The sequence below is a fragment of the Nitrincola tapanii genome, assembly GCF_008368715.1.
GTDB classification, from domain to species: Bacteria; Pseudomonadota; Gammaproteobacteria; order Pseudomonadales; family Balneatricaceae; genus Nitrincola; species Nitrincola tapanii.
Genome location: NZ_SMRS01000010.1, coordinates 1 through 50,388, shown reverse-complemented (window position 1 = coordinate 50,388; position 50,388 = coordinate 1). Strand labels below are relative to the sequence as shown.

Here is a 50,388-nt window from a genome sequence, read left to right as displayed (position 1 = left end):
CGAACTCAGTCGTGAAACGCGTCATCGCCGATGGTAGTGTGGGGTCTCCCCATGTGAGAGTAGGTCATCGCCAGGCACCTAATACGAGAAACCCTCACCACTTCGTGGTGGGGGTTTTTTTATGCCAGTGAATTAGAGTTAATCTCATTGGACTCTGTGGCTAAACTACACTAGAATATGGTCGGTTTGCCGTAAGCATTACAGCAACACACAGAATTCTTGAAAGCGAGGCGGGCTGTTGAAGTCTTGTCTCGCTTTTTTACAACTGTATATCACATCTTTTAAGTTATTTATCATGCAGCAGCACACGTGCGGGGAGGTTCAATTGACGCGACCAGCGATTCTGGCCCTTGAGGATGGTAGCCTTTTCAAGGGGATTGCGATTGGCGCGGATGGAGCGTCCATCGGTGAGGTGGTGTTCAACACCTCCATGACTGGATATCAAGAGATTCTCACCGATCCTTCTTATTGCCGTCAGATCGTCACTCTGACTTATCCACATATTGGTAATACCGGCGCCAATAGCGAAGATACTGAGTCTAATCAGATCTGGGCCGCTGGTTTAGTGATACGAGACCTGCCTTTAACGGCCAGTAATTTTCGCAGTGAACAGCGTCTGGATGAATATCTAAAAGCCAATAACATTGTTGGGATTGCAGATATTGATACACGTCGTTTAACGCGCCTTCTGCGTGAGAAGGGTGCGTTGAATGGCTGTATTATGGCTGGTGAGATAGATGAAGCTAAAGCCTTTGAAATGGCGAAAGCTTTTCCTGGCTTAAAAGGTATGGATCTCGCTCAAGAAGTGACGTCTCCAGAGGGGTTTGCTTGGGATCAGGCGGAGTGGTTATTGGGCGAGGGTTATCACTCAATTGCTTCTCAGGAGCAGCCGCTGCATGTTGTGGCCTATGATTTTGGTGTTAAGCACAATATTTTACGTATGCTGGTGAGCCGAGGCTGTCGTTTGACAGTTGTTCCAGCTCAAACACCTGCCACTGACGTCTTGGCACTCAACCCAGATGGTGTGTTCCTCTCCAATGGCCCAGGTGACCCAGAGCCATGTACCTATGCCATTCAGGCCATTGCGCAGATACTTGAAACTAAAACACCTGTATTTGGTATTTGCCTAGGTCATCAGTTATTGGCGCTGGCTTCAGGTGCTAAAACAGAGAAGATGAAGTTTGGTCATCATGGTGCAAATCATCCCGTGCAAGATTTAAAAACGGGACGTGTCATGATTACCAGCCAGAACCATGGCTTTGCTGTCTCTGAAACCACTTTGCCAACGACTTTGATCGCAACGCATAAGTCTTTATTTGATGGCTCTCTGCAGGGTATAGAGCGCACAGATTGTCCAGCCTTTAGTTTTCAGGGGCACCCAGAAGCCAGCCCAGGCCCACATGATGTAGCGCCACTCTTTGATCACTTCATTGAGTTGATGAATAACGCGAAACAAACGGCCTGATTTGAATTTATAGAGATTGGTTTAAAAGATGCCTAAACGTACAGATATCAAAAGTATTCTCATCCTCGGTGCAGGCCCTATCGTTATAGGCCAGGCGTGTGAATTTGATTATTCCGGAGCTCAGGCATGTAAGGCGCTGCGTGAGGAAGGTTACCGCGTTATTTTGGTGAACTCCAATCCAGCCACCATTATGACCGATCCGGCGATGGCGGATGCGACCTATATAGAACCGATCAATTGGAAAACGGTTGCCAAAATCATCGAGAAAGAGCGTCCCGATGCGCTTTTGCCAACCATGGGTGGGCAGACAGCATTAAACTGTGCTCTAGATCTCGATCGTGAAGGGGTTTTGGCTGAGTTTGGTGTTGAGATGATTGGTGCAACTCAAGATGCGATCGATAAGGCGGAAGACCGAGAGCGTTTTGATTTGGCGATGCGTAATATCGGTTTAGAGTGCCCACGCTCTGCGATTGCGCATAGTATGGAAGAGGCGCTGCAGGTTTTAGACTCAATTGGTTTCCCCGCGATCATTCGTCCCTCATTTACCATGGGTGGATCAGGTGGGGGGATCGCCTACAATCGTGAAGAGTTTATTGAGATCTGTGAGCGTGGTCTGGATCTTTCTCCGACCAGTGAGCTATTGATCGATGAGTCTTTGATCGGTTGGAAAGAGTATGAGATGGAAGTGGTGCGGGATCGTAACGATAACTGCATCATCATCTGCTCGATTGAAAACTTTGATGCGATGGGTGTGCACACCGGTGATAGTATCACGGTAGCGCCTGCACAAACTTTGACAGATAAAGAGTATCAATTGATGCGTAATGCATCGATTGCAGTGTTGCGCGAAATTGGCGTTGAAACTGGGGGATCAAACGTTCAGTTTGGTATAGATCCCGAAACCGGCCGTATGGTCGTGATTGAGATGAACCCACGTGTATCACGTTCATCGGCGCTTGCTTCTAAAGCAACCGGTTTCCCGATTGCAAAAGTTGCTGCTAAGTTGGCTGTCGGTTACACCTTGGATGAGTTGCAGAATGAAATCACCGGTGGGCGTACACCGGCTTCATTCGAGCCTTCTATCGATTATGTTGTGACCAAGATCCCGCGCTTTACCTTTGAAAAATTCCCACAAGCGAATGATCGTCTCACTACTCAGATGAAGTCTGTGGGTGAAGTGATGGCGATTGGCCGTACTCAACAGGAGTCTTTACAAAAAGCGCTACGCGGATTAGAAGTCGGTGCAACGGGCTTTGATCCTATTGTTGACCTTAGTGCTGAGGATGCGCGCAGTGACATAGTGCGTGAATTGCAGCAGCCAGGCAGTGAGCGTATTTGGTATATCGGTGATGCGTTCCGTTTGGGAATGAGTGTTAATGAGATCTATCAGCTGTCAGGCGTTGATCCCTGGTTCTTGGTGCAGATCGAAGATCTGATCAAGGAAGAGGCTTTAGTGTCTGAAAAAAGCTTGTCAGATTTGAATTATGATTTGCTGTGGCGTCTTAAGCGTAAGGGCTTCTCAGATGCGCGTTTGGCCAGTCTTTTGGGCGTCAGTGAAAAGCAGTTGCGTAAGCATCGTCATGCTTTGAACATTCGTCCGGTGTTTAAGCGTGTTGATACTTGTGCGGCTGAGTTTGCGACCGATACGGCGTATATGTACTCGACCTATGAAGAAGAGTGCGAAGCTAATCCCTCTGATCGTGAAAAAATTATGGTTATCGGTGGCGGGCCTAACCGCATAGGTCAAGGTATAGAATTTGACTATTGCTGTGTACACGCTGCGCTAGCCGCACGTGCGGACGGTTATGAAACGATTATGGTGAATTGTAACCCTGAAACTGTTTCAACGGATTACGATACCTCTGATCGTCTCTATTTTGAGCCGATCACTTTAGAAGACGTATTAGAAATCGTGCAGGTCGAGAAACCTAAGGGTGTGATCGTTCAGTATGGTGGGCAAACGCCGCTGAAATTGGCGGTTGCGCTTGAGCAGGCAGGTGTCCCGATTATTGGCACGTCACCTGAAGCGATAGACCGTGCGGAAGATCGTGAACAGTTCCAGCAGATGCTTAAGCGTTTAGGCTTAAAACAGCCCGAAAATGCTACGGTGCGCAGTTTAGATCAAGCGATCATCGAAGCAGAAAAAATTGGTTACCCCCTAGTGGTTCGTCCTTCCTACGTCCTGGGTGGTCGAGCGATGGAGATCGTCTATAAAGAAGCGGAGCTGCGTCAATATATGCAGACAGCGGTTCAGGTTTCCAATGATGCGCCGGTGTTGCTGGATCACTTCCTGAATGCGGCGGTTGAGGTGGATATCGATGCGGTCTGTGATGGCAAAACAGTTGTCATAGGGGCGATCATGCAGCACATCGAGCAGGCGGGGGTTCACTCGGGTGATTCGGCTTGCTCTTTGCCTCCTTATAGTTTGGCGGCGGATGTTCAGGATCAGATGCGTGATATGGTGCGCAAGATGGCTCTGGAGTTGGGTGTGGTGGGTCTCATGAACGTGCAGTTGGCGTATCAAGATGGCGAAATCTATGTCATCGAAGTGAACCCGCGTGCTTCGCGTACCGTACCCTTTGTCTCTAAGTGTATCGGCGTTTCCTTAGCGAAGATTGCCGCTTTGGTGATGACTGGAAAGTCACTACAAGAGCTCGGCTTTACTGAAGAAATTATTCCGAAGTTTTTCAGTGTCAAGGAAGCTGTCTTCCCATTTAATAAATTCCCAGGCGTCGATCCGATTCTAGGCCCAGAAATGAAGTCGACGGGCGAAGTCATGGGTGTGGGGCGTAGCTTTGGTGAGGCTTTCATGAAGGCACAGCTAGGAGCGGGTGAGAAGATGCCCGCCAAAGGTAAGGCCTTTATTTCGGTTCGTGACGTTGATAAGCAAGCTGCTGTAGCGGTTGCCCAAGACCTAGCACAGCTCGGCTTTAAGTTGGTAGCCACGGGCGGTACAGCGAACTTATTGGAAGCAGCAGGATTGCAGGTTGAGCGCATTAACAAGGTGATGGAAGGTCGTCCAAACATTGTGGATGCGATGAAAAATGGCGAAATTGCTTATGTCATCAACACCACTGAAGGGCGTAAAGCCATTGCTGATTCAGCAGCCATTCGTCGTGCGGCTATTCAGCATAAGGTTCCTTACACCACAACTCTAGCCGGTGCCGCCGCGATTACTGAAGCCTTAAAGTTCGGTGAAGAAAAGGTAGTGCGTCGTCTTCAAGAGTTGCATGCAGGAGAAATTGCGTGAGCCGTGTTCCTATGACCGTTTCTGGCGAAGCTCAGCTTCGCCAGGAGCTTGAGCAATTAAAAACAATTGAGCGTCCGAAAGTGATTGCCGCAATTGCTGAGGCGCGCGCTCATGGTGATCTAAAAGAAAATGCTGAGTACCATGCTGCGCGTGAACAGCAGGGGTTTATTGAAGGCCGTATTCGCGAGCTGGAATATAAACTCTCTATGGCACAGGTCATTGATGTATCGAAAATAGCGCCCAGTGGTAAGGTGATTTTTGGTGTGACCATCGAACTCTTGAATCTGGATACAGATGAGAGTGTGCGCTATCAGATCGTGGGTGATGATGAGGCGGATATTAAAGCGGGTAAAATCTCCGTGAATTCACCGATTGCTCGTGCCTTGATTGGTAAAGAGGAGGGGGATGTTGCGACAGTGACGACACCTTCGGGTATGGTGGAGTATGAGGTTGCTCAAGTCCTGCACCTGGCCTAATAAAAAAACCGCTTCCATTTGAAGCGGTTTTTTTATGTTCGTGGCGGCACGAGTCAGAAGCAGCTTAAGCTTTCCAGCGTAGCAAATTCGATAGCGTGGGATCAGGTTTTTTGGATTTGCGATAGATCAACGCAATATTGCCAATTTCTTGTACCAGTTCGGCTTCTACGATTTCGCAGAGTTCGGCAATCAGTTGACGCTTAAGCACTCGATCACCCACAGAAAAGCGTACCTTGATCAGCTCATGATCTTCTAAGGCGCGATCTGTCTCCAGTTGAATATTTTCCGTCAGACCGTTACCAGCCACCATGACAATAGGATTCAGTTGATGACCTAAGGTACGGAAACGTTTTTTTTGCTCGGGGGTTAAGCTCATACTAGAATATGTGCCTCATAATTTAAGGGATGCAGAAAGTGCATGTGAACAATCTCTAGTTTACCTGAGCCGCTCCTTTCTGAGTAGTCAGCTAGTTCTTAAGAGTTGAGATCGGCATCGGATTGTTCAGTATAGGCTGTGTTGGGTGGAACAATCTTTTCATTCCAGTATCTAACTTTGAGCTTGTAATTCTAGGATTTGCCCCAATCGACAAGAAGCTGATCTGGGTTGAGTTGAGTAGTGGAGCCTTGATCTTTGCTGTGACGGGTTGCGTATCAAAAATGCTAGTAGACCGATGTAAAGAGTGTTGGATACAGCACATAAGCTATCAAGTGTATAAAGAATACTATTGATAAAGAGTCAGGTCGCTCCAGTGACCTGTGTTATTATGGCTGTTATGAGTCATAAAGAAAGTTTGAGTTGAGGGTGATCCTTTGAACGATATGGCAAAAAATTTAGTACTGTGGTTGGTGATTGCGGCAGTTCTGCTGACGGTCTTTAACAACTTCAGTTCTGAAACTGAGGGTCGTAAGCTCAGTTATTCCGAATTTGTAGAGGAGGTTCAAGCAGGACGTGTCTCTAAGGTCTTGATTGATGGTTTTACAATTACCGGACAGCGCCCGACAGGTGAAAGTTTTGTCACCATCCGTCCAGCGGTTCAAGATCCTAAGCTGATAGATGATCTCTTATCTAATAATGTTGTGATTGAAGGCAAGCAGCCTGAAGGTCAGAGCATTTGGTCGCAGTTGTTGGTTGCGGCCTTCCCGATTCTTATCATTATCGCCATCTTTATGTTCTTTATGCGCCAAATGCAGGGTGGAGCCGGTGGTAAAGGCGGACCTATGTCATTTGGAAAGTCTAAAGCACGCATGATGAGCGAAGATCAGATCAAAACGACTTTTGATGATGTTGCGGGCGTAGAAGAAGCTAAGGAAGAAGTGAAAGAGCTGGTGGATTATTTGCGTGATCCTGGAAAATTCCAGCGCTTGGGTGGACATATTCCACGTGGTGTCTTGATGTCAGGTTCACCGGGTACCGGTAAAACCTTACTGGCGAAAGCGATTGCAGGTGAAGCTAAGGTTCCTTTTTTTAGTATTTCCGGCTCTGACTTTGTGGAAATGTTTGTCGGTGTAGGGGCTTCCCGTGTACGTGATATGTTTGATCAGGCAAAAAAACATGCGCCTTGTATCATCTTTATCGATGAAATTGATGCGGTAGGACGTAGTCGTGGTGTCGGTTTGGGCGGGGGCAATGATGAGCGTGAGCAGACGTTGAATCAGTTGCTGGTCGAGATGGATGGTTTTGAAGGCACCGAAGGCATCATCGTGATCGCGGCGACTAACCGTCCAGATGTACTTGACCCTGCACTCTTGCGTCCAGGACGTTTTGATCGTCAAGTGGTGGTTGGCCTGCCGGATATCCGTGGACGTGATCAGATTCTCAAGGTGCATATGCGCAAGGTTCCACTGGGTGATGATGTGAAATCAGATCTGATTGCACGCGGCACTCCAGGTTTCTCGGGTGCGGACTTGGCGAACTTAGTTAATGAAGCAGCGCTGTTTGCGGCACGTGAAGGTAAGCGTGTCGTGAGTATGGAGCAGTTTGAAAAAGCAAAAGACAAAATCATGATGGGCGCTGAGCGTAAGTCGATGGTGATGTCTTACAAAGAACGCTTAAACACGGCTTATCATGAATCAGGTCATGCCATTATCGGTCGTCTCATGCCTGAGCATGATCCTGTTTATAAGGTTTCCATTATTCCGCGTGGTCGTGCGTTGGGCGTGACCATGTTCCTGCCAGCAGAAGATCGTTATAGCTTTAGTCGCCAGGCGATTATTTCGCAGATTTGCTCACTTTATGGTGGTCGTATTGCTGAAGAAATGACTTTAGGCAAGCAGGGTGTGACCACAGGTGCTTCTAACGATATTCAGCGTGCCACAACCTTGGCGCGTAATATGGTGACTAAGTGGGGGCTGAGCGAGGCTCTGGGTCCGCTTCTCTATGCGGAAGAGGATGATGATCCTTTTGGTCGAGGTATGGGCGGTGGCTCTAAAGCCAAGTCTGAAGAAACTCAGCGTCGTATCGATGCGGAAGTGAAGCAGATTATTGATGACTGTTATGCCAAAGCCTATCAGATCTTAACGGAAAATCGTGACATTATGGAAAGTATGGCGCAAGCCTTGATTAAATACGAAACGATTGGCACCAAGCAATTAGATCAGCTGATGGCGCGTGAAGAGGTGACACCGCCTGATGGTTGGGATGATACCCAAGAGGATAAGCCGCAATCTGCTGAAGTTAAGACAGATGAGTTGAACGAAGAGCCGTCTGACGTTGAAGAGACAAATGATAGCTTCGATGATCAGGAAGAGGATCGTTCGGACGAAGAGCCGCAATCACCGAAATCTTGAATGTTGTGACTATTGAGTGCCGGTTCGAGATTAAAGAGCTGAGCATTAAAATTAAGGCTGACTTATGTCAGCCTTGTTTTTTTGGGGGTTAAAAAAGTGCAATTAAAGTGCGGTCGGCGATGGCTGGATCTCTCTGAGCCACATGTGATGGGAATTCTCAATGTAACGCCAGATTCTTTCTCAGATGGCGGTCGATTTTTTGCGCAAGATAAATTAAGAGTCGATGCAGCTTTGGTAGAGGCTGCGCAGATGCTGCAATCGGGCGCCGCCATCATCGATGTGGGAGGTGAATCGACTCGCCCCGGCGCAGCGGAAGTGAGTGTCCAGGAAGAGATGGATCGTGTCTTGCCGGTCATCGAGCGTTTGAATCAAGAATTGGATGTCATTATTTCTTTAGATAGCAGTCAGCCTCGTGTCATGGAAGCGGCTTTGGCTTTAGGTATTGGTTTAATTAACGATGTGCGTTCGTTAGCGCTGGGTGATGCACTGGAGGTGGCCAGTCGCTCCGGCTTGCCAGTGTGTGTGATGCATATGAAGGGCAGTCCTGCCACGATGCAGCAAGCTCCTGAATATCAGCAGGTTCAGGATGAAGTGTTAGCCTTTATGCAGGAACAGATTGTACGCTATCAACAAGCCGGTATTCAGAAAGAGAATATCCTTCTTGATCCAGGGTTCGGATTCGGCAAATCGTTAGCACATAATTTGACGCTGCTAAATCGACTGGATGAATTGGTCGCGCTCGGCTACCCCGTATTAAGTGGGACCTCGCGTAAGTCTATGATCGGTGCGGTCACAGGTCGTGACGCCAGTAAGCGTTTAGCAGGGAGTCTGGCCACAGCGATCTTGGCAGCGCAAAAGGGGGCGCATCTACTACGAGTGCATGATGTTGCTGAGACTGTCGATGCTCTAAAATTACTCAAAGCTGTTCAGCAGGAAGAATGGGAGATTGAGGTAGATGCGTAAATATTTCGGTACTGATGGTATTCGCGGCGAAGTGGGGCAGTTCCCAATCACACCAGAATTTATGTTGAAGCTTGGATGGGCAGCGGGCAAGGTGTTTGCGCGTGAGGGGCGTAGCCGTATTGTGATCGGGAAAGATACTCGCATCTCAGGGTATATGTTTGAGTCAGCTTTAGAGGCAGGTTTGTCGGCAGCCGGTGTGGATGTTTTGTTAACAGGGCCGATGCCGACTCCTGCCATTGCCTATTTGACCCGAACCTTCCGTGCCGAAGCGGGTATCGTGATCAGCGCGTCACATAATCCCTTCCAAGATAATGGCATCAAATTTTTCTCAGCACAGGGTACCAAGCTCCCAGATGAAATTGAGTTGGCTATTGAGGAGCAGATGGATCAGGCGATGCAAACGGTCGACTCTGCCAGCTTAGGTAAAGCTCGGCGTATCACGGATGCAGCCGGACGTTATATCGAATACTGCAAAGGCACGATTAACGGTAGTCTTAGCCTGCGTGGAATGAAGTTGGTTGTGGATTGCGCTCATGGTGCGACTTACCATATAGCACCGGCTGTTTTTTCGGAGCTGGGTGCGCAGGTAATCGAAATCGGCACCTCTCCAGATGGTTTGAATATAAATGAGTTGTGTGGTGCAACGGATGTCAAACGTCTTCAGGCCGAGGTCGTGACTCAGCAGGCCGATCTAGGTGTTGCTCTGGATGGTGATGGTGACCGTTTAATTATGGTTGATGCTCAGGGAGGGGTTGTTGATGGGGATGAGTTGCTTTTTATTATGGCTCAATCCATGCGTGCCCAAGGTCTTTTGCAGGGAGGCGTTGTGGGTACCCTGATGTCTAATTTTGGCCTGGAGCAGGCATTTGCACGCTTAGATATCCCATTCGTACGTGCCAAGGTGGGCGATCGCTATGTGCTGGAAGCGATGTTGGCCAATGACTGGTTGTTAGGCGGGGAGAGCTCTGGGCATTTGGTCTGCCGTCATTTGAGCACAACAGGGGATGGTATCGTTGCAGCATTGCAGGTGCTCAAAGCGATGGTGGATTCATCTCTTACGCTTGCTGAACTGCGCCAAGGCATGACTAAGCTTCCGCAGGTAATGATTAATGTGGTTGTGCCACGTGGCGTGAATTCTGTTGAGTTGCCAGAGATACAGCAGGCGATTCGTGCAACTCAGGCGCGCTTGGCCCAGACGGGGCGTGTGCTCTTGCGTCCATCGGGGACTGAGCCTTTGGTACGAGTTATGGTGGAAGGGCAAGATCCGATACAGGTGCAGAAAGAATGCACCCAACTGGCTGAAATTGTGCAAAATTCATTAGCTGGGGTTGTTTCTTAGAGGCGCCTCAGTTAAGATTTGCGCCTCTTTTGAAAGGGGATGCTCATGCGGAAGCTTCTAGTTGCAGCCAACTGGAAAATGAACGGACGATTGGAACAAAATCGGGCGTTGCTGCAGAGTCTAAAAAACAACGGTTTGCTTGAATTAAATCACGAAGTCGATGTTTTGATTATCCCGCCTGCTTGCTACTTAAGTCAGGTAAGTCAGGAGCTTGTCGGCACGCAAGTTAAACTGGGTGCGCAGAATATTTGTAGTTGGCTACAAGACGGTGCATTTACCGGCGAAATGAATGCGCAGATGATGGTCGATTTGAATGTGTCACATGTCTTAGTGGGGCATTCAGAGCGTAGAGCCTTTTGTGCAGAAAGCGATGAGTTGGTCGCAGAGAAAACAAAAGCTTGTCTTGTATCAGGTTTAGTCCCATTAGTCTGTGTGGGTGAAACTTTAGATGAGCGTGAGCAGGGCTTGTTGCAAGCCGTGTTAAGTCGACAGGTTTTGACAGTCGCTAAGAGTTTAGACGAAGAAGCGTTAAGTAAAGTGGTTTGGGCGTATGAGCCTGTTTGGGCAATCGGTACAGGCCTAACAGCTACCCCAGAACAAGCTCAAGAAGTTCATGCTTTTATTCGTTCCTTGCTGGCTACTGTTATGGGTCAGGTAGCAGCGGATAAGCTCCATATTCTGTATGGCGGCAGCGTTAAAGCAAATAATGCGGTTGAGCTTTTTGCGCAGAAGGATATAGATGGTGGCCTGATTGGTGGAGCGTCACTTTCTGCAAGTGATTTTCTAGGTATTTGTAACGCAGCGAAAAAAAGAGAACAGGTTAGTTAAAATATGGAAACCTTAGTTTTAATTGTACACGTCCTCTTGGCTGCAGCCATTATTGGCTTAGTTTTAATACAGCAAGGAAAGGGTGCCGAAGCCGGTGCATCTTTTGGTGGTGGTGCTTCGCAAACTGTATTTGGTGCAAGTGGTTCAGGTGGCTTTCTGGTTAAAGTAACCGCGCTAATTGCTGCAGTTTTGTTTGCAACGAGCTTTGCGCTGGCTTATTTTGCTAAAGAGAAAGCCGTGAATGTGGGTGAAGCAGGTATTCCCTCTGCTGCCATCATTGAATCGGCTGCTGAGCGTGTTGAGTTGCCGGTCTTAGGTGCGCCTGTTTCAGGTGGTATTGCTGAAGACACAGATTTGCCAGCTGCTGAGTAAGCTGCTGTTAGTGTAAAGCGTTTTAGCCGACGTGGTGAAATTGGTAGACACGCCATCTTGAGGGGGTGGTGAGCTATGCTCGTGCCGGTTCGAGTCCGGCCGTCGGCACCAATATCTACAAGTGTTTGTAGTTCAAGTTTGATGCGGGGTGGAGCAGCTTGGTAGCTCGTCGGGCTCATAACCCGAAGGTCGTTGGTTCAAATCCAGCCCCCGCTACCACTTTTGATATGGATCAAGCCTGGCTAGATCTATATTTCCTAAAGTCTGAACTTAGTCTGATCGATGAGGTTGCTTGCTTAGAAGCTTTGGCAACTGCTATCATATTAGTAGTTCATCAGTCTTAAGTTGTCGGACCGTTTTAAGGCATCTAGTCGAATACACTAGGTGTTCATGTTAAAGCCCCTCATTTAGGGGCTTTTTCGTAGGTGGTTTTTACAGGTTATGCCTGTCAGAAATGGGTCCTAGAGAGACCCATTTTTTGTTTGGATGGCCTAGAAATGAGAGGTTAGAGTGTCGGCAAAGTTAAAAGAATTGGAATCCCTGATCACACCGATTGTGCAGGCGCTTGGCTTTGAGCTGTGGGGCGTTGAGTTCCAGGCCGCAGGTAAAAATAGCACCTTGCGTGTATTTATTGATTCCGAAGCAGGCATCAGTGTGGATGATTGCGCACGTGTGAGTCATCAGGTCAGTGGGGTATTGGATGTCGAGGACCCCATTAAAGAACACTATATGTTGGAGGTGTCCTCTCCAGGCATGGATCGACCTCTCTATACTCTTGAACAGTTTGCGGCCTATGCAGGCCACACCATCCAACTGCGGTTGCGTGTTCCTTATGAAGGTCGCCGCCGTTTTAAAGGCATTCTCAATGGAGTGGAAGGCGAAGATGTCCTTCTAGTTGTGGATGATCAGGAATACTTGTTGCCATTGGACTATATCGACAAGGCCAATGTGGTGCCCCAGTTTTAATCGAATGATCAGTTTTTAGGTGAAACACAAAATGAATAAAGAAATATTGCTGGTTGCTGAGGCAGTTTCGAACGAAAAAGACGTACCTAAGGGCGTCATTTTTGAAGCCATTGAGGTGGCGCTGGCGACAGCAACAAAGAAGCGTTTTGACGAAGAAGCCGATGTCTATGTGGTGATTGATCGTCAAACGGGAGATTATGAAACTTACCGGCGTTGGGCTGTGGTTGATAATGATGCCGTGCCACTCTTGGGTACAGAGTTGACCCTAGAAGAAGCGCATGAGATTAACCCATCCCTGCAGCCAGGCGACATCCACGAAGAGCAGATTGAGTCTGTTGCTTTTGGTCGTATTGCGGCACAAACGGCAAAACAGGTCATCGTACAAAAGGTACGCGAAGCTGAGCGTGCCAAAGTCGTTGATCAGTATCGTGATCGTCAGGGTGAGCTGATTGCCGGTACAGTGAAAAAAGTGACACGCGATAATGTCATTATCGATCTGGGTAATAACGCCGAAGCCTTATTGCCACGTGAACACCTGTTGCCACGCGAAAACTTCCGTATGGGCGATCGTGTGCGAGCTGTGTTGGATGAAGTCCGCGCTGAAGGGCGTGGGCCTCAGTTGATTTTGAGCCGGACCAGTCCGGCGATGTTGATCGAACTCTTTCGCTTAGAGGTCCCTGAAATTGCTGAAGAAGTGATTGAGATTCGTGCTGCGGCACGTGACCCAGGGTCGCGTGCCAAAATCGCCGTGAAAACCAATGATGGTCGTATTGATCCAGTAGGTGCCTGTGTCGGCATGCGCGGTTCTCGCGTTCAGGCAGTCTCCAATGAGCTGGGTGGCGAGCGTGTGGATATCGTTCTCTGGGACGACAATCCGGCTCAGTTAGTCATCAATGCGATGGCACCGGCTGAAGTCGCTTCGATCATTATTGATGAAGATAGCCACTCGATGGATGTTGCGGTTGCTGAAGATGCCCTAGCACAAGCAATTGGTCGTAATGGCCAAAACGTACGTCTAGCCGGTGAAATGACAGGCTGGAAGTTGAACGTGATGAGTGAGTCTGAAGCTCAGGCGAAGCATCAGTCAGAAGTCGGTCGCGTGATGCAAGCCTTTATTACGCACCTGGATATCGATGAAGAGCTGGCACAAGTTCTGGTGGATGAAGGTTTCACTTCACTGGAAGAAGTGGCTTATGTACCTGAAGATGAGATGCTCGAAATCGAGGGGTTTGACGAAGAGATCGTTGAAACTCTGCGTACTCGTGCAAAAGACGCCTTGTTGAATTTGGCGATCGCCAACGAAGAGCAGTTAGACGAGGTCGAGCCGGCTGAAGATTTGTTGTCGATGGAAGGTATGGAGCGTTCTTTGGCATTCCATCTAGCCGCCAAAGGCATAGTGACTATGGAAGATCTTGCTGAGCAGTCAATTGATGATTTGGTTGGTATTGAAGGTCTAGATGAAACCCGCGCTGCTGAGTTAATTATGACTGCCCGCGCACCCTGGTTTGCAGAAAATCAGTAATATCAACGGAGAAGAGGAACCCATTTATGGCAGAAGTCACCGTTAAACAACTTGCCGATGTGGTTGGTGTATCCGTTGAGCGTTTGCTCAAGCAGATGCAGGATGCCGGAATTTCAGGCAAAACCGAAACATCAAATGTTACCGATACCGAACGTCAGAACCTTCTTGCGCATTTGAAAAAAGCGCATGGTGAAGAAGGTGCTGTTACAGAGCCTAAACGTATCACCTTAAAACGTAAAACCACCTCCCAGCTTAAGGTGGCCGGAGCATCCGGAAAGCGTAAGACCGTGAATGTCGAAGTGCGTAAAAAACGCACCTACGTGAAGCGCGAAGAGCTGGAAACCCTGACACCCGTCATTGAAGAAGTTACCGAAGAGGTGTCTGTGGCACCTGTGGCTGACGTGGTGGTCACGGCTGAGGTTGTGACACCTGACGTGTCAGAAATAGTCCAGGAGAAGGCTGCTCAGGTACAAGAGACGGCAGTAGCTGCTGAGCCCGCAGTAGACGTGCTTGTGCCAGAGGTTGCTGTACCGGTAAGTGAAGACACTCAGGCACGTAAAGATAAAAAACCCGCGCCACGTGCTAAAGAGCATCGTGCACCGCGTGGTCGTGATGAAGAAGAAGCTCCGCGTCGTGGTGGCAAGCCGGTGGTAGCAGGTCGTAAAGTCACTCTGGAAGAAGAGGGGCCACGTGGTACCCGTCGTCCTGGCAAGAGCCCTAAACGTGCGGCAGGTAAAGGTCGTGCGGTGAATCAGCATGCGTTTGAGAAGCCTACAGCGCCGGTGATTCACGACGTGAGCATCCCGGAAAGCATCACCGTGGCAGATCTGGCCAAGAAAATGTCAGTGAAAGCAGCTGAAGTCATCAAGGTGATGTTTAAAATGGGTGCCATGGCCACGATCAACCAGGTCCTGGATCAGGATACGGCGATTCTTGTTGTGGAAGAGATGGGCCATAAGGCAGTCGCTCTGCAAGAAAATGCAGTTGAAGATGCCCTGCTCGAAAGCTTGCAGGCCCATAAGGGTGAAGCGCGTACACGTGCTCCGGTTGTGACAGTCATGGGTCACGTCGACCATGGTAAAACCTCATTGCTTGATTATATTCGTGAAACCAAGGTGGCTGCGGGTGAGTCGGGCGGGATTACCCAGCACATCGGTGCTTACCATGTAGAAACTGAAAATGGCATGGTGACCTTTTTGGATACTCCGGGCCATGCCGCGTTCACCGCGATGCGTGCCCGTGGTGCTAAATTGACGGACATCGTCATTCTGGTGGTTGCCGCAGACGATGGTGTGATGCCACAGACCGAAGAAGCGGTTCAGCATGCTAAGGCTGCAAATGTTCCGCTGGTGGTTGCGGTCAATAAAATTGATAAACATGAAGCCGATCCTGAGCGCGTGCGCAGTGAGCTGGCACAGCGTGATGTGATTTCGGAAGAATGGGGCGGTGATGTCCAGTTTGTCCATGTCTCAGCGAAGACAGGTGAAGGCATTGATGCTCTGTTGGATGCCGTGCTTCTGCAGGCCGAAGTCCTGGAGCTAACCGCTGTACCGGATATGCCGGCTACCGGCGTGGTAGTGGAGTCTCGCCTGGATAAAGGTCGTGGTTCGGTTTCTACTCTCTTGGTTCAGAACGGTACCCTGCGTAAAGGTGATATTGTTCTGGCGGGTCTGAACTATGGTCGTGTCCGCGCCATGTTGGATGAAAATGGTCAGCCGGTAGAAGAGGCGGGGCCAGCGATTCCAGTTGAAATTTTGGGTCTGGATGGCACTCCGGATGCCGGTGATGAGTTCACCGTGGTCTCGACTGAGAAGAAGGCGCGTGAAGTGGCACTCTTCCGTCAAGGCAAGTTCCGTGAAGTGAAGTTGGCGCGTCAGCAGAAAGCTAAGCTTGAGAACCTGTTCGCCAATATGCAGGCCGGAGATGTTAAGTCTCTGAATATCGTGCTGAAAGCAGACGTACGTGGTTCACTGGAAGCGCTGACCCAGTCTCTGGAAGAGCTGTCGACCGATGAAGTGAAGGTGAATATTGTTTCCAGCGGTATTGGTGGTTTTGGTGAAACCGATGCAAACCTGGCATTGGCTTCTTCCGCGATTCTGATTGGCTTTAACGTTCGTGCCGACAATCAAGCGAAGGCTATTGTCGAGCGCGAAGAGCTAGAGTTGCGTTATTACAGTGTCATCTATGACATTATCAATGACGTTAAACAGGCTATGAGCGGTCTGTTGGCACCAGAATATAAAGAAGAGATCGTAGGTATCGCCGAAGTGCGTGATGTCTTCCGTTCACCAAAACTTGGTCAAATCGCCGGCTGTATGGTGACCGAGGGCACGGTTTACCGCAATAAACGCATTCGCGTTCTGCGTGATAACGTCGTGATTTATGAAGGTGAGTTGGAGTCTCTGCGTCGCTTTAAAGATGCTGTTGCGGAAGTGCGTCATGGCATGGAGTGCGGTATTGGCGTGAAGAACTACAACGATGTTCGCGTTGGAGACCAGATCGAAGTCTTCGACACAATTGAAGTCCAGCGTACCCTGTAACGGAGAAGTATGGCTCGCGAGTTTAAACGAACCGATCGAGTGGCCGACCAGTTCCAGCGTGATCTGGCGGTCCTCATTCAGCGTGAAATCAAGGATCCCCGTCTCGGTATGGTGACCTTGAGTTACGTCAAAATTAGCAAAGATCTGGGCTATGCGGATATCTACCTCACGGTGATGCCGATTGGAGAGCAAACACAGGAGGAGGCGGTGAAATCGTCCCTCTCTGTGTTGAACAATGCCGCTGGTTTTTTGCGTCATGAGCTAGCACGCGGCATTAAGCTGCGTGTGATGCCACAACTACGCTTTCATTTTGATGCCAGCATTGAGCGTGGGCGTCATCTGCATAGCTTGATTGAAAAGGCCTATCAGCAAGAGGAAACTCGTGCGGAAGGCAGTGCAGACGAGCAGGAGTAAGATCTTGTCGCTGAAAACAAAAGGCCGTCCACTGGACGGCGTTTTTCTCTTGGATAAAGCCCCTGGTGTCTCGTCGAATAAAGCCTTACAACAGCTTAAGCGTTTGTATATGGCTGAAAAAGCGGGTCATACCGGAGCTTTAGATCCACTCGCGACCGGCCTTCTGCCGATCTGCTTTGGTGAAGCGACAAAGTTTTCCCAGTATCTTTTAGATGCCGATAAGGAATATTTTACGACCGCTAAACTCGGTATACGCACGCGCACGAGTGATGCAGATGGTGAGGTAGTGGAAGAGAAGCCTGTCCCCATGGATTTGACCTCGGCACAGATTGAAGATCTGTTACGCCGCCACTTTCTCGGTGAAATCGAGCAGGTGCCGTCTATGTATTCAGCTTTAAAACACCAAGGGCAGCCGCTCTATAAGTTGGCACGCAAGGGTATCGAAGTTGAAGTGAAACCACGGCGTGTGCAGATCTATGAGATTGAGTTGCTTGCTCTGCGTGCTGACGAAATCGACTTGCGCGTGTTCTGTTCAAAAGGAACTTATATCCGCAGCATTGTCGAAGATTTAGGCATGTTGCTAGGGTGTGGTGCGCACGTTCAGCGCTTGCATCGTATTCGTACGGGGCAATATCATGCGGCGCAGATGCGCTCTTTAGAGGCTTTGGAAGCGGAGCTGCAAGCGCTTCCAGATGATCCCCAGTGCATACAAAATCACCTTGATCAGTTATTATTACCGCCCTGGAGTGCTATTGCTGAGCTGCCGGAACTACGCCTTGAAGAAGAGGCGGCAGCGTTCATTTTACAAGGTCGGCGTTTACGCTTAGACGAGGGTGTCGCGCCTTCTCAAGAGTGGCGTCTTTTTGCACAAGCAACAGGTGCTTTTCTCGGTTTGGGTGAAACCAACGAGGCTGGAATTCTCAAAGGCAAGCGTTTAATCCGTTCTGCCTGAGTCCAAATCAGGGGAGTCTCCCTGAACCGACGCACAACTGGAAATATGCTCGGTTGTGCGCGTCTCTTAACAACAACCCTTAGGTTGTGAGCATATTCTAAAGGAGTTAAAAATGGCTTTAAGTGCTGAACAGAAAGCGAAAATTGTTGCAGACTTTGCGCGTGCTGAAGGTGATACCGGTTCTCCAGAAGTTCAGGTGGCACTTTTGACTGCAAACATCGAAGGTCTGCAAGGACATTTCAAGGCAAACAAGCAGGACCACCACTCACGTCGTGGTTTGATCCGTATGGTTAACCAGCGTCGTAAGCTGCTGGATTACCTGAAGGGTAAAGATGCTGATCGTTACCTTGCGCTGATCGGCCGTTTGGGTCTGCGTCGCTAATTCAGTGTTATCGGGGCCATACTCTGTATGGCCCTTTTTCTTTTTCAGTACCGAGCTGTAAACGATCATCCGGCCCGTACTCAAATGTGGATTGTTGAAGTCTGCACTTGAGTACTGGCAACAAGACAGGCATGACGTGAAGCAGCAGGACTGATTCTTTGTTAAACAAGGAGTGATTTGTGCAAGCATTTACGAAAACTTTTCAATATGGCCAGCAGACGGTTACGCTAGAAACCGGCAAGGTAGCACGTCAAGCAACCGGTGCTGTTTTGGTCACTATGGGTGAAAAAACCCAGGTTTTGTGTACTGTTGTCGGCGTGAAAGAAGCCAAAGAAGGTCAGGACTTCTTCCCGCTTTCTGTTCATTACCAGGAAAAATACTATGCCGTGGGTCGTATCCCCGGTGGTTTCTTCAAGCGTGAAGCGCGTCCCACTGAAAAAGAAACGCTGACATCACGTTTGATCGATCGTCCGATTCGTCCACTCTTCCCGAAGGGTTTCATGAACGAAGTCCAGGTCGTGTGTCAGGTGATGTCGTCGGATAAAACGACCGATCCCGATATTGCGGCCATGATCGGTACATCAGCAGCGCTGGCGGTATCCGGTATTCCGTTTATGGGGCCGATTGGTGCTGCGCGTGTAGGTTTCAATGAAGATCAGGGTTATCTACTTAACCCGAATTATGCTGCGCTGGCTAAATCCGAATTGGACATGGTGGTTGCGGGTACTCAGGACGCCGTGCTCATGGTGGAATCTGAAGCGAAAGAGCTGACCGAAGATGAGATGCTCGGCGCCGTGCTCTTTGCACACCAAGAGATGCAGGTTGTCATTGAAGCGATTAAGGCGTTCGCTGCGGAAGCGGGCAAGCCCACTTGGGATTGGGCACCGGTTGCAAAAAATGAAGCGTTGACTGCGCAGGTCAGTGAAGTTTTGGGGCAGCGTTTAGCCCAGGCTTACCAGGTTGCGGATAAGGTTCAGCGTCAGGATCAGGTGCGTGCTTTACGCGATGAAGTCGTGCAAGTCCTGGTTAATGGCGCTGAGTCGGCAGCGACTGCTGAGGAAGTGAAGAAAGTTTTTGGTTCTTTGGAAAAAGAAACGGTACGTGGTCGTATTCTAGATGGTCAGCCGCGTATTGATGGTCGTGATACCAAAACAGTACGTCCGATCAGCGTGGAAATTGATGTACTGAAAAGTGTACATGGTTCGTCATTGTTCACGCGTGGTGAAACTCAGTCGATTGTGACCTGTACCCTGGGTACGACACGTGACATGCAGATCATTGATGCTTTGGAAGGTGAGCGTAAAGATGCCTTTATGCTGCAGTACAACTTCCCTTCTTATTCTGTTGGTGAAGCCGGTCGTATGGCAGGCCCTGGGCGTCGTGAAATCGGTCATGGCCGTCTGGCGCGTCGTGGTGTTCAGGCAGTTCTGCCAACAGCCGATGAGTTTCCTTATACCATTCGTGTGGTTTCAGAAATTACGGAATCAAACGGTTCCAGCTCTATGGCTTCCGTCTGCGGTGCTTCACTGGCGTTGATGGATGCCGGTGTCCCTCTAAAAGCACCGGTAGCGGGTATTGCGATGGGCTTGGTGAAGGAAGGTGAGCGTTTTGCCGTTCTAACCGACATCCTGGGTGATGAAGATCACCTTGGTGATATGGATTTCAAAGTGGCCGGAACAGAGAAAGGTGTAACGGCACTGCAGATGGATATCAAGATCACCGGTATTACCGAAGAGATCATGGAGAAAGCCTTAGAGCAGGCGCTGGACGCACGTCGTCACATCTTGCGTGAAATGGCTAAGGTGATCGGTTACAGCCGTCCTGAGCTGCCAGACAATGCGCCTGCGATGACTCAGTTGAAGGTAAATCCAGAGAAAATCCGTGATCTGATTGGTAAAGGTGGCGCAACCATCCGTGCTTTAACGGAAGAAACCGGTGCTGCGATCGATATTGAAGATGATGGCACAGTGCGTATTTATGCGGACAGTAAGCCTGCTGCTCAAAAAGCGATCGAGCGTGTGTTAGCGATTACGGCTGAAGCGGAAGTCGGTAAGATCTATGAAGGCAAGGTGGTACGTCTCGAAGAGTTCGGTGCATTCGTGAATATCCTGCCAGGCAAAGATGGCCTGGTACATATTTCACAAATTGCCAACGAGCGCGTTAAAGCCGTGACCGATCATATCAACATGGGGGATGTGGTGAAGGTTAAAGTGCTCGACGTCGATGTTCGTGGTCGTATCAAGCTGTCGATGAAAGATCTGCAGGAAGATGAATCTGTAGGTTAAGTTACAGCAGGGCCTTCTTCTAGAAGGCCTACCCATAAAAAAACCTGCTTCGGCAGGTTTTTTTATATCTATCTAGGCTTCGAGCTTAGCGTTCATCACGCATCAAGCAAAAAATTCTAAAGCCGTAGATGGTGATTAAGACACTGACAAACTCAACCACAAGGGTCAGTAGCATCTGCACAGGCATCGCACTCACTAACTGACTAATCAGCATCTGCGCCAAAAACAGACCGGCAAAAATCACTAAAAACCCTTTTAGCAACAGCCAGAAATAGAGATCACTCTCTTTCCAGCTGCTTTTTAAGGCCTCCATCGGGCGTTTGCCTTCCAAAACACAGATATAGTCTGCAAAGGCTAAACGTACTCCCGCATAAACTCCAGGCACGATTAATAGTAGCAGCCCAAGTGCGACAGCCAGTGCATTCAGAATATAGGTGAATAAGAGTCTTCCCCAGCTCGACAGGGCTAGACTCAGTGCGGTGATCGGGCTTAGGGGTTTGCCATCGAGAACGGATTGCATATAGAAAATAGTGGCACCCCAATACAGCGGCAAACAGGCAAGCTCCAGTAAGCCGATATAGATCAATGCACCGCTATTCGAGGTGTCGGGATCGATAGAGCTTTGCAGCGCCGCACTTAAGAGCGCCAGAGTGATCAGAAAGGGCAGTTGAATGGCTGCAAGCGTTTTGAAATGGCTACGGAAAAAGAAAAAAGCTTGGCGTAGATATTCCTGGGTCATGAAAATCATCCTATGGGTTTTTCGGCTGGCGAAGGTGGATCAGTTTGAAATGACCGTTATTGGCCAACACATCAACTTTTTGGAAATAGTTTTTTGCGCGTGTTTCTAAACCGATATGCAGGTTCACAACAAAAAAAGCATCGCCTTGTGCGTCTAAAAGCTGTGCAGCCGCTCGAACAAAGCGTTCCGTGAGATCGCTGCGTGTCGCAAAACCGGTATGGAAGGGAGGGTTGCAGAGTAAGTAGTCAAAACCGGGTGTGATCCCTGCACCGGCATTGGTAGCAATCACTTCGCCCTGTAACTGGTAGTGATCGATATTCGCCTGACAGGCACTTAATGCAGCCGCATTATTATCGGTGCAGCATAAAAGAGTGTCAGGCCCCGCGGCTTTTAAAGATAAATAACCAAAGCCACAGCCGAGATCTAACACACGCCCTTTCAGCGGGAGTTGGTCGGCGAGTGTCTGCATGAGAAAGGCGCTGCCGGCATCAATTTTTTGCCAGCCATAGACGCCCGGTTTGGCAAAATAATTCAGCTCTGGGTGTTCCAGCCAGCGTAGCTGCGCATAGTTTTGGTCATCCAGTAGGCTGTTGCTCAATGCTTGTTTGTATAAATTTAGGCGCCAAGTCTCTGCAAACAACTTTGTTTGCTCCACCGGGCAGCCGAGTAAAGTGGCGGCTTTGCGCGCGTAGGTTTTAATTCCGCCCGATTTTTCGCCAAATAAAATGAGCTCCCCGCCGGGTTTAAGATACTCGGCAGCTTGATTGATCCAATAGTGCGTAAGCGCTTTTTCTTTGGAAACAATCGCGACGATACGATCCAAGGAGGCGGTTTGCCAGGGTGTGAAATCAAAATCTGTAAACTGCACTTGTGCACCTAAGGCTTGATAGTGCTGAAACAGATCAAAACGATTGGTGATTAAGCTAAGTTGACTTGCAGGAGGTAGGGCTTCCAACTTCGGGCTGTTTTCATCTAAAAGCCAAAGACAGCGCCCGACATCGGCTTTTAAAGCGTCTAGTAGGGGGCTGCATAGATCAGCTTGGTTCATGCTGTGCTCCTGATAAAACCGAAGCTATCTCCTGTGGGGTTAAAGAGCGATATTCGCCGGGTTCGAGCTCTGCATCCAGCTTTATCTGGCCAACACTTTCTCGATGCAAGGCGGTGACCCGATTGCCTAAGGCCGCGAACATGCGCTTTACCTGGTGATAACGCCCTTCGTAAATCGTGACACGGCATTCCTGCTCAGTAATACGTTGCAGTCGTGCCGGTTTAGTCCTTTTCACTTCACCTTCGAGTAAGAAGCCTTGAGTAAAGCGCTCTTCGGCTTCAGCAGCAAGGTGTTCTGCCAAACACACATGGTAGACCTTGTGTGTTTTGTGTTTCGGTGAGGTCACTCTATGTGCCCATTGTCCATCATCGGTTAATAACACCAGGCCCGTTGCGTCTAAATCCAGACGTCCGGCAATGTGGAGTTCATTGGCGCGCGGCAGATCGATCCAACTGAAGACGGTAGGGTGAGTGGGATCATCATTGGCACAGACACAGTCTAGGGGTTTATAAAACATCAGATAGCGTGTTTCAGGAGAGGCGACCAGATCACCTTCCAGTTTGACTTGATCCTGATCTTTCACCTGGTAACCCGCGTCTCTTTCGGGTGTGCCGTTAATACTCACGGAGAATTGATGAATTTTTTTCTTCACTTCCTTACGGGAGAGGCCGGTGGCTTGGGCGAGATACTTGTCTAAACGCATGAGAGTCCAGAAGATAATGCAAAGATGCCCGATTATAGCCTAGTGCTAGAGGGCGAGGTATCTTCATTTGAAATGGCAGTCACTCGTTAGAGTTTCAGGTAAAATGCTTGGACTAATTAGTGAATGAGGCTGTTGTGAAACTCTTTGTCGATAATTTGACCCATGTTGATTTTTCCTATCTACACCCAGAGCGAGGTCTGGTCGGTGAGTCTTGGGAGGCTCAGCTGATTCTCCAAGGCAAGCTGGATGATCAGGGTATGATTTGTGATTTTGGCGTGGTCAAAAAGCGCATTAAGGCATGGTTGGACAGCCATCTCGATCATATGTTGGTTGTCCCTGCTTTGATGGATTCGCTCGAGCTTGCGCGTCAGGATGGAGAGATTCAGCTGCAATGGCATTATCCGAGTGGTGAGCGTTTGTTTTGTCGCGCACCACAACAAGCGATTGCGGTTTTGCCTCTGATGGAGATCAGTCAAAAAGGCGTGGCGGCTTGGTGTGAAGCTCAGCTTCTAGCTTTATTCCCCGAACAAGTGGAATCTTTGCAGCTCACTTTTGTGGCAGAAGAGATAGAAGGGGCTTTTTATCACTATAGCCATGGCTTGCAAAAGCATGGTGGAAATTGTCAGCGTATTGCCCATGGGCATCGCTCACGTGTCCAGATCCGGGTCGATGGTAAACGTCGTCAGGATCTAGAACAGTATTGGGCGCAAACCTTTGCAGATATCTACATCGGAACCCGTGCTCACCTACAAGCGGATTCAAATGAAAGTTGGCATCATTATGCTTATACCGCCCCACAGGGTGAGTTCGAATTGAGTTTGCCTGCGCGTTACTGTTATGTGATTGAGACAGAGTCTACGGTTGAGCAGATAGCGCAGCACCTCCTGGAACAGATCCAATTAGAGTATCCAGAGAGTCAGGTGCAAGTACGTGCTTATGAAGGGGTAGGTAAGGGCGCAATCACGCAGACAGCGTCTTAGTCTTTAGGGCGCAAGCTTTTGGGTAAAGAGGCACAAAGTCGGAGGCTTGTTTAGAGCCCAAGACTCACAGCAGGATATGAAAAAGGTCGCTTGATCGCGACCTTTTTCGTGTTTAGGCGGTTAAGCCTAGAGATTCTAAGTCTTGTACTTAGTCACGCTCTACGGCTAAAGCGGTTCCCATGCCGCCCCCGATACACAGGGTTGCCAGGCCTTTTTTCGCATCACGCTTGATCATTTCGTGTACCAGAGAGACAAAAATACGGCATCCTGATGCACCAATCGGATGACCCAGCGCAATCGCGCCGCCATTGACGTTCACCTTGCTGGTATCCCAACCCAAGTCTTTGTTGACCGACATGGCCTGAGCGGCAAAGGCTTCGTTGGCTTCAACCAGGTCTAGATCATCAACCGTCCAGCCCGCTTTCTTCAAAGCATTTTGTGTGGCGCAGATAGGACCAGTACCCATGATGGCTGGATCGACCCCTGCTGAGGCGTAGGCTTTAATGCGTACCAAAGGCTTTAATCCCAGTGCCGCCGCTTTTTCAGCTGAGCAGACGATTACAGCGGCAGCACCATCATTGATCGTGGAGCTGTTGCCAGCGGTAACGGTACCGTCCTTCTTAAAAGCTGGGCGCAGTTTGGCCAGAGCGTCTTCAGTACAGCCAAAACGAGGCTGCTCATCTGTATCAAAGACAACAGGATCACCTTTGCGCTGTGGGATGACAACCGGAATGATTTCATCTTTAAAACGACCAGAGGTCACAGCGGCTTCAGCTTTATTCTGTGAAGCGCTTGCGAACGCATCTTGTTCTTCACGGGTAAAGCCGTATTTCTCAACAATATTCTCAGTGGTGATGCCCATGTGATAGTTGTTGAACGCATCCCAGAGACCATCATTGATCATCGAGTCGACCATTTTCCAGTCACCCATGCGCGCGCCATTACGTGAATTCGGCAGGATGTGCGGAGACTGGGACATGCTTTCCTGACCGCCAGCAATAATCATGTCGGCATCACCACAACGAATCGCTTGGACAGCCATCTGGATGGCTTTCAGGCCTGAACCACAGACCTTGTTAATCGTAATAGCCGGTACTTCAATCGGTAAACCCGCATTGATCACAGCCTGGCGCGCAGGGTTCTGACCACAGCCTGCGGTGAGTACCTGGCCGAGAATCACTTCGTCTACATCGGCAGGATTGATCGCGTGTTTTTCGATTAAGCCTTTAATAACGGTGGCGCCGAGTGTGGCGGCAGACAGAGATGCCAAAGATCCATTAAATGCGCCTACGGCAGTTCTGCCAGCAGCTACAATTACAACTTCGCGCATGTGTATTCCTCATACTGAACTGAATAAGAAGCCGTCCATCACTTTACCGTTAGAAAATGACACTGAAGCTACGGAAAAATAGGGCGTGCTTAACTGTTATTTTTGGTCACTGTCCTGTGAAAGATGAGGAGCAGTGACCTGAGTCTGCGCGAATTTCGAGGCAGCTGTCAAGCGGGAGAGCCTTAAACTAATGTCGTGCTCACGGCGGTTAGAGATTAACTTCGAGATTGTCGATCAGACGTGCTGGACCTAGATACGCAGCGGCAATGAGTACCAGTTGCTGATCTTCGGCGTGGGCGGGTTGCATATCCTGCTGGCGCAAAATATGAAAATAATCGGGTTTAAATCCGGCGGCGCTGAGTTGTGCTTTGGCTTGAGTTTGCAAGTGTGCAAAGTCTTTTACGCCTTGATATAGTTGATCCGCACAGTTCAGCAGCGTCTGATAAAGAGCAGGGGCCTGTTCCAACTCTTGATTAGAGAGATAACCATTGCGTGAACTCAGGGCTAAACCTGATTCTGCGCGTACGATGGGAACCCCCTGAATTTCAACGCCTAGACTCAGATCACGAACCAGCGTACGGATAATCCGCAGTTGCTGGTAATCCTTTTCCCCAAATAGTGCAAGATCCGGTTGTACGATGTTGAGTAGTTTGCACACAACGGTTGCAACACCGCTGAAATGCCCAGGTCGGGTTTGACCACAGTAAAGATCCGATAAGCCTGGTACTTCAACACGCGTTTGCAGCTCACGCCCATGAGGGTACATTTCGGCATCAGAGGGTGCAAAAAGATAGTGGCAGCCCGCATCCAGTAGTTTGGCTTGATCCTCTGCGAGGGTGCGTGGATAACTATCCAGATCCTCATTGACCCCAAATTGTAATGGGTTCACAAAGATACTAGTGACCACAATATCCGCGTGCTTGAGCGCTTCTTTCACCAGAGTGATATGGCCAGAATGCAGGTTGCCCATGGTTGGGACTAGAGCAATCTTTTCACCGGCATGACGGTGAGCTTTTAAGTGTTCACGCAGCGCTTGGATCTGGTGCAGAGTCTGCAGCATTTCAGAAACTCTCTTCTGGGCTAGGGAAGGTTACCGCTTTAACCGCAGCATCATATTGGCGAATCGCATCTTCAATACTTACGGCTTGCTGCATAAAGTCACGACTGAAGCGAGGACGACGACCTGGGGTGATGCCCAGCATGTCGTGTAGCACCAACACCTGCGCATCGGTATGCGGCCCCGCTCCGATCCCTATGACAGGTATGCTGACATTGCGGGTAATCTCTTCGCCGAGTAGGCTGGGAACGCATTCTAGTAGCAGCATCGAAGCGCCTGCTTCTTCCAGTTGGCGAGCATCTTCTATCATCTGCAACGCAGATGCCTTGTCTTTACCCTGGACACGATAGCCGCCTAGTTTGTTCACCGCTTGTGGGGTCAGTCCCAGGTGTGCACACACGGGAACACCGCGATCCGCTAAAAGCTGAATACTTTCCGCTAACCAGCTCCCGCCTTCTAGTTTGACTAGGTGAGCGCCGGCCTGCATCAGACGCGCAGAGGACGCCATACATTGTTCGGGCGTGGCATAAGACATAAAGGGCAGGTCGGCCATGATCATCGCGCCCTGGTTGCCACGAGCGACACTGGTTGTGTGGTACACCATCTCTTCCAGTGTCACGGGCAGGGTGCTTTGCTGACCCTGGAGCACCATACCCAAGGAGTCTCCGACCAGAATCATTTCAATGCCCACTGAACTGATCAGATGTGCAAAGGTTGAGTCATATGCCGTCAGAACCGTGAATTTTTTTCCGGCCTGTTTGAGACCTGTCAGGGTATGCAGTGTGATGTTACTCATAGACATTCCAAGCAAGGGTTATCTGCAGGTTTAGCCGCTCATTATAGCGCTAAGCGATCCGGGCTGCCCATTGGACAATCCGCTAGGTGAAAAGAGAGAAGGCTACCATCCGGTAGCTGAAGATCGGGTGCAATTTCGGCCAGAGGGTAGAGCACAAAACTGCGTTGCGTCATCCAGGGGTGCGGCACGCTGAGGCGTGCTGTTGCAATCGTTTCTTGACCATAGAGTAAAAGGTCCAGGTCGAGGGTGCGCGGTCCCCAGTGCTCCAAGCGCACACGCTGATGCGCCTGCTCCAGTGCTTGTAGGTGATCCAGTAAGCACTCAGCATCCAATTCTGTGTTCAGCTCGGCTACGGCATTGATATAATCCGGCTGCCCCGCTGGCCCAACAGGCTCTGAACGATAGAGCGCAGAGTGTTGAATCAGCTGCGTGTCAGGCAATTGAGCGAGCTCGTCTAGTGCTCGTTTGACCTGCTCAATCGGGTTGTCGAGATTACTACCAAGTCCAATAAAACAACGCATGATAATCGTCTTTGCGTCCGTTATTCAGTGGCAGCAGGGCGACGATTAGGCTTGCGCCGACGTCGGCGTTTAGGTTTATCGCCACGCGTTTCAGTTGGATAGCTGGGGCTCGGCGCATGTTGTAACTCCGAGCGCTGCACAGGGTTCGCCTGTTGATATTCGGTCCACCATTGCCCAAGACCGTCGAGATCCTCGCCTGCGGACTCGCGTAGCAGTACCAGGTCGTAAGCAGCTCGGAAGCGTGGATGCTCAAGCAGTTGATCGGCACGTCGTCCACGATAGCGCGGCAAGCGTAATTGCAGCTCCCAGATTTCGCGCATGGGGGCAGAGAAACGCTTAGGAATTGCTGTGCTTTTTACTTGTTTGCTGAGAATCTGGTTGGCAGCTTCATGCAGCGCTTGCAGTGGAGGAAGATCTTCTTCATCGAGAATACGATGGTAGCGTTCAACCAACGGGTACCAGAGTAAGGCGGCAAACATAAAGGCAGGGGTAACACTCTTGCCTTGTTCTAAGCGACGATCGGTATTGCGTAGTACCTGTTGAATCAGGGCTTCCGTTTGCGGGTGTTCGTCGTTGAGTAGTTGTTGGGTCAGCGGGAAAAGATAAACGAACAGACCAAAGCGTTGCATCTGGCGGAATGAAGCGGCGCCATGTCCGGTTTGTAATAGCTTAAGCGCTTCATCAAACAAGCGTGCGGGTGCGATGCGTGCTAAGAGCGGGGCAAGGCGATGAATAGGCTCCGCCGTTTTTTCTTCAATTTCAAAACTGAGCTTGGCTGCAAAGCGTGCGGCGCGCAGCATACGCACGGGGTCTTCACGATAGCGTTGCTCTGGATCACCAATCATGCGCAGTTGGCGATTTTTAAGATCAGGGTAACCGTTGGCAAAATCGTGAATACTGTAATCACGTACACAGTAATAGAGGGCATTCACTGTAAAGTCACGGCGCAGGGCATCTTCTTCGATGCTGCCATACACATTGTCACGCAGTATCAGGCCTGATTCAGCTTGTCTTCCATGTTCGCCATCTTCGTTGTCATCTGAGTCATGGCTGGCGCGAAAGGTCGCGACTTCAATGAGTTCTCGACCAAAACGCACATGCAGGAGTTTAAAGCGACGGCCAATTAAGCGGCCACGGTGAAACAGCTCAACGGCCTGCTCGGGATGGGCTGAGGTCGCGACATCAAAGTCCTTGGGTGCTTGTCCGAGCAAAAGATCGCGAATACAGCCGCCGACGAGGTAGCTTTCATATCCGGCATCTTGAAGTCGATAAACGACTTTCATCGCATTGTCATCAAGTAGACGTCGAGGGATTTGATGTTCGGACTCGGGAATGATGCGACGCTCACCGAGCGATAAAATGTCCAGGCTTCTTGGTTCTTCCGGTTGGGCGGCGGCTTTTAGCTTAGGCGCTCGTAGTAGCCAAAGGCCACTGATCAGAACCAATAGGATGAGAGTAGCTAATAAAAACAGATCGTGCATGCGAAAAAATTCTTCCTGGCTGTCATGTCATGCGCTAAGAGAGGCGCATGATACCAGTAAGTCCACGGCAGTGTTAGTCGTTGATCACAGAGGAGGCTTAAGTGATGGTTGTGATTGAATCTGGATGAGAAAGAGAAGATGAGAATGAACAAGGTAGGGTGGCTGAAAACAAAGTAGCATCACAGATTTTGTTATTGTTCGAGCACTGTGGGGAGTGTGTGGAGTTGCTACTTTGCTTTCAGCGAAGCTTCATTGTTATTTTTATTTGAAGCAGGTGTTTCAGTTGACGGCGTTATTATTTTTATTGCTGCTGTCGTAGAGTGATTTGTTATTATTCTTGCTCTAATAGAAAGCAGATAGCGTGCCAGGTTTTGTAGATCATTGTTTTAAAAACAAAATTAAAGAAAGTAGTCTGTTGGTAGTAGGCGGTTAGTACTGAGTGTTACCTGTGTCCTGCGATAAGTGTTACCCATCTACCCATAAAGTAACACTTTTACTAAGTGTTACCGAAGTGTTACCCCGCTGTCGCTCGTTTGGCGCGTCGGGGGATGCCTAACTTCTGCCGGCGTTCCCAGAGACATTTGCGACTAATACCTAGAGTGCGTGCTAATTCGGTTTCATTCATCTGTTCTTGATGGTCGAGAACATAACGTTGAAAATAATCATCTAGGGAGAGATCTTGCTTATCCAAAGCAGAGGGAGGTGTGATCTCTTCGGTTTTGGATAGGGTGGGAGCTGTGGTGGATGCCAGCTCAGTGTGCTCTAGCCCGAAGAGATCGGGCGTGATTTGATGGCCTTCAGCGAGAATCACGGCGCGTTCGATGGCATTTTGCAGTTCGCGAACATTGCCCGGCCAAGTGTGTTGGCGCAATCGCTCAAGCGCCGATGGGCTAAAGGCAACTTGCGTCTGATGACGGGCGCAGTGGTTGCGTAGAAACAGTTGTGCCAGTTCGATAATATCTTCGCCTCGTTCACGTAGTGGCGGCATGCGCAACTCCATGACATAGAGGCGGTAGTAGAGATCTTCACGAAAGCGCCCTTCTCTGGCGAGAGTTTTTAAATCTCGATGAGTCGCGGCAATCAAGCGTACATCGACCTTGCGCGCATGCACGGCGCCAACACGGCGAATCTCACCTTCTTGTAAAAAGCGCAGTAAACGTGCCTGGGCTTCTAAAGGCAGCTCACCGATTTCATCGAGAAAAAGCGTGCCTTGGTCAGCAGCCTCGATTAAGCCACTGCGTTGTGTATCGGCACCAGTAAAAGCGCCTTTTTCATGACCAAAGAGTTCGGATTCAATCAGGGTGTCAGGAATCGCTGCGCAGTTGACGCTAATCATCGGTGCTTGAGCGCGGCTGCTTTTTTGATGGATCGTGCGAGCGGCCAGCTCTTTGCCTGTTCCCGATTCTCCAAGAATCAGAACCGTCGCTGAGGTTTGTGAAACCTTATCAATTTTGCGCAGCAGCTCCTGCACAGAAGGTGAAGATCCCGCGATCAGCGAACAGGAGTCGGTGTCCTGGTCTGCTACGGCTGCGCTAGAGCGTTCCGAAGAAGGCCTGAATTGCTGGATGATTTTACTCACGCTTGCAAGCATTTCATCGTGATCAAATGGCTTGGCGATGTAATCCACCGCACCCAGCTTCATAGCATCAATCGCTGAACGCATGCTGGCGTAACTGGTCATGATCAGCACAGGGGTGTTGGGTGCGATGGCGATTAGGTCTGTTCCAGGTGCGCCAGGCAAGCGTAAGTCGCTAATGATGAGATCATAGGCATGATGCGACAACAGAGAGCGGGCACTATCCACGGAGTCTGCTGTGTCGACAGCATAATCGTGTTTTGCTAATAAACGTTGCAAGGCTGCACGGATGATTGACTCATCCTCAACAATCAGAATTCGGCTCATACATCGGGACCTGTTACGTCTTCTCTGTCTGAGTGCTCAAAGCGGAGTCAACCCAGAGAGGAAGCTGAATGATTACCTGAGTGCCTTTGTTCTGTTTTTTGTCGGCAGGACTAATAAACTCAATATTACCACAATGTTCGGTAATGATATTGTAGACCAAGGCAAGGCCTAAGCCTGTGCCCTTGCCCGGCTCTTTTGTGGTGAAAAAAGGCTCGAACAAACGCTGCTGGTGCTCAGGTTCAATACCACTACCTGGATCGGTAATACGCACACGCAGAGCATTTTGCATTTGACTGGCATCAATGACAATACGGCTGTGCTCAGGCGAGGCGTCACAGGCATTGTTGAGTAGATTCACAAAGACCTGTAACAAGAGCTGAGGGTCTCCGCTACAGCGGTATTCCGGCGGAATTTGATTCATAATCAACATATTGCGACCACGCTCGTCAAAACGCAAGAGTTCAACTGCCTCTTGTGCACACGCATAGAGATTGACGGCTTCAAGCTTGCTGAGTTGATCGGCTTGTCCGGTATGAGCAAAGCGCACCAGTGACTGCACGATGCGACTGATGCGCTGTGTTTGGGTGAGAATGTGTGAACCGGTTTCCAGAATGATGGGATCGTCTGTTTCCAGTTTGAGGTTCTGAGCCAAGCAGGCAATCCCTGTGACGGGATTGCCAATTTCATGTGCGACCCCTGCAGCAAAACGACCGATCGAGGTAAGACGTTCGCTATGCGCGAGGCGATTAGCAATTTGGCGATGTTCGGTTTCATCCTCTATAAGTACGATCATTCCCTGCGTATTACCCTCATTCACCAAGGTTTTGTGCAAGCTAAACCAGCGTGTCTGATGTTGATGTTCAAGTGGACAGGTTTCATGCAGTTTCTCTGGACTTTGTGTGAAGTGACCAAAGAACTCCGCCCATGGCGATGGCAAGGAGGGAAGGTCTGAGCCAATCGCTTCATTAGCATCTATGCCGGTGTATTCTTGTAGCTGACGATTCCAAAACAGAATTTGGCTGTGATCATCCAGCGTGAGAACTCCAATGGGTAAGCGTTGTAGGGTAAAGCGGTGGAAGCGTCGAATCTTATCTAGCTCCGCCGCTAAACCAGACAGGCGCTCATCATAATGTTCAAGCTGCTCTTCTAGCAGGTGGATCTCACGCCCACGAAAGCGCGCTTGCTGTAAGCTTTCGGGTCGCAGTAATGCAGTTGCTTCCACGGGGCCGAGCAGCCCGGATAGGTTGTTTTCCAGCGTGTTGCGCAACTTGAGCAGATCGAGTGGGCCGAGTTTGTTGGTGTTGGGTAGGTCTAGTATCTGACGAGCTTGCTCAATTTCACGGCGCGCGGAGTGTTGTCCTAAACGTTGGCTTAAGCGTTGTTCCAGGTTTTCCAAAGAATCCTTATCATGGCCCAGTAGGCGGGTTTGACGTGGAAGTGCGTTCAGGATACAGGCCGTGGCATGTTCCGCTTCGCGTGCATCGGCAGGAAAAAGTAGAGAACCACCGATAAGGAGCAGTGTATTGAGAAGCAGAGACAGTAGAGTGTATTCATACCAGAGATCAAGTGAGTGAGAGGGCTGCTCTAGGCTTAAATAGATTTGTATTACGGTCATCAGCCAAATACTTAATCCGCCACTGAGTCCGGCTAAAAAACCAACTCTGCTGGCGCCTTGCCAGTATAACGTGGCAAACAGTCCCGGTAAGAACTGCAAAAACGCCATAAAGGTAATCAGGCCGAGTTGTGCCAAGCTAAAGCGTTGATCCAATAATAAATAGATGGCATAGCTAACACTCATGACCACTAAGATGAGTGAGCGTCTGAGCCATAAAAGCCAGCGATAGAAACTTGAGCTGTCGGGTAAACGGATGACGGGTAAGAGGAGATGGTTTTGGAGCATAGATGCTAGCGCGATGTTGGCCACTAGAATGACACCGCTGGCTGCTGAGAGGACACCAATGAATGCCAAAATAATAAACCAATCCAGCGATAGTGCCTGGCCTAGCGCAAGCAGCAGGTAGTCAGGATTACCTAACAGCTCAAGTTTGAATCCTGTCCATAAAAGGGGGGGGATCGCTAGAGCCATCAGCAGTAGAAATAATGGCATTAACCAGCTGGCCAAGCGTAGGCTAGATTCTGAGGCGTTTTCGCTGAACAAAATATGAAACATATGGGGGGTTAAAAACGCCGCACCAAAGAAAGCGATAAATAGAGTGCGCCAACTGGAGTTATCGGGCGAGCTTAAAAGAGTTTCCAGTGCGGCAGGGTGTTCGGTCAGCCAGAGATTAAGGCCTTTTTGGCCATTGAAAACTTGCAAAAAGACATAGCTTGCTAGGGTTAAGAGTACAACCACCTTGACTAAGGACTTGATGGCAATCGCTAAACTCAGGCCATCATGGCGACTGCGTAGCGATGGGTGACGTGCGCCAAACAGTATCGAAAAAAGAGTCAGTAGCAAGCAAAAGGCGAGGGCCAGTTGTGCTTCGGAAAGTGTGTCATTAAACAGGCGTATAGAAGATACGATGCCCTGAATTTGAATCACGATCAGGGGCAAACTGGCAAGCATTACGAGGGCGGTGGTTAAGCTACCTATCGCGGCGCTGTGAAAACGAAAAGCAAAGAGATCGGCTAGTGAGCTGAGCTGATAAGTGCGCGTTAAGCGCAAAATCGGTAAAAGAATCAGTGGCGAGAGCATAAAAGCGGCGCTGGCACCGAGATAAGAGATGAGATAGGTAAAACCAGAGTCACGTGCAATGCTGAAGGCCCCGTAAAAAGTCCAGGCACTGGCGTAAATGCCCAAAGATAGGGTGTGTACTAAGGGGTGGCGAACCCAGCGTTGTGCGATCCAGCCGCGTTCAGCCGCATAAGCACAGGCGAGTAGCAGCAGTAGATAGGCTACGCCAATCAGAAGTAAAAGAGGTAAACGCAGGTCAGAGATCATGGTGACGGTGACTCATAAGTGCGGTGAAAAGAATCAGCGCAAACCAAATAATATAGGGTATCGGCCAGCTGGACGCTGAAAATAACCAGAGATCCATCACGGCGGGCAGTAATAAAAAAGCGACAAAAAGAAACATCAAGAGCAAGCGATGTGGGTACATCTAGAGCGACTCCTGTGGATAGGGCAAGGAGAAGCACTTAGGAATCTTGTCCAAATCCCAATGTTGAATACCCCATTCTAGAATCTCCTGAACTGAGGCAGTCTCTAATTGTGCCTCTGGATGTTGACCTAAGAGCCTTAAGCCTAAGAGTAGATTCTGGCGTGCTTGCGCGGCTTCCAAAGCAGGAGAGAGGTATTGTTTACTCAATTTACGGCCTTGGTGGTCAAGCACTAACGGAATGTGTGCATAGTTTGGTTGGGTATAATTTAACAATTGCTGCAAGGCATGTTGTTGTGGGGTTTGTGACCAGAGATCGGCACCACGTACAACATGTGTGATGCCTTGAGCTTGATCATCGACAACGACTGCCAGTTGATAGGCATAAAAACCATCGCGACGACGTATGATCGGATCGGTTAAAGGGTAGGTAGCTTCAGGCAGTGGGCCCTGAATCGGATCGCTGAAAGAGAGATTGCTGCCTTCAAGTTTAACCCGATAAGCTGGAGCGCCCGTGGCCGATTCGGACAGGGGAAGCTGGTTTAAACAATAGCGATCGTAACGCTCCAATGCTTGTCGGGATTGCAACTGGCTGCGCGTGCACTGGCAGGGGTAGGCCAGCTGTCGCGCCAATAAATCATCCAACACGGCTTGGTAGTCAGGAAAATGTTGGCTTTGAAAGCGTGTTGTACCATCCCAGAGCAATCCTAAGTGCTCAAGCTGGCGCTGAATTGTATCGGCAGCTCCTGGGCGTGTGCGTTGTAGATCAACATCTTCGATGCGCAGCAACCAATAGCCTTGATGATGTCGCGCATCTAAGAAACTCGCCAGAGCAGCAAGCAGCGAACCAAAATGCAAAGGGCCGCTAGGCGAGGGTGCAAAACGGCCACAATAAACAGCTTCTGCCATAATCACTCATCATCCCGAAATACTAGGATGAGTGCAGGACTTAACCGCCGAGCTGCTTTTCTTTAATTTCTGCGAGGGTTTTGCAGTCAATACACAGGGTTGCGGTTGGGCGTGCTTCTAAACGACGAATGCCGATTTCAACACCGCAAGCTTCGCAGTAGCCATAGTCGTCATCTTCGAGGCGCTCTAAAGCTTCATCAATCTTGCGAATGAGTTTGCGCTCACGATCGCGAGTACGCAGTTCCAAGCTGAACTCTTCTTCTTGGCTGGCGCGATCTGTTGGATCGGCGAAGTTGGTGGCTTCTTCTTTTAAATGAGTAATGGTGCTGTCGACCTCTTCCATCAACTCCTGTTTCCAAGCCAGCAAAATTTCACGGAAATGCTGTTTTTGGGCAGTGTTCATGTACTCCTCACCCTCTTTAACCTGGTAAGGAGCGGGATGTGACAATTGAGCATCGAGGTTAGTTGGCATGGCACAGCCTCTCGTAAAAAACCAAAATGAAGGCCCAGTTTCTAACTCTGGTTAGAGTGGCACCTGTCGATTCACGCCTTGCTATGGGGTTAGCAAGCGCCTTAAAAGGCGGTGAAATTACCAGATGCCAGTGCATTAAACCAGACCCTTGCCACGAATTCCTATTCAAGGATCAAGCTTGGCACCTTTCTTTAGGCGCAAGGTATACTCTCACCCTGAATTGAATAAGCATAGGTGCAAAATGCGTTTAAAAGCCAGTCAGCGATGTGCTGAAGTTGAATCTTTTAAAGTGATGGATCTGCTTAAGCGGGCAGGCGAGTTAGAGGCTCAAGGCTTTAAGGTTCTCCATTTAGAAGTCGGGGAGCCGGACTTTCCTACGGTGCCGGAAGTGATCAGCGCAGCCCAAGAGGCTTTACGGGCCGATTGCACCGGTTATACCCCTGCGGCGGGTTTACCACAATTACGCCAAGCCATTGCCGAGTTCTATGCGCAACACTACCGCGTCCAGATTGCGCCTGAACAGGTGCTGGTGACGCCCGGTGCATCGGGTGCTTTGTTACTGGCTTTCTCATGGCTAACGGATGTTGGTGATGAGGTGCTCATGGCCGACCCCGGTTATCCTTGTAATCGTCAATTCTTACGTGTGCTCGGTGCGAAGGCTCAAACCCTGGCGACGGGGCCTGAAACGGCTTTTCAACTCACGGCTAAGATGATTAAAGAGGCCTGGCATGAGAAGACAGTAGGGGTGCTTCTGGCTTCGCCTTCGAATCCTACCGGCACTTTGGTTTCGAGCGAGGAGATGCAGCAGATTGCCGCAGAGGTGGCCGCACGGGGTGGGCAGTTATTGGTGGATGAAATCTACCAGGGCTTGACCTATGGAGTGGAAGCACACACGGTGCTGAGCGAAGTGCCAGAGGCGATAGTGATTAACAGCTTTTCTAAGTATTTTGGCATGACAGGTTGGCGTCTAGGCTGGCTAATTGCCCCTCAATCTATTGTGTTGGAGATGGAAAAACTGGCGCAGAATTTATTTATCTCGCCGCCCACAGTGGCTCAGTATGCGGCCTTAGCGGCTTTTTCAGAAACGGCGTTAGCTTGCTTTGAACAGCGTCGTCATGCGTTTGCTGCGCGGCGTGATTATCTGTTGGCGGGATTGAAGCGTTTAGGTTTTCAGGTGCCTGCGGTGCCGGAAGGCGCGTTTTATATCTATGCTGATGCTTCGGCTCTGACCGATGATAGCTTTGCTTTCGCTTGGGAGCTCTTAGAAACCTGTCAGGTAGCCATTACACCGGGTGCCGATTTTGGCCTGCACCAGGCAGGACGTTATCTGCGTTTTGCATATACCCAAGAGATTGAAATTATCGAAGAGGCGTTACAGCGCTTGCAGGTTTTTTTGGCGCAGCGTTGAACTCGATCCAAACTTCCTGCCCCTGAAGGTGGATAGGTAAGCGCTGCAGGAATTCACCCGGGCAGGGGCCTGCAATGCATTCGCCGCTCAGGGGTTGGAATAGAGCGCCGTGCGTGGCGCACTGAATAAATTGCTGTTCGACATCCATGAAAACCTGGGGTTGCCACTCCAGACGAATCCCCCGATGTGGGCAAAGGTTGTGAAAGGCTCTGAGCGTTTCGCCCTGGCGATAAACCAGTATGGCGGCCTGTTCCAAATCAAACCCCCGCACCTGTTGGTCGGGTAAGTCCTGTAGTAAGCAAATTTTTTGCATGCCTGGCCTGTGCGTTAAAGGAGGGTTATAAAAGGTTCTGAGCGCGCAGTTGAGCAAGAAGTTGATCAATCGCTTCATCGTCCTCGGTATCAACGGAAAGACTCATAAGCTTTTCTTCACTACTTAAAGGGTGTGCGGTGTCTAGCTGTTTTTGCATGACTTCTAAGGTTGCATCGGAAACATCACGGCCTTCCGCTTGGCGACGCATGAGGCGTGCCTCAATCAGATGTTGTTTGCAATGGCAGCTGATAATGCGAACCGGCACTTGCAGACTTTCGGCTAAGCGTAGGTATTTCTGACGCGTACCGCGGCGAATATTCGTGGCATCGATCACAACGGTTTGACCGGCTTGCAGCAGTCCGCGAGCCAATTCATACATGCGATTAAAGGTGCGCAGATTCATTTCCGCCCCATAAAGCTCAAGTTTTTCTCCTTGGCGTGAGAGTTCATGGTGCAAACGTTTGCGCTCAACATCGGCGCGGAGACGAATCGCCCCGATCTCTTCCACCAGTTGTCCACTCAAATAGCTTTTGCCACTGCCGGATACCCCATTCATTAAAAATAAACGAGCAGGTTGGGGGTTAAGGTAGGTTTCGGTCAGGCCGAGGTAGTGTTGAAAGCTTTGGGGGTCAGGATGCTCACCCAGCAAGGCGACCTTGGCTCGAACCATGGCGCGATAGGCTTTATAAAAGTGCAGAAGCGGTGCTCCGCAGTAATCTCCCGTTAGCTCTAGATAGCGATTTAAGCAGCGATTGGCCCAGCGGGGTTGCTGATTTGCTTCGAGATCCATTAGCAGGAACGCAAGGTCAGAAAGGGTGTCTATCCAGCGGAATTGCAGATTGAACTCAATGCAGTCAAAGAGGCGCAACTCATCTTGAAACAGGGTAATATTTGCCAGATGTAGATCGCCATGGCACTCGCGCACATGTCCTTGACGTTTTCGTTCGCGTAATGCGCCTTCTAGGCGGTTAAACTCAGCAGCGACCTGTTCCGATAATCCACGTAGGCGCGGTTGTAAAGCGCGCTCTTTAAGGAGTGCTAGGCTGACTTGGAAATTGTCGTTGACTAGGTTCCAGAGAGTCTCCGGCTCACCCCAGGGGCTGTCGGTCGCGACCATCGGAATGCGTTGATGAAAGTCGGCAATTTGCTCTGCCAGGAGATCGATCCAGCGTGCTTGAAAGAGCTGTCTCGCCAGCATGCGATCTAGGCGTTGCTCGGGATCAAATTGGCGCATGCGCACGGCGTATTCAAAAGGTGCGCTGGCATCTCCCAGACGTGGTGCTAAAGTGCTGCCGCTGATAGGGATCACGGCTTGGTACAGATCTGGCGCTAAGCGCTGGTTAAGGCGTAATTCCTCTTCGCAGCAGGTACGACGCTGCTCTAATGAGGTAAAATCGAGAAAGCCAAAATTAACGGGCTTCTTGATTTTGTAGGCGAGATCGCCGGTTAAAATCAACCAAGATATATGAGTTTCGATCACTTCGATCTGGTGGCAGGGGTGCGGAAAATCTTCACCTCGACGCAGTGTCTCGATCAATTCATAAAACATAGTTGTCCAAATTTCACCACTATTGAGCAGAGATTATACTGATCTAATGGCAAAAAAGAGAGCAAAAACCTCATCCCGTCCACGTCGCTCTTCAGCAAAAAAGCGTTCTATCTGGTCTTTTCTGATCGGATTAGCGCTGAAGTTAAGCTTGTTGGGCGCAGTATTTTTGGCGGTGATTCTTGTGTATACCGATGCTCAAGTGCGTGAGAAGTTTGAAGGTAAGCGTTGGGCTTTACCGGCTAAGGTCTATGCACGCCCACTAGAACTTTATCCTGGTCAGCCTCTAACCTTGGCGGATCTGCGCTTAGAGTTACAAAGTTTGGGTTATCAGCTGGTGCCGGCGGTGAATCGTCCAGGAAGTGCCGAATTGGGTAATCAGAGAGCGCGAATTCACACTCGGGGCTTTGCTTTCCCGGATGAGCCGGAGCTACCACGCCGCTTAGTACTTGATTTCCAGGGAGAGCGATTACAGCGTATTCGTGATGAGGTTGCGGGTCGCGATTTGCCGTTAGTGCGGATGGAGCCGGTGTTGATTGGTGGCATCTATCCGCACACGAATGAAGATCGTGATCTGATTCGTTTGCAGGATGCGCCGGATTATTTGGTCGATGCTTTGATTGTTGTTGAAGATCGAAGCTACTACAGTCACTTCGGGATCTCCTTGAAAGGGATGAGTCGTGCCGCTTGGGTAAACTTTCGGGCCGGACGTTTTGTCCAAGGAGGCAGTACTCTTACCCAGCAGCTCATCAAAAACTTCTACCTCACGTCCGAACGTACCCTGTCGCGTAAGTTATTAGAGCTGCCGATGGCTTTGGTCATGGATATGCGTTATTCCAAAGATGAGATTTTGGAAGCCTATCTGAATGAGGTGTATCTCGGACAGTCAGGTTCGCGTGCGATTCATGGTTTTGGTTTAGCCAGCCAGTTTTATTTCTCGCGTCCTTTGCCGGAATTGGATCTGCATCAAGTCGCTTTATTGGTCGCCCTGGTCAAGGGACCCTCTTTTTACGATCCGAGACGTAATCCCGAGCGGGCTTTAACCCGGCGCAATCTCGTGTTAAATCTGCTGCATGAGGAGGGTGTGATCACAGCAGAGGCGTTACGCCAAAGCTTAGAGAAACCTTTGGATGTGGTGCAGAGTCGCAGTTTGCAGAAGGGGGCTTACCCAGCCTATCTCGATTTGGTCAAACGCCAGCTGCGTAAGGATTATCGTGATGAAGATCTCGGCTCGGAAGGCTTGCAGGTATTTACATCGCTGGATCCGATAGTGCAGTCCAGAGCTGACCAAGCACTGGTTTCCACTTTGAACACACTGGAACAGCGTCATGGTGCGGCGGGTAAAGACCTTCAGGGAGCGGTCGTGGTGACAGATCCGCAGACCGGGGAAGTCTTGGCGATGGTGGGCGGGCGCGATACGCGCTTTGAGGGGTTTAACCGGAGCCTGGATGCGATCCGTCCGATAGGGTCTCTGGTGAAGCCCGCCGTTTATCTAGCGGCTTTGGAACGAGGGTATACTCTTGTCAGCCCGCTGCAGGATGAGCCGATCAACTTGCGTCTGCCTAATGGTGATGTTTGGACACCACAAAATTTTGATCGTCAAACGCATGGAACGGTGCTCTTACATCGAGCTTTAGCGCGCTCATATAATTTATCAACAGTGCATCTAGGTATGGAGATCGGATTGCCGCGTGTCATTGATATGATGCGGCGTTTGGGCGTGGAGCGTCATCTGGATGCCTTCCCTTCACTGCTCTTGGGCGCACAGGGTATGTCGCCCTTAGAGGTGGCTGAAATGTATCAAACCTTTGCCGCCAATGGTTTTCGCATGCCTTTACGGTCGATCCGTATGGTCACAACTGCGGAGGGCGAAGAGCTGTCACGTTATCCTTTCCAGTTGCGTCAGCAGGTCGAAGCTAAGCATGTGCATCTGATTCAATATGCTTTGCAAGAGGTCGTGCGTGAAGGGACAGCACGGAGTATTTATCAACAGTTACCTTCAAATTTGAATGTGGCCGGGAAAACAGGAACCAGCAATGATCAGCGTGATAGTTGGTTTGCCGGTTATACTGGCAATCGCTTGGCTGTGGTTTGGGTCGGTCGTGATGATAATTCGCGCTTACCTTTTACTTCGACAGGAGGGGCTTTGCCGGTCTGGACGGCGCTGATGAAGGCGGAAAAACCAACGCCCTTACAAGCAAGTCGCCCACAAGGTATAGAGTATGCTTGGATCGATGAGGAGACGGGTTTGCGCTCGGACCCTCGCTGTGAAGGTTCACGTCAGCTGCCCTTCTTAGAAGGGAGCGCACCCCTGCGTAGTGTAGATTGTGGTCAGTTTAACCTGCCCACTGAGGCACCAAGTGGTTCGGGCGCGGATCCAGACGCAGGTTGGTTTAGAAATTGGTTTCGATGAGGAAGAGTAGATGAGTCAGAAATGGATTCCCTTGTTGGCGGGGGCCGTGTTTTTAACGGGTTGTGCGACCTCCAATCCATTTAGCAATGTACCGATTGAGGATCGTGGAGGTCGTCCTGCGGCAGCACCTGCGCCCCTACCCACGGAGGTGCCTGGGGTAATTGTGACACCAGTTGATCCCGGAATGGGAGTTAGTGTGCAGCCGATTGAAGTCACTTCAGTGGTGCGCAGTCAAAGGGATCTGCCGCCTGCCGATGAGATGTGGCAGCCTGTTTCTCCTCAGATTCAATCGCCAGCGCCTCAGTCTGGGGCGCCGATGCAGCCGGCACCACAACCCTTGTCGATGCCTGCTGCGATCCCCTCCGATAACACCGCTGTGGTCGCGCTTTTGGAAGGAGCGCGTCTTGATTCAGAACAGGGGGATCTACGTGCAGCGCAGACGCGCTTAGAGCGTGCTTTGCGCATCGCACCACGTGAGGCCGAAGTTTATTACCAGTTAGCGGATGTAAAACGCCAGCTAGGGCAGTTTCTAGATGCTGAGCAGGTGGCTCTACGTGGAGTGGGTGTGGCTGAAGGTCAGCGTCAGGAATTACGGCGTTTATGGATTCTGATCAGTCAGATTCGCAGTGAAGCCGGAGATTTGGCCGGCGCTGAAGATGCACGTAATGCAGCGGCAGCATTTTAATTAAAGCCTAAGTGCCCGGTAAGATCGAAAGTCGAGGCGTTTAAGACGCCTCGTTTTCTTATGCTTGACCCTCTTTTACGAGCGTTCGCAAACTCAAATGCAGTGCTAGCGCTAAGGGGGGGAGGCTTAGGCTCAAGCCGAAGGCAAACCCGTCGCGGGTGCCTGATCCAAGCAGGGGTTCTGGACCAAAAAACACCAAGCTGATCGCAAGAGTAACACTGCCAACTAAGCCTAACCCGCGGGCTTGCAGGTTAGAGAGAAATAAACTGGCAGCGGCCAGCGTTAGGGGGACGCCGATGGCCAAAAACTGAGTGTAAGCCACTCCGTACTCCGTGCGTCGCGCCAGTTCAAAAAAGGCGATCAGCCCTAGTAACCAGCGCCCCCAAGCCGCCATGGACCAAAACCACAAACGGCCTCGAGCGAGCAGCACACTGGCCAGAAAAGGCAGGGCGACATAATAGGCCAGATTTTCGGTCATCCGGAGTAGGGCTTGTTGATCCATGCCGTCTGATCTGAGCGTGAGCCCAGCTAAAGCCGCCGCTGCAATAAATAAGCTGCTGACGGCAAACACTTTTACCAGGCCATGCCAGGCTTGCTCCTGATCCTGTTTATGCTGTTGCAGTAGCACTAGGCTTACCCCGCACGCGCTGATCAAGAGAAGGAGCTGTCCGGCGATCATCAGCATCTTTTATCTCCTTTAACTTAACTGCGCAAAAACACGATCAGCGGCGGCTAAGGTCGCATCCAGATCGGCTTCGCTGTGTGCGTTAGAGATAAAACCTGCTTCATAAGCCGAAGGCGCGAGATAGATGCCTTCTTTCAGCATGCCGTGGAAGAAGCGACTGAAAGCCGCCGTGTCGCAGGCGGTCGCATCCGCAAAGCCCGTGATCTGAGTTTGTGAGGTGAAGAAGAGACCAAACATGCCCCCTACGCAGGTAGTAGTAAAAGGAATCTGATGCTTATCCGCCATCGCTTTCAGACCTTCGGTCAGGTACTCGGCCTTGGCACTTAAGGCTTCATATACACCGTCTTCACAGAGGGCATTCAGCATGGTTAAGCCTGCGGCCATCGCCAGAGGGTTGCCTGAGAGTGTTCCCGCTTGATAAACCGGTCCAAGCGGAGCGATGTGCGACATAATATCGGCACGTCCACCAAAAGCGCCTACGGGTAAGCCGCCACCGATAACTTTTCCCAGGGTGGTTAAATCCGGTGTGACCCCATAGTAAGCTTGCGCACCCCCTAGTGCGACGCGGAAGCCGGTCATCACCTCATCAAAAATTAATACCGTGCCATACTGGGTGCAGATACGGCGGAGCCCTTCCAGGAAACCTGGAACAGGAGGGATACAGTTCATGTTGCCAGCAACAGGCTCCACAATGATGCAGGCGATCTCCTGACCGATTTCCGCAAACACCTTCTCAACGGATTCCAGATCATTAAAGGTCAGGGTGAGTGTGTGCTCTGCCAGCGCGGCTGGAACGCCCGGTGAATTGGGTTCTCCGAGTGTTAGAGCGCCTGAACCGGCTTTAACTAATAACGAGTCTGAGTGGCCATGGTAGCAGCCTTCAAATTTGACAATCTTGTCACGACCGGTGAAGCCTCGCGCTAAACGAATGGCGCTCATGGTCGCTTCCGTCCCCGAGCTGACCATACGTACCATTTCCATAGAAGGAACGAGTTCGCAGACCTTATCTGCCATGGTGGTTTCGATGGCGGTTGGGGCACCAAAACCAAGTCCACGATCAAGCGCTTCACGCACCGCTGCAATCACAGGTGGATAGGCGTGTCCCAAAATCATAGGGCCCCAGGAGCCGATGTAATCGATATAACGCTGATCGTCTTCATCATAAATGTAAGCGCCGGCACCGCGCTTAAAGAAAATTGGCGTGCCGCCGACGCCTTTGAAGGCACGCACAGGCGAGTTTACGCCACCGGGGATATGCTTTTGCGCGGCTTGGAACAAGAGTTCAGATCGAGACATGGAAAAGGGTTCCTTCACACTGGATTGGAAAAAAGGGCACTGAAGGCTTGCGCCTGCTGACGTATATCGGTGCTGGAAAAGAGCGCATGTACCACCGCAATCATCTCAGCACCGGCTGCGATCACTTGCGCACTATTATCCAGATTCAACCCCCCAATCGCCACCTTGGGTAAGTGGATCTGTTCAGCGGCGTTCTGAAAGAGCTCAATAGGTGCGCGTGATGCAAGTGGTTTGGTTTGCGAAGGGAAGCAAGCCCCAAAGGCGACATAGCTGGCGCCCTCTTCTGCGGCGCGTTTCGCCAGCGCTAAGTCTTGGTGACACGTTGCGCCAATGATGGCTTGATCGCCGAGTAAGCGTCGGGCCTGTTCAACAGAGCCGTCCTTTTGCCCCAGATGCAGTCCCACCCCTAATTCAGCCGCAAGCTCCAAATCATCGTTAATAATTAGAGTACGTTGATAGGCGGCACATAGATTGGCTAGGGCGCGACCTTCGGCTAGACGTTTGCGTTTGTTTTGTGATTTTTCGCGATATTGCAGCAATTGCGCGCCGCCTAATAGAGCCTGCTCACAGGCAAAGAGCAGTTGTTCTTGTGTGGGTAAAAGCGTGGCGTCAGTAATCGCGTACAAACCTTTAAGAGAAGCGGACATGCTCAGGATCACTCATGGTCATTAAAGCGAAGGATTTGTATCATAGACTGTAAATCAGTGCGACCATTCAGGCCGCTCAGTGACGTTCAGTGATTCTTAGAGAGGTGGGTGTGATTAAAGTTGGTATTGTCGGTGGAACGGGTTATACAGGGGTTGAGCTGTTACGTATTCTGGCTAATCACCCACAGGTCAAAGTTGAGGTGATTACGTCACGCTCGGAAGAAGGTATCGCGGTTGCTGATATGTTCCCGAATTTGCGTGGGCATTTCGATCTGGCTTTTACGGTACCGGATGTTGAGCGCTTAGCGCAGTGTGATGTGGTATTCTTTGCGACCCCGCATGGTGTAGCCATGAGTTTGGCACCTGAGTTGATTGCGCGTGGCGTAAAGGTGATTGATTTGGGCGCAGATTTCCGTATCAAGGATGTGGCGGTCTGGGAGGACTGGTACAAAATGTCGCATACCTGCCCCGATCTTGTGGCTCAAGCGGTGTATGGTTTGCCTGAAGTGAATCGTGAAGCGATTGCCTCAGCGCAGTTGATCGCGTGCGCGGGCTGTTATCCGACCGCTACCCAGTTAGGCTTTTTGCCTCTTCTAGAGGCGGGATTGGTGGATCATCGTCGCTTGATCGCCGATTGTAAATCGGGGGTGAGTGGCGCCGGTCGTGGCGCGAGTGTCGGCTCTCTTTTATGTGAAAGCAGCGAAAGTTTTAAGGCGTACGGTGTTGCCGGACATCGTCACCTGCCCGAAATTCGTCAGGGTTTAAGTTTAGCGGCCGGTAAGCCGGTTGGGTTGACCTTTGTGCCGCATCTGACCCCGATGATCCGAGGGATTCATGCCACGCTTTACGCCACGCTGAAGGACCCTGTGGATCAAGGCTTGCAGACCTTGTTTGCTGAGCGTTATGCCCATGAGCCCTTTGTGGATGTCATGCCTGCGGGAAGCCATCCTGAAACACGCAGCGTGAAAGGCTCTAATGTGTGCCGTATTAGTGTGCATCGCCCACAGAATGACGATACGGTTGTTGTCTTGTCGGTGATTGATAATTTGGTCAAAGGCGCTTCAGGTCAAGCGGTTCAGATTATGAACCTGATGTTTGAGCGTCCAGAAAATGAGGGTTTGCAGCAAGTGGCGTTGATGCCCTAATCAGGATAGGAAGGGTCAATACTTGACTGTTTTGGTAGGTTTAGTCAGAATGCCGTTCTCATACAGAGGTGATATGGACCATGACTGAACAAGCAGACGAAATGACCCTTCACTTTACTCAAGCCGCTGCGGCAAAAGTCCGAAGCTTGATCGAAGAGGAAGAAAACGACAATCTGAAGCTGCGAGTGTTTATCACCGGTGGCGGTTGTGCGGGTTTTTCTTATGGGTTTACTTTTGATGAAGACGTGGCTGAGGATGATACGGCCATCACAACTGATGGTGTCACCCTCTTAGTCGATCCTATGAGTTTCCAGTATCTTGTGGGGGCTCAGGTGGATTATCAGGAAGGACTGCATGGGTCGCAATTCATGATCAAAAATCCGAATGCGGCCACCACCTGTGGTTGTGGTTCTTCCTTCTCCATCTAAGCGGCAGCGCTCAATAAAAAAGCGAGGAGTGACTTCTGTCCTCGCTTTTTATCAGGATTTCTCTTCTATACATCTTACTCCAAGCCTAATCCTAGCCTGTAGGCGTAGCGATTTAGGCCGAGTAAATTCCGCCTAAGCAACGAGGCCCCTTGGCCCCGGTGACGCTGGGTAGATTCCCACTTAAATGCTGGATACGTCTTTCTGCGAGCCAAGCAAAAGCACAGGCCTCAACCCAGTCTGGATCGAGTCCTAAAGCGGCTGTGGTTTGAATCGGTTGTTGCAGCCAAAAATTAAGACGCTGTTTGAGGTAAGTGTTGTGACTGCCGCCGCCGCAAAGATATACGCCATACGCTTGGCTAGCGAGCGGTTGTAGAGCTTGGTGAATACTCAAGGCGGTGAACTCTGTGAGGGTGGCTTGTACATCTTCAGCTCGTATAGGGGCTGAGAAAGCTTCAAGTTCATCCAGTAAAGCTTGTAGATGGAAAACTTCGCGGCCAGTGCTGCGTGGCCCTTGGCGTTGAAAGTAAGGATGGCTGAGAAGCTGTTGTAAGAGCCTACTCTGCACTTGTCCGCTAGCCGCCCAGGCACCGTTAGCATCGAATTTAAGCTGGCGCTGATGCTGAATCCAGGCATCGAGTAAAACATTCCCGGGGCCCGTGTCAAAACCTATGACTGTGTGAGTTAAATCCTTGGGAAGCCAAGTCAGGTTGGCCATGCCACCAATGTTGATCACGACACGATCTTCGTTTAGGGCGTGAAATAAGGCTTGATGAAAAGCAGGCACTAAGGGGGCACCTTGTCCTTGTGCGGCCAGATCACGGCGACGAAAGTCGGCGACCACCGCGATGCCGGTTTGCTCTGCTAATCGATTCGGATCACCTGCCTGTAAAGAGGTACCAAGTTGAGGAAGGTGTCTTAAGGTCTGGCCATGGCTGCCTATCGCGGTAATTTTGTGTGTCGGTACGGAGGCTTTGGCTAATAACGCTAGACTGGCTTCGGCAAAGAGATCGGCTAGACTCAGGTCGAGTGCAGCCCAGCGCTCGATTTCATTGTCACCGGGCTGAGTGAGAGCCAGAATTTCTTGGCGTAGGTTTTCAGGTAGTGGATGGTTATGAGTACAGAGAAGTTGAAACTTGGGTTCAAACTCAACCAGTACGGCATCGATACTATCCAAGCTAGTGCCTGACATCAGGCCGATATACCTATTTGACGACATATCTATCCTATAAAGAAAAGTCATTATTTAAATGGCTAGATGCTTCCTTTGAATGATGCGCTAAGTTTTGCGGCTCTAGCATTTGTTGGCGTTGTTGCAGTACTTGTTGGCGAAAGCGTTGTTGATCCTGAAGGGATAAGCTTTGGCTGGCGCGGGAAACCACTTGCATAGGGTCTTGGTGCTGGCCACGAATACGATACTCATAATGAAGATGTGGGCCTGTAGCTAAACCCGTCATGCCAACGTAACCAATAATCGTACCTTGTTCTACAGTCTGCCCTAGCTTTAATCCTGAAGCGTAATCATTTAGATGCGCGTAGAGCGTAGTGATTTCACCTGGATGCTCAAGGATAATGGTATTTCCATAACCCCCGAGCGAACCCTTTTCTATCACACGCCCTGTGGCTGTGGCACGGACAGGAGTGCCCATTGCGGCAGCAAAATCAACTCCGCGATGAGGACGCTTTTGGCCCAGAATAGGGTGCCAGCGTTCTGTTTTAAAGCCAGAGCTGATGTAACGATAGGCGACAGGACTGCGTAAAAATTGTACTTTCTCGCTTAACCCTTGGGGATCATAAAATGCAGACTGCCCTTGTGCATCCGTAAAGTAAAACCGCTCAATCCACTCTTCTTGGCTATGTACGCGTAGGGCTAAAAGCTGGCCACGGCCTGTGTGAATGCGATCAAGGGTTTCCATTTCATAAAGCAGCTGAATACGGTCTCCTCTTTGCAAGCCTTGCAAAAGATCGAGTCGCCACTCTAGAGCTTCTGTCAGTTGCTGAATTAAACGTTCAGGGAGTGAGTGCTGTTCCAATTCGCGAAATAAATCATGACGAATCCTAAGATCAATTTGTGCGAGATGGCGTTCAGGGGTGGCAGTCAGCTGCTGGTCCGGCATAAAACGGCCATCCGTTTGGCGCAAAAAAAACAGATGCTCATCTTCAAATATTAAGGCAAAGGCAAGAGTTTTGTCGGCAGCACGGTGCAGGCGTAATTCTGTACCGGGTCGAATCATCAAGGCTTGATGAGTTTGTAGTGTTTGAAAAATGACTTGCCGATCCGCTGCATGTAAACCTGAACGCAGCAATACGTCATCCAGTCTTTCGTTATAGAGAAATACATAACTAATCTGATGCACCAACTCTGATGGGCGATCTGTACTGGGAGGAATCAGCTGGAAACTGAGATCAGAGTATAGAGGGGGGTGTTCAATTTTTTCCGTAGAGGGTGTTGAAGATAGGTGAAGAGCGCCGGTGAAGAGTAGCAAAAGCCCAGCCGCCGCGAATACGCGAGTCGGGGTCAGAAAATTTGTAGGCAAAAATCTCAACACGGGAAAAACCTATGACGCTCTATGTTCAAAGTAGATTAGAGGTGGATATCTGTTTCAAGCTAAGTTTGTCAAGTTATTCAGCCAAACGGTAGAATGCTGCGCACACGATAACCGGTACTGGATTAACATGAAAATGACCAAGCTTACATTGCTAGAGGATCTGAAAGCTCGAGGATTAATTGCACAGATGACAGATGAGGAGGCTTTGGCGTCTCACCTCGCTGAAAGTGCTGTGACACTTTATTGTGGCTTTGATCCCACAGCGGACAGTTTGCACCTCGGCCATCTGGTGCCCCTCTTGATGCTGCGTCGTTTCCAGGAGTATGGGCATCGTCCGATTGCCTTGGTGGGGGGTGCCACGGGAATGATTGGCGATCCAAGCTTTAAGGCTCAGGAGCGTCAATTAAACTCGACCGAAGTTGTTGCGGCTTGGAGTGAATGCCTTAAGCAGCAGATCAGTCAGTTCATCTATTTTGATGATGAGAAGGGCGCCATTCTGGCAAACAATTATGACTGGACTGCCAATGTAGATATGCTGACATTTTTACGAGATATCGGTAAACACTTCACAGTCAATAAGATGATTGCAAAAGAATCGGTTCGTCAGCGTATCGAGCGTGAGGATTCTGGTATCTCTTTCACAGAGTTTACCTATCAAATTCTACAGTCTTATGATTACCAGGTTTTAAATGAGCGCTATAACTGTACCTTGCAGATTGGTGGTTCAGATCAATGGGGTAACATCACCGGTGGTATCGATCTGACACGGCGGATGAATGCCAAACATGTTCACGGCTTAACTCTGCCGCTGATTACTAAGTCTGATGGTACTAAGTTTGGTAAAACAGAGGGGGGTGCTGTTTGGTTAAGCCCACAAAAAACATCACCCTATGCTTTTTATCAATTCTGGCTGCAGACGCCTGATGCGGATGTTTATCGTTTTCTGAAATTCTTTACCTTCTTGAGTGTTGATGCGATAGATGCCTTGGAAGAGCAGGATCGAACTACTGAAGGTCGACCACAGGCCCAGCGCGTGCTTGCTGAAGAGGTCACGCGCTTAGTGCATGGCGAAGAGCTGCTTGCCGCTGCGCAAAGAATCACGCAAGCACTTTTTTCCGGTGATCTATCACAGCTAAGCCAAGCTGATTATCAGCAATTACAGCAAGATGGTCTGCCGGCTACACAATTGCCCAAGAGTTTGGAGGAAGTGTCGCTGACAAGTCTCCTAGTAGATGCTGAAGTGGCGGCAAATGGTAAACAAGTGAAAGATGCGTTGCAGCGTGAGTCGGTATGGGTAAATGATCAGGTGTGCGGTATGGAACACAACATGCAGTGCGCTGATCTCTTTACTCAGCAGAATGCACGTTTTGGAACCTATTTCTTAGTTAAGCTGGGCAAAAAGAAACATCATCTGTTCTATTTCTAAGAGAAGAAAAAAAGGAGCGCTTTCATCTAATACAGGGAAGGCGCTGTGCAGAAACAAGCTGTCCAGAAAAGAGTGTGTTGAGATAAGAGTTAAGATTTTTTTATCGTAACGGCTTGACCGACCTAAAGGGTCTCTGTAATATTCTCGCCTCGCTTGAGACGAAGCCTTCCGGCCTCGGTTGGAGAAAGAGATTCTCTCAGCGATAGAAGCAGTTTAGTTCATTGTTTTCAAACAAGAATAAGTTGCTTCGGAAGTGTTAAGCGCAATCGCGG

Annotated in this window: 43 protein-coding genes, 2 tRNA genes and 1 rRNA gene; 25 read left to right on the top strand and 21 right to left on the bottom strand. The window is 50.0% G+C overall.

Annotated features, from left to right (window positions below):
• From rrf to greA, 4 genes are all read left to right on the top strand, one after another.
• Positions 1–76: ribosomal RNA gene (rrf, locus tag E1H14_RS13460) — 5S ribosomal RNA — on the top strand; the annotation flags it as partial.
• Positions 77–325: 249 nt separating this feature from the next.
• Positions 326–1,465, top strand: coding sequence for a glutamine-hydrolyzing carbamoyl-phosphate synthase small subunit (gene carA, locus E1H14_RS12380; protein WP_149391798.1), 1,140 nt, complete (start codon positions 326–328; stop codon positions 1,463–1,465).
• Positions 1,466–1,493: 28 nt separating this feature from the next.
• Entirely contained in the window at positions 1,494–4,715 is a 3,222-nt protein-coding gene (carB, locus tag E1H14_RS12375) for a carbamoyl-phosphate synthase large subunit (RefSeq protein WP_149391797.1), read from the top strand.
• On the top strand, positions 4,712–5,191 hold the full coding sequence (gene greA, locus E1H14_RS12370) for a transcription elongation factor GreA (RefSeq protein WP_149391796.1): 480 nt from the start codon (positions 4,712–4,714) through the stop codon (positions 5,189–5,191). Before carB ends, greA begins: the two co-directional genes overlap by 4 nt.
• A 64-nt stretch (positions 5,192–5,255) precedes the next feature.
• Here the strand turns inward: greA and E1H14_RS12365 are convergent, their stop codons facing one another.
• Entirely contained in the window at positions 5,256–5,567 is a 312-nt protein-coding gene (locus tag E1H14_RS12365; RefSeq protein WP_149391795.1) for a YhbY family RNA-binding protein, read from the bottom strand.
• Positions 5,568–6,010: 443 nt separating this feature from the next.
• Here E1H14_RS12365 and ftsH point away from each other — a divergent pair, with 443 nt between their 5' ends.
• From ftsH to pnp, 14 genes are all read left to right on the top strand, one after another.
• Entirely contained in the window at positions 6,011–7,978 is a 1,968-nt protein-coding gene (gene ftsH / locus E1H14_RS12360) for an ATP-dependent zinc metalloprotease FtsH (RefSeq protein WP_200834105.1), read from the top strand.
• A 147-nt stretch (positions 7,979–8,125) separates the two neighbouring features.
• Complete coding sequence (gene folP / locus E1H14_RS12355) at positions 8,126–8,941, top strand: dihydropteroate synthase (protein ID WP_149391800.1); 816 nt, start codon at positions 8,126–8,128, stop codon at positions 8,939–8,941.
• Positions 8,934–10,280, top strand: a complete 1,347-nt coding sequence (gene glmM / locus E1H14_RS12350; protein ID WP_149391793.1) for a phosphoglucosamine mutase — start codon at positions 8,934–8,936, stop codon at positions 10,278–10,280. Before folP ends, glmM begins: the two co-directional genes overlap by 8 nt.
• Positions 10,281–10,325: 45 nt before the next feature.
• Positions 10,326–11,108, top strand: a complete 783-nt coding sequence (gene tpiA / locus E1H14_RS12345; protein WP_149391792.1) for a triose-phosphate isomerase — start codon at positions 10,326–10,328, stop codon at positions 11,106–11,108.
• 3 nt (positions 11,109–11,111) lie between these two features.
• Positions 11,112–11,480, top strand: a complete 369-nt coding sequence (gene secG / locus E1H14_RS12340) for a preprotein translocase subunit SecG (protein ID WP_149391791.1) — start codon at positions 11,112–11,114, stop codon at positions 11,478–11,480.
• A gap of 25 nt (positions 11,481–11,505) precedes the next feature.
• Positions 11,506–11,591, top strand: a tRNA-Leu gene (locus E1H14_RS12335).
• A gap of 31 nt (positions 11,592–11,622) precedes the next feature.
• Positions 11,623–11,699: transfer RNA gene (locus tag E1H14_RS12330), tRNA-Met, on the top strand.
• Between the two features lie 291 nt (positions 11,700–11,990).
• The gene (gene rimP, locus E1H14_RS12325) at positions 11,991–12,446 is read left to right on the top strand and encodes a ribosome maturation factor RimP (protein ID WP_149391790.1); all 456 of its coding nucleotides are present in this window, start codon (positions 11,991–11,993) and stop codon (positions 12,444–12,446) included.
• A gap of 31 nt (positions 12,447–12,477) precedes the next feature.
• On the top strand, positions 12,478–13,968 hold the full coding sequence (nusA, locus tag E1H14_RS12320; RefSeq protein WP_149391789.1) for a transcription termination factor NusA: 1,491 nt from the start codon (positions 12,478–12,480) through the stop codon (positions 13,966–13,968).
• Positions 13,969–13,994: 26 nt separating this feature from the next.
• Positions 13,995–16,508: a translation initiation factor IF-2 gene (gene infB / locus E1H14_RS12315; protein ID WP_149391788.1), complete on the top strand. Its 2,514-nt coding sequence runs from the start codon at positions 13,995–13,997 to the stop codon at positions 16,506–16,508.
• Between the two features lie 9 nt (positions 16,509–16,517).
• On the top strand, positions 16,518–16,922 hold the full coding sequence (gene rbfA, locus E1H14_RS12310) for a 30S ribosome-binding factor RbfA (RefSeq protein ID WP_149391787.1): 405 nt from the start codon (positions 16,518–16,520) through the stop codon (positions 16,920–16,922).
• Positions 16,923–16,926: 4 nt separating this feature from the next.
• Positions 16,927–17,874, top strand: coding sequence for a tRNA pseudouridine(55) synthase TruB (gene truB / locus E1H14_RS12305; protein WP_149391786.1), 948 nt, complete (start codon positions 16,927–16,929; stop codon positions 17,872–17,874).
• A gap of 112 nt (positions 17,875–17,986) precedes the next feature.
• On the top strand, positions 17,987–18,256 hold the full coding sequence (rpsO, locus tag E1H14_RS12300) for a 30S ribosomal protein S15 (RefSeq protein ID WP_149391785.1): 270 nt from the start codon (positions 17,987–17,989) through the stop codon (positions 18,254–18,256).
• A 179-nt stretch (positions 18,257–18,435) separates the two neighbouring features.
• Positions 18,436–20,541 carry a polyribonucleotide nucleotidyltransferase gene (gene pnp / locus E1H14_RS12295; RefSeq protein WP_149391784.1) on the top strand — a complete coding sequence of 702 codons (2,106 nt, stop codon included), beginning with the start codon at positions 18,436–18,438 and terminating at the stop codon, positions 20,539–20,541.
• An 85-nt stretch (positions 20,542–20,626) separates the two neighbouring features.
• Here pnp and E1H14_RS12290 read toward each other — a convergent pair whose 3' ends face one another.
• From E1H14_RS12290 to rsuA, 3 genes are read right to left on the bottom strand one after another with little or no spacing between them, the layout of a single operon-like run.
• Positions 20,627–21,280, bottom strand: a complete 654-nt coding sequence (locus E1H14_RS12290; RefSeq protein WP_160142066.1) for a YciC family protein — start codon at positions 21,278–21,280, stop codon at positions 20,627–20,629.
• Positions 21,281–21,290: 10 nt separating this feature from the next.
• The gene (locus E1H14_RS12285) at positions 21,291–22,328 is read right to left on the bottom strand and encodes a methyltransferase (protein WP_149391782.1); all 1,038 of its coding nucleotides are present in this window, start codon (positions 22,326–22,328) and stop codon (positions 21,291–21,293) included.
• Positions 22,315–23,031, bottom strand: a complete 717-nt coding sequence (gene rsuA, locus E1H14_RS12280) for a 16S rRNA pseudouridine(516) synthase RsuA (protein WP_149391781.1) — start codon at positions 23,029–23,031, stop codon at positions 22,315–22,317. The genes E1H14_RS12285 and rsuA overlap by 14 nt, the downstream gene beginning before the upstream one ends.
• A 119-nt stretch (positions 23,032–23,150) precedes the next feature.
• Between rsuA and E1H14_RS12275 the strand changes: the two genes are divergently transcribed.
• The gene (locus E1H14_RS12275) at positions 23,151–24,011 is read left to right on the top strand and encodes a 6-carboxytetrahydropterin synthase (RefSeq protein WP_235017458.1); all 861 of its coding nucleotides are present in this window, start codon (positions 23,151–23,153) and stop codon (positions 24,009–24,011) included.
• 148 nt (positions 24,012–24,159) lie between these two features.
• Here the strand turns inward: E1H14_RS12275 and E1H14_RS12270 are convergent, their stop codons facing one another.
• The 10 genes from E1H14_RS12270 to dksA all read right to left on the bottom strand — a co-directional run bounded on the left by E1H14_RS12270 (position 24,160) and on the right by dksA (position 35,578).
• Positions 24,160–25,341 (bottom strand): acetyl-CoA C-acetyltransferase, encoded by a 1,182-nt coding sequence (locus E1H14_RS12270; RefSeq protein ID WP_149391780.1) that lies wholly within the window; start codon positions 25,339–25,341, stop codon positions 24,160–24,162.
• Between the two features lie 208 nt (positions 25,342–25,549).
• A complete protein-coding gene (panC, locus tag E1H14_RS12265) occupies positions 25,550–26,401 on the bottom strand; it encodes a pantoate--beta-alanine ligase (RefSeq protein ID WP_149391779.1) in 852 nt (283 codons plus the stop codon).
• Position 26,402: 1 nt separating this feature from the next.
• Positions 26,403–27,194 (bottom strand): 3-methyl-2-oxobutanoate hydroxymethyltransferase, encoded by a 792-nt coding sequence (gene panB / locus E1H14_RS12260; RefSeq protein WP_149391778.1) that lies wholly within the window; start codon positions 27,192–27,194, stop codon positions 26,403–26,405.
• Positions 27,195–27,235: 41 nt separating this feature from the next.
• Positions 27,236–27,715 (bottom strand): 2-amino-4-hydroxy-6-hydroxymethyldihydropteridine diphosphokinase, encoded by a 480-nt coding sequence (gene folK / locus E1H14_RS12255; protein ID WP_149391777.1) that lies wholly within the window; start codon positions 27,713–27,715, stop codon positions 27,236–27,238.
• 20 nt (positions 27,716–27,735) lie between these two features.
• Positions 27,736–29,196: a polynucleotide adenylyltransferase PcnB gene (gene pcnB, locus E1H14_RS12250; RefSeq protein WP_149391776.1), complete on the bottom strand. Its 1,461-nt coding sequence runs from the start codon at positions 29,194–29,196 to the stop codon at positions 27,736–27,738.
• 514 nt (positions 29,197–29,710) lie between these two features.
• Positions 29,711–31,099, bottom strand: coding sequence for a sigma-54-dependent transcriptional regulator (locus tag E1H14_RS12245; protein WP_149391775.1), 1,389 nt, complete (start codon positions 31,097–31,099; stop codon positions 29,711–29,713).
• Between the two features lie 13 nt (positions 31,100–31,112).
• Entirely contained in the window at positions 31,113–34,040 is a 2,928-nt protein-coding gene (locus tag E1H14_RS12240) for an ATP-binding protein (RefSeq protein WP_149391774.1), read from the bottom strand.
• Positions 34,030–34,200: a hypothetical protein gene (locus E1H14_RS13105; protein ID WP_160142065.1), complete on the bottom strand. Its 171-nt coding sequence runs from the start codon at positions 34,198–34,200 to the stop codon at positions 34,030–34,032. Before E1H14_RS13105 ends, E1H14_RS12240 begins: the two co-directional genes overlap by 11 nt.
• The gene (gluQRS, locus tag E1H14_RS12235; protein WP_149391773.1) at positions 34,201–35,106 is read right to left on the bottom strand and encodes a tRNA glutamyl-Q(34) synthetase GluQRS; all 906 of its coding nucleotides are present in this window, start codon (positions 35,104–35,106) and stop codon (positions 34,201–34,203) included.
• A gap of 40 nt (positions 35,107–35,146) precedes the next feature.
• Complete coding sequence (gene dksA / locus E1H14_RS12230; protein ID WP_149391772.1) at positions 35,147–35,578, bottom strand: RNA polymerase-binding protein DksA; 432 nt, start codon at positions 35,576–35,578, stop codon at positions 35,147–35,149.
• A 241-nt stretch (positions 35,579–35,819) separates the two neighbouring features.
• On the opposite strand from dksA, the gene E1H14_RS12225 reads away from it, so the two are divergent.
• Positions 35,820–36,986, top strand: a complete 1,167-nt coding sequence (locus tag E1H14_RS12225; RefSeq protein WP_149391771.1) for a pyridoxal phosphate-dependent aminotransferase — start codon at positions 35,820–35,822, stop codon at positions 36,984–36,986.
• Here E1H14_RS12225 and E1H14_RS12220 read toward each other — a convergent pair.
• On the bottom strand, positions 36,937–37,299 hold the full coding sequence (locus E1H14_RS12220; RefSeq protein WP_149391770.1) for a Rieske (2Fe-2S) protein: 363 nt from the start codon (positions 37,297–37,299) through the stop codon (positions 36,937–36,939). The genes E1H14_RS12225 and E1H14_RS12220 overlap by 50 nt on opposite strands.
• Before the next feature lie 25 nt (positions 37,300–37,324).
• Complete coding sequence (locus E1H14_RS12215; RefSeq protein WP_149391769.1) at positions 37,325–38,848, bottom strand: bifunctional aminoglycoside phosphotransferase/ATP-binding protein; 1,524 nt, start codon at positions 38,846–38,848, stop codon at positions 37,325–37,327.
• A gap of 46 nt (positions 38,849–38,894) precedes the next feature.
• Between E1H14_RS12215 and mrcB the strand changes: the two genes are divergently transcribed.
• Positions 38,895–41,258 carry a penicillin-binding protein 1B gene (gene mrcB, locus E1H14_RS12210; protein ID WP_149391768.1) on the top strand — a complete coding sequence of 788 codons (2,364 nt, stop codon included), beginning with the start codon at positions 38,895–38,897 and terminating at the stop codon, positions 41,256–41,258.
• Between the two features lie 10 nt (positions 41,259–41,268).
• Entirely contained in the window at positions 41,269–41,943 is a 675-nt protein-coding gene (locus E1H14_RS12205) for a tetratricopeptide repeat protein (protein WP_149391767.1), read from the top strand.
• Between the two features lie 58 nt (positions 41,944–42,001).
• On the opposite strand, the gene E1H14_RS12200 is transcribed toward E1H14_RS12205, so the two are convergent.
• The 3 genes from E1H14_RS12200 to thiE are packed head-to-tail and all read right to left on the bottom strand — an operon-like array spanning position 42,002 to position 44,571.
• Positions 42,002–42,628 carry a hypothetical protein gene (locus E1H14_RS12200; RefSeq protein WP_149391766.1) on the bottom strand — a complete coding sequence of 209 codons (627 nt, stop codon included), beginning with the start codon at positions 42,626–42,628 and terminating at the stop codon, positions 42,002–42,004.
• Between the two features lie 12 nt (positions 42,629–42,640).
• A complete protein-coding gene (gene hemL, locus E1H14_RS12195; protein WP_149391765.1) occupies positions 42,641–43,924 on the bottom strand; it encodes a glutamate-1-semialdehyde 2,1-aminomutase in 1,284 nt (427 codons plus the stop codon).
• Positions 43,925–43,938: 14 nt separating this feature from the next.
• On the bottom strand, positions 43,939–44,571 hold the full coding sequence (thiE, locus tag E1H14_RS12190) for a thiamine phosphate synthase (protein ID WP_149391764.1): 633 nt from the start codon (positions 44,569–44,571) through the stop codon (positions 43,939–43,941).
• Between the two features lie 110 nt (positions 44,572–44,681).
• Here thiE and argC point away from each other — a divergent pair, with 110 nt between their 5' ends.
• Together argC and erpA are read left to right on the top strand one after the other, a co-directional pair.
• Entirely contained in the window at positions 44,682–45,716 is a 1,035-nt protein-coding gene (gene argC, locus E1H14_RS12185) for an N-acetyl-gamma-glutamyl-phosphate reductase (RefSeq protein ID WP_149391763.1), read from the top strand.
• An 80-nt stretch (positions 45,717–45,796) separates the two neighbouring features.
• Positions 45,797–46,144 (top strand): iron-sulfur cluster insertion protein ErpA, encoded by a 348-nt coding sequence (gene erpA / locus E1H14_RS12180; protein ID WP_149391762.1) that lies wholly within the window; start codon positions 45,797–45,799, stop codon positions 46,142–46,144.
• Positions 46,145–46,256: 112 nt separating this feature from the next.
• Here the strand turns inward: erpA and E1H14_RS12175 are convergent, their stop codons facing one another.
• Both E1H14_RS12175 and E1H14_RS12170 read right to left on the bottom strand, forming a co-directional pair.
• Positions 46,257–47,360 (bottom strand): anhydro-N-acetylmuramic acid kinase, encoded by a 1,104-nt coding sequence (locus E1H14_RS12175; protein ID WP_149391761.1) that lies wholly within the window; start codon positions 47,358–47,360, stop codon positions 46,257–46,259.
• A 7-nt stretch (positions 47,361–47,367) separates the two neighbouring features.
• Positions 47,368–48,678 (bottom strand): M23 family metallopeptidase, encoded by a 1,311-nt coding sequence (locus E1H14_RS12170; protein ID WP_149391760.1) that lies wholly within the window; start codon positions 48,676–48,678, stop codon positions 47,368–47,370.
• Positions 48,679–48,823: 145 nt separating this feature from the next.
• On the opposite strand from E1H14_RS12170, the gene tyrS reads away from it, so the two are divergent.
• Complete coding sequence (gene tyrS / locus E1H14_RS12165) at positions 48,824–50,116, top strand: tyrosine--tRNA ligase (RefSeq protein ID WP_149391759.1); 1,293 nt, start codon at positions 48,824–48,826, stop codon at positions 50,114–50,116.
• Positions 50,117–50,388: the final 272 nt, after the last annotated feature.

Excerpts from the sequence above, each read along its gene's own strand:
- carB (WP_149391797.1), top strand. The coding sequence starts at position 1,494 with ATGCCTAAACGTACAGATATCAAAAGTATTCTCATCCTCGGTGCAGGC.
- E1H14_RS12365 (WP_149391795.1), bottom strand. The coding sequence starts at position 5,567 with ATGAGCTTAACCCCCGAGCAAAAAAAACGTTTCCGTACCTTAGGTCAT.
- ftsH (WP_200834105.1), top strand. The coding sequence starts at position 6,011 with ATGGCAAAAAATTTAGTACTGTGGTTGGTGATTGCGGCAGTTCTGCTG.
- folP (WP_149391800.1), top strand. The coding sequence starts at position 8,126 with ATGGGAATTCTCAATGTAACGCCAGATTCTTTCTCAGATGGCGGTCGA.
- glmM (WP_149391793.1), top strand. The coding sequence starts at position 8,934 with ATGCGTAAATATTTCGGTACTGATGGTATTCGCGGCGAAGTGGGGCAG.
- tpiA (WP_149391792.1), top strand. The coding sequence starts at position 10,326 with ATGCGGAAGCTTCTAGTTGCAGCCAACTGGAAAATGAACGGACGATTG.
- secG (WP_149391791.1), top strand. The coding sequence starts at position 11,112 with ATGGAAACCTTAGTTTTAATTGTACACGTCCTCTTGGCTGCAGCCATT.
- nusA (WP_149391789.1), top strand. The coding sequence starts at position 12,478 with ATGAATAAAGAAATATTGCTGGTTGCTGAGGCAGTTTCGAACGAAAAA.
- infB (WP_149391788.1), top strand. The coding sequence starts at position 13,995 with ATGGCAGAAGTCACCGTTAAACAACTTGCCGATGTGGTTGGTGTATCC.
- rbfA (WP_149391787.1), top strand. The coding sequence starts at position 16,518 with ATGGCTCGCGAGTTTAAACGAACCGATCGAGTGGCCGACCAGTTCCAG.
- rpsO (WP_149391785.1), top strand. The coding sequence starts at position 17,987 with ATGGCTTTAAGTGCTGAACAGAAAGCGAAAATTGTTGCAGACTTTGCG.
- E1H14_RS12290 (WP_160142066.1), bottom strand. The coding sequence starts at position 21,280 with ATGACCCAGGAATATCTACGCCAAGCTTTTTTCTTTTTCCGTAGCCAT.
- E1H14_RS12285 (WP_149391782.1), bottom strand. The coding sequence starts at position 22,328 with ATGAACCAAGCTGATCTATGCAGCCCCCTACTAGACGCTTTAAAAGCC.
- rsuA (WP_149391781.1), bottom strand. The coding sequence starts at position 23,031 with ATGCGTTTAGACAAGTATCTCGCCCAAGCCACCGGCCTCTCCCGTAAG.
- E1H14_RS12270 (WP_149391780.1), bottom strand. The coding sequence starts at position 25,341 with ATGCGCGAAGTTGTAATTGTAGCTGCTGGCAGAACTGCCGTAGGCGCA.
- panC (WP_149391779.1), bottom strand. The coding sequence starts at position 26,401 with ATGCTGCAGACTCTGCACCAGATCCAAGCGCTGCGTGAACACTTAAAA.
- panB (WP_149391778.1), bottom strand. The coding sequence starts at position 27,194 with ATGAGTAACATCACACTGCATACCCTGACAGGTCTCAAACAGGCCGGA.
- folK (WP_149391777.1), bottom strand. The coding sequence starts at position 27,715 with ATGCGTTGTTTTATTGGACTTGGTAGTAATCTCGACAACCCGATTGAG.
- pcnB (WP_149391776.1), bottom strand. The coding sequence starts at position 29,196 with ATGCACGATCTGTTTTTATTAGCTACTCTCATCCTATTGGTTCTGATC.
- E1H14_RS12245 (WP_149391775.1), bottom strand. The coding sequence starts at position 31,099 with ATGAGCCGAATTCTGATTGTTGAGGATGAGTCAATCATCCGTGCAGCC.
- E1H14_RS12240 (WP_149391774.1), bottom strand. The coding sequence starts at position 34,040 with ATGATCTCTGACCTGCGTTTACCTCTTTTACTTCTGATTGGCGTAGCC.
- E1H14_RS13105 (WP_160142065.1), bottom strand. The coding sequence starts at position 34,200 with ATGTACCCACATCGCTTGCTCTTGATGTTTCTTTTTGTCGCTTTTTTA.
- gluQRS (WP_149391773.1), bottom strand. The coding sequence starts at position 35,106 with ATGGCAGAAGCTGTTTATTGTGGCCGTTTTGCACCCTCGCCTAGCGGC.
- dksA (WP_149391772.1), bottom strand. The coding sequence starts at position 35,578 with ATGCCAACTAACCTCGATGCTCAATTGTCACATCCCGCTCCTTACCAG.
- E1H14_RS12225 (WP_149391771.1), top strand. The coding sequence starts at position 35,820 with ATGCGTTTAAAAGCCAGTCAGCGATGTGCTGAAGTTGAATCTTTTAAA.
- E1H14_RS12220 (WP_149391770.1), bottom strand. The coding sequence starts at position 37,299 with ATGCAAAAAATTTGCTTACTACAGGACTTACCCGACCAACAGGTGCGG.
- E1H14_RS12215 (WP_149391769.1), bottom strand. The coding sequence starts at position 38,848 with ATGTTTTATGAATTGATCGAGACACTGCGTCGAGGTGAAGATTTTCCG.
- mrcB (WP_149391768.1), top strand. The coding sequence starts at position 38,895 with ATGGCAAAAAAGAGAGCAAAAACCTCATCCCGTCCACGTCGCTCTTCA.
- E1H14_RS12205 (WP_149391767.1), top strand. The coding sequence starts at position 41,269 with ATGAGTCAGAAATGGATTCCCTTGTTGGCGGGGGCCGTGTTTTTAACG.
- E1H14_RS12200 (WP_149391766.1), bottom strand. The coding sequence starts at position 42,628 with ATGCTGATGATCGCCGGACAGCTCCTTCTCTTGATCAGCGCGTGCGGG.
- hemL (WP_149391765.1), bottom strand. The coding sequence starts at position 43,924 with ATGTCTCGATCTGAACTCTTGTTCCAAGCCGCGCAAAAGCATATCCCC.
- thiE (WP_149391764.1), bottom strand. The coding sequence starts at position 44,571 with ATGTCCGCTTCTCTTAAAGGTTTGTACGCGATTACTGACGCCACGCTT.
- erpA (WP_149391762.1), top strand. The coding sequence starts at position 45,797 with ATGACTGAACAAGCAGACGAAATGACCCTTCACTTTACTCAAGCCGCT.
- E1H14_RS12175 (WP_149391761.1), bottom strand. The coding sequence starts at position 47,360 with ATGTCGTCAAATAGGTATATCGGCCTGATGTCAGGCACTAGCTTGGAT.
- tyrS (WP_149391759.1), top strand. The coding sequence starts at position 48,824 with ATGACCAAGCTTACATTGCTAGAGGATCTGAAAGCTCGAGGATTAATT.